Origin of the sequence: uncultured Jatrophihabitans sp. (genome assembly GCF_964244045.1) — a bacterium.
Lineage (GTDB): Bacteria > Actinomycetota > Actinomycetes > Mycobacteriales > Jatrophihabitantaceae > Jatrophihabitans.
Map to the genome: position 1 here is coordinate 57,672 of NZ_CAXTHK010000007.1, position 48,903 is coordinate 106,574.

Sequence of the window (48,903 nt, forward strand, 5' to 3'; positions counted from 1 at the left end):
CCAGCGACTTGGCGCCGTTGAGGACGAAGCCGTCGCCGGAGCGGGTGGCCGTCGTGTGCAGCGTAAACGGGTCGAAAAGCGGGCGGGACTCGAGTACCGCCAGCGCGGCCGCAGGGACGTCGTCGCCGACGAAAGACGGCAGGTAGGTGGACTGCTGCTCCTCGGTGCCCCACAGCACCAGTGCGTTGCCGACCGCAGCCGGTGCGAGGCAGGCCACGGCGAGACCCATGTCGCCGTGCGCCAGGGCCTCGGCCACGAGAGCGCCGGTGGTCGCCGAACGTTCGGAGCCCATTCCGCCCAGTGCCTCGGGGACCCCGACGAGCGTGACGCCGAGCTCGGTGACGGAGCGCTTGAGCAGCGTCTCGGGGGCTGCGCACTCCGAATCTGCCTCTGCCGCGACCGGGCGCAGCTGCTCGGCAGCGAATTCGGCGGTGGCCTCGACGATCATCTTCTGCTCGTCGGACGGCGTGAGGTCGAACAGCCCGGTGCCGCTCGAGGTCCTGGGCCGTTCGGCCTGACTTCGGCGGGTGACGGCGGCGAAGGAGCGGTTGGCAGCCCCGACGGAGGCGACCGCCCGGAAGCCGGCCTTGCTGCTGCTGTAGACCGCACGCTCAAGTTGCTTGCGCAGTCCGAGACGATCGATCACTCCTACGCCGGCCAATTTGTTGAGTGCGGCCAGGCCGTAGCCCATGGCATCGCGTCCCCGTGTGTTGCGCCCTGACATCGCTGCCCCCGAAACTCAGTGATACGGCAAGTTCCACATAAATCTACTCGTCAGTAGCTTTCTCGCCAAGCGGGCTGTGGGTGCGTCGGTTGCCGGGAACGTCGTGGATCTACGCTGCGTTGAACACGCTGGAAGCATCAGCACGAATCGCTCAGCGAGCGCAAGGAAGGCGATCATGGCTCAGAACCCCGTCATCAACCGGTTCGGCCGCGAGTCCGGCGGCAACTACCCCGCGCCGAGCGCCGGCCAGCTGCAGGGCATGTACGACCAGCCTGCGTATGCCGGCCCGCGCCAGGGTCAAGGTTTCATGACCCTTGACGACGTCGTCCAGCGCACTGCCGCGATGCTGGCCACGATCTTCGTTGCCGGTGCAATTGCCTGGGTCGCCCTGCCCGATTCACTGTTCGTCCCGGGCCTGATCATCGGCGCCATGGGCGGGCTCGTCCTCGGTCTGTACATGTCGTTCACCGGCAAGGTGAAGCCGGCCACCGCACTGTTGTACTCGGCCTTCGAGGGCGTCTTCCTCGGCGCGATCAGCCGGGTCTTCGAGCAGCGCTGGGACGGCATCGTCATCCAGGCCGTCGCCGGCACCACGATGGTCGCGGCGGGCATGCTGTTCGTCTACAAGATCGGCGCTATCCGGGTCACGCCCAAGTTCACTCGCATCATCGTCGGCGCCACCTTCGGGGTTGTCGGCCTGATGCTGGTCAACATGGTGGCCTACCTGTTCACCCCGGGTGGCCTCGGCCTACGCGACGGCGGCCCGCTCGCGATCGTGTTCAGCCTGGTGTGCATCGTCATCGCGGCCATGAACCTGGTGCTCGACTTCGACATGATCGAGCGCGGCATCCGTAACGGCGCGCCGCAGAAGATGGCGTGGTTGGCGGCGTTCGGCCTCACCGTCACGCTGGTCTGGCTGTATCTCGAGATCCTGCGTCTGCTCGGCAACCTGCGCCGCTAGCGCGCCAGTACACGCGCACACGACAACGGCGGGCCGGTCCCCAACCGGCCCGCCGTTGCTGTCGCGCGGGTTGTGCGTCTCCGTGCTGCGTGCTCGGACGTTCCCCACTGCCCGTCCGATCAGACTGCCTGGTTCAACGAGCATCCGAACCGCAGGTTACGTCGAGGACTCGACTCAGCTGAGCCGTTCGATGATCATGGCCATGCCCTGGCCCCCGCCGACGCACATCGTCTCCAGCCCAAACTGCTTGTCGTGCGTCCTGAGCGAGTTGATCAACGTGCTGGTGATGCGAGCCCCGGTCATCCCGAACGGGTGTCCCACGGCGATCGCGCCGCCGTTGACGTTGAGGCGGTCCATGTCGATATCGAGATCGCGCTGCGAGGCCAGGACCTGCGCGGCGAAGGCCTCGTTGATCTCGACAAGGTCGATGTCGCCGATGGACATGCCGGCCGAGGCCAGCGCCTTCTTGGTCGCCTCGACGGGTCCGAGACCCATGATCTCGGGCGACAGCCCGGACACGCCGGTAGCCACGACCCGGGCCAGCGGCGTCATACCCAGCTCGAAGGCCTTCTCGTCACTGAGGACGACGAGGGCCGCCGCGCCGTCGTTGAGCGCGCAGCAGTTGCCGGCGGTGACCCGTCCGTCGGGCCGGAACACTGGCTTGAGGCTCGACACGGCCTCGTAGGTGACCCCCGCGCGCGGTCCGTCGTCCTTCGAGACCACCGTGCCGTCAGGCAGTGTCACCGGCGTGATGTCGCGCTCCCAGAAACCGGACTCGAGCGCGGCCTCGGTGAGGTTCTGCGAGCGCACCGCGAAATGGTCCATGTCCTCGCGGCTGACGTCGGACAGCAGAGCGACGTTCTCGGCCGTCTGACCCATGGCGATGTAGACGTCGGGCAGTTGGTCGTCGACGCGCGGGTCGCGCCACTCGCCGGCGCCGGACTCGGCCACCTTGGCGGTGCGGGCCATCGCCTCGTCGTAAAGCGGGTTGCGGGTGTCGGGCCAGCCGTCGGAGCTGCCGGTGCTGAAGCGTGAGACGGTCTCGACGCCGGCGGACACGAAGGCGTGCCCCTCGCCGGCCTTGATCGCGTGGAACGCCATCCGGGTCGTCTGCAGCGACGACGAGCAGTACCGGTTGACGGTGGTGCCGGGCAGGAAGTCGTAACCGAGCTGGACGGCCACCGTCCGGCCGATGTTGAAGCCCGACTCGCCACCCGGCTGGCCGCAGCCCATGATCAGGTCATCGAGCTGGTGAACGTCGAGGTCGGGCACCTGGTCCAGCGCTGCGCGCACCATCTGGGACGCGAGGTCGTCGGGACGCATGCTGACGAGCGAACCCTTGCCGGCGCGACCGATCGGGCTGCGGGCGGTCGCGACGATGACGGCATCAGGCATGGCTTCTCCTCGGAGGTGGACTACGCGGTGTCTGGTCTTGATCGTGCCACTTCACGCGACGTCGGGCTCGTGCCGACGTCGCCAGCGCGGTCGGGGACGGGGCACCCGGCGGCGCAGCTGCGCCAGAGCGCCACGCCGGTTCTCGGTGCGGCCGAAGCGTTCGGCGCCGGCCACCTCGCTACCGGGACGCACTGCCGCCTGGGCGGCCGCGCGGGCTACCGGCTTGACGCGGCGGGTCGTGAAGACACTCGCGGAGCGCACGCGGGTCCGCAGCCCCAGCGCGTCCAGGGCCGAGGGAAGAACGGACTGCGCGGCCTCGGCGTACCCGGCGGCTGAGGGGTGGAAGAGGTCCTCGGAGAAGAAGCCGAGGTCCTGCATGAACATCGGGCCCAGCAGGTCGCCGAGCGACACCGTCCGCCCGCCTGCCTCGACCGCGGCGACGGTTTGTGCGCGAGCCATCTGACGCGACAGCCGGCGTGCGTAGGCGCGCAGCGGCTGGGCCAGCGGGCGAATTGTGCCAAGGTCGGGGCACGTGCCGACCACGACCTCGCAGCCCAGTTCCACCAGCGCACGCACGCCTTCGGCCAGGTGAGGTACGGCGTCGTCGGGTGGGATGCGGGCGGTGACGTCGTTGGCGCCGACCATGATGACGACGAGCTCCGGCCGCTTGCCGTTCAATGCCGCAACCTGCCCGGGCAGCTGCCTGGACTGTGCTCCGACGACGGCGACGTTCGTGACGTGTACCGGCCGACGGGCGGCCTCGGAGATCCCCAGGGCGATCTGCGCCGCCGGCGTTTCGTGGTTATGGCGCACGCCGTAGCCGGCGGCGGTTGAGTCCCCGAGCATGGCGATGCGGATCGGCGGCCGGCGCAGCCCCACCCCGTCTGCGGCCCAGATCGTGTCATCGGTCGGCGGTGGCGGTTCCGTGGCCTGCGGGATTCGGCGCCGGGCCAGGCGGGTCTCGGCGTGCAGGACGCCGATCAGCGCGCCGACCGCGCCGGCCGAGGCCGAGCCGAGACCCACGCCGATGACCACGGCGCGGCGGGCATGGTTGCGCGGTAACACGCCCTGGACGGTATCGCCACGGCAGCGGGTCAGTTGATGCAGCCGTGCTGCGCCGGTGCCGCCGAGCCGGACTTCGAGGGCGCGGCCGACGTCGACGAAGTCCTCGTGGACCCGCCAGGGGTCGACGAGGGCCCCGCCCGGGACGGGTGCAGCCAGCGCTGGATCTGTCTCTGCACCGTGGCGGGGTCGACGATGAGTGCCGAGCCAACGGGGGCGGGGAACATCTGCGACCCCTCGGTCGGGATCGTCTGACCCGCGATGTTGCCGCTCGTCAGGTCGAGCATCTGATGGGCGAGCGTCGTGAGACTCAGCCCGTCGTCGATGGTGAGCGTGCTCTTGATCGCGGCGATCAGGCCGTTGAGCCTCGACGGGTTGAGCAGGGTGCCGGCCGTCTCGATCTTGTTGAAGGCCGCGGCGAGGAAGTAGCGCTGGCGCGCCTCGCGACCGAAATCGTTGAGCTGATGGCCCTGGGCGTCCGAGAGGTTGTGCCGTTGACGAACGAACTCGAGCGCCTGCACCGGCGTCAGGTGATGGACGCCGGCCGACTGCACGAAGCCCGATCGGCTGTCGTCGACCGCATGGCACAGGTTGACCGTGACCCCCTTTATCGCCTGCGCGATGTGGAAAAAGCCCAGGAAGTTGACGAGGACGTAGTGGTCGATCCGCAACCCCGTGAGGTTCTTGAGCACCCGGATGAGCAGGGTGATGCCGGCGGCCTGCTTCTCCGCGTCACTGGACGACGAGGTGACCGGGAAACCGTCCGTCCCGTACTGGGCACCGTCGATGTAGGCGGCATTGATCTTGGCGTTCTTGAAGCCGGGGATCGCGACGTAGCTGTCCCGCGGGATGGAGATGAGCGTCGCCTTCGCGCCATTGGCCGGGACGTGCACGAGCAGCAGGGTGTCGGTGCTGGTCGTCGGCGACGCGGCGCCCACGTGCAGGGTCTCAATCTCCTGCGGCGTCAGGCCGGAGCGGTCGTCGTCGCCGATGACCAAGAGGTTCTGAGCCGAGCCGTCGACCTGCTTCGGTGTATCACCCCTCGCGACCGGCGCCGGCTGGCCCAGACCGCCGACCGAGACGCGGTGCAGGCCGCGCTCGAGCGAGGTGTAGGAGGTGCGGAAGTAACCGGCGCCCACGAGCAAGGACGCCGAGACGATGGCTGCCACGATCTTGCCGAGCAGCCGCAGGGCGCTGACGGTGCCGGTCCGGCCGCGGCCCGTCCGATGCTGACCCGACGGGCGGTGTAGCTGTGCGTCGGTCACTGGTGCCGCTCTCTGTCGCGTGCTGGTCGGCCCGCGCCATGCAGGTCACGATAATGTAACGGAACCGGCTCGACGGGCGACGGCGCTGCGGGCGCGGCACTCAGGTGCGGGCCGCGGGTGGCCGCCCGGTGCTGGCGATAGCGTGGGTGCATGCGCTATAGCGACTCCGTCGTCGAGCTGATCGGCGACACCCCGCTCGTACGGTTGCGGCGAACCGTCGGCCAGGAACCAGACCAGCAAGCGGGGCCGCTCGTCCTGGCCAAGGTCGAGTATTTCAATCCCGGTGGCTCGGTGAAGGACCGCATCGCAGTCCGGATGATCGACGCTGCTGAAGCCTCCGGCGAGCTGCGACCGGGCGGCACGATCGTCGAACCGACGTCGGGCAACACCGGCGTCGGGCTGGCGATCGTCGCCCAGCAGCGCGGCTACCACTGCATCTTCATCTGCCCCGACAAGGTCAGCCGCGACAAGATCAACACATTGCAGGCGTACGGCGCCGAGGTCGTCGTCTGCCCCACCGCGGTCGACCCGGCGGACCCGCGCTCCTACTACGAGGTGTCCGACCGGCTCGCGCGCGAGACGCCGGGCGGTTGGAAGCCCAACCAGTACGCGAATGTCAATAACCCGCGCTCGCACTACGAGACCACCGGGCCCGAGATCTGGGCGCAGACCGACGGGCGCATCACGCACTTCGTCACGGGAATGGGCACCGGCGGCACGATCAGCGGTGTCGGGCGCTACCTGAAGGAGCAGGCGCAGCGGGGTGGGCAGAGCATGCGGGTCGTCGGTGCCGACCCCGAGGGCTCGGTGTATTCCGGCGGTACCGGCCGCCCGTACCTCGTTGAAGGTGTGGGCGAGGACTTCTGGCCGAGCACCTACGACCGCGACGTCTGCGACGACATCATTGCGGTCAGCGATGCCGACTCCTTCGCCATGACCCGGCGGCTGGCCCGCGAGGAGGGCCTACTCGTCGGCGGCTCGTGCGGCATGGCCGTGGTGGCCGCGGCCGAGGTGGCCCGCACCGCCGGCCCGGACGACGTCATCGTGGTGCTCCTCCCCGACGGCGGCCGTGGCTACCTGTCCAAGATCTTCAACGACGAATGGCTCAGCGACTACGGCTTCGTAGAGGCGCCCGGGCAGGAAACGGTGGGTGACATCCTCCGGGCCAAATCCGGCGAGACACCGTCGCTGGTGCACGCGCACCCCAGCGAAACCGTCCGCGACGCCATCGACATCCTGCGCGAGTACGGCGTCTCGCAGATGCCGATTGTCAAGGCCGAGCCGCCCATCACGGCCGGCGAGGTCGTCGGGTCCGTGTCGGAACGCGCCTTGCTCGAGGCGCTGTTCGCCGGTTCGGCGGTACTGGCCGATGCACTCGAGCCACACATGTCCGAGAGCCTGCCGATCATCGGGTCGGGGGAGCCGGTCTCGGCGGCCGTCGCCGCTCTCGAGTCGGCCGACGCGCTGCTCGTGCACATCGACGGCAAGCCGACGGGCGTGATCACCCGCCAGGACCTGCTGGGTCACCTGGCCGGTATCTGACGCGTCAATCGACCAATCGGGCCGGGTCCAACGCGGCAGCGTGCTCGGCATCCTCGCCGCGAGCGAGCGCAGCCGCGGTTCGGGCCAGGGCCGGCGCGGTCTGAATGCCGTACCCGCCCTGACCGGCGAGCCAGAACAGCCCCTCCGCCACGGGGTCGAAACCAACCACCGGCGTGCGGTCGGCCACGAAGCTGCGCAGCCCGGCCCACGCTGATCGCACGTGCCGGATGTCCAGGGTCGTCACCTCGTTGATCGTTTGTATCGCGCGGGCGATCTCGAGTTCGTCGGGACGTGCGTCGGCCGGCGCCTGGGGCGTCTCGTCGGCCGGTGAGCACAGCAGCCGGCCGGTGTCGGGCTTGACGTAGAACGAGTCCGGGACGTCGCCGAACATCGGCGCCGCGGCGGACGGTGGGGCGTCGACAAGGAACGCTGTTCGGCGCAGCGGCTGGAGTCCGACGCGGATCCCGCCGAACCGGCCCGCGACGTCGTCGGCCCATGCGCCGGCGGCGTTGATCACCATCGGCGCCTGCCAGCTGGTGCCGGTGGTGTCGACGACCGTCCACACGCCGTGCGCCCGGCAGGCCGACACCGCGCCGGCGGACACCTTGGTGTGGCCGCCGCGCGTTCGCAGGGTGCGCACGTAGTGCTGGTGCAGCCCGTGGACGTCGATCTCCTGTGCACCGGGCTCGAGCAGCGCGAGCTCGATGCACTCGGGCCGCAGCAGCGGTTGTAGCGCTGCGGCCTCCTCCGGGCTCAGCAGCTCGACGTCAGGAGCGAGTGCGCGCGTGCTCGCGTACATGTCGCGGATCGCGTCGCCGTGCCCGCGCAGCCCGACGTTCAGGCTGGGCAACGGGGTGAGCAGGTCGAGCTCGTCGAACAGGGCCCGGCTGGCCACGGTGAGCGCGCGGATGACTGGGCCACCGTAGGTCTCGAGGAACATCGCGGCGGAGCGTCCCGTGGTGTGGAAGGCGAACGTCGCCTCCTGGTCGAGCACGGTCACCTGACGGTCTGCAGCGAGCTGGGCACCCACCGAGACGCCGGCCATCCCGCCGCCGAGCACCAAGACGTCGGTGGTGCGTGAGGTCATGTCCTGAGGATCGCACCGTTGCACTCGGTAGCGTCGTGGGCATGAGCGGTTTTGACACCTTGGCGATCCACGCGGGCCAGGAGCCCGACCCGTACACCGGCTCCGTGGCCGTCCCGATCTATGCAACGTCGACGTTCAAACAGGACGGCGTCGGAGGACTGCGGGGCGGCTACGAATACAGCCGCAGCGCGAACCCCACCCGCACCGCGCTGGAGGAAGCGTTGGCGGCGCTGGAGAACGGTGCTCGGGGCCTCGCGTTCGCCAGTGGGCTCGCGGCCGAGGACGCCGTCTTTCGCACCGTCTGCCGGCCAGGTGACCACGTTATCCTGCCCGGCGACGCGTACGGCGGCACCTTCCGGTTGGTGGCCAAGGTGCTTGCCAATTGGGGCGTCGAGTACACGCCGGTGCCGCTCGGCGACCTCGACGCGGTCCGCGAGGCGGTGCGGCCGAACACCAAGATCCTGTGGTGCGAGACGCCGACCAACCCGCTGCTCGGCATCGCCGACGTCGCGGGGTTGGCCACGATTGCGCACGACGCGGGCGTGCTGCTCGTCGTCGACAACACGTTCGCGTCGCCCTACCTGCAGCAACCGATCGCGCTCGGCGCCGACGTTGTCGTGCACTCAACCACCAAGTACCTCGGTGGACACTCCGACGTCATTGGCGGGGCGCTCATCGCGGCCGACGCCGCGCTGGGCGAGGAGCTGGCGTTCCACCAGAACGCAATGGGCGCAATCGCCGGCCCGTTCGATGCATGGCTGGTGCTGCGTGGCATCAAGACCCTGGCCGTCCGCATGGACCGGCACTGCGACAACGCTGAGCGTGTCGTCGAGTTCCTGTCCGACCACCCGGCCGTCGCTTCCGTGCTTTATCCGGGCCTGTCCACGCATCCCGGCCATGACGTTGCTGCGCGGCAGATGCGCCGCTTCGGCGGCATGGTGTCCTTCACGCTGCGCGGCGGCGCCGAGACGGCGCTCAAGGTGTGTGGTCTGGTATCGGTCTTCACGCTCGGCGAGTCGCTCGGCGGTGTCGAGTCGCTCATCGAGCACCCCGGCCGGATGACGCACGCCAGCGTCGCCGGCTCGCCCCTCGAGGTGCCTGATGATCTGGTTCGGCTGTCGGTGGGGATAGAGAACATTGAAGATCTGATCGACGATTTGGCTTCGGCGTTGGCCTGAGGGGTTCTGAGGCACCGCAAAGGCGCGGCGACGAGAACGTTTTGATCTTGGTTGCGGTTGGTCCTCGGGTCACTGTTCGCTCACCGCGAAAGTGCTTCTACCCCCCGGATTTGCTGGGCTGCAGGGTGTTCAGGCGGGGTGGTTTCGGGTAGAATCAAACACATGAGCGAGACACTTCAGCTGACGCGCCGGCAGGCGCTGTTCGCGGAAGTTGAACGGGCTTTGCGTGAGCTCGCCGCCCTGGATCACACCGGCTACAGCGACGACGACGCGGTCAGCGCGATCCGCGACCACGAGCGGCTGCGCCGGTTGATCGAACCCGTCGATCACGCCCTGATCTTGGACATCGAGCGTCGCGGCATCCCGGCCCGGGCGCTGGCCCGCGGCACCGGCGGCTGGTTGCGGGCGGCGTTGACCATCGACATCCACGAGGCCACCGCCCGGGTCCGGGCCGCGCACGCCGCCGGCACCCGCCGCACCCTGCTCGGCCAACCGCTGCCCGCGCGGTATCCGGCGGTTGCTGCGGCGCAAGCCGACGGGCAGCTGGCCGCGAGGCAGGCCCGGGTGATCACCTGCATGTTGGACAAGCTGCCCGACACAGTCCTGGAGCGGGTGCCCGAGGTGGAGGCGGCGTTGGTCGACAGCGCGCAGCGTTATGACGCCAGCGCCTTGCAGAAGCTAGCCGATCGGCACCGCGACTGGCTCGACCCGGACGGCACACTCGACGACGTCGAGAAGCGGCGCCGGGAGCGGGACCTGCGGTTCACCCAACGCCCCGACGGGTCCTGCACCGGCAGCTTCGAGGGCACCGCGGAGCTGGCGGAAGTGCTGCAGGTCGCGTTCGACTCCCTCGGCGCCCCGACACCGGAAACCAACGGTGTGAAAGACCCCCGCTCGGCGGGGCAGCGGCGTCACGACGCCCTACTCGACGCCCTCAAGATCACGGTCGGGTCCGGATCGCTGGAGAAGTCCGGTGGGGTGCTGGCCACGATCATTCTGACCATGACCGCGCAGGACTACGCCACCGGTACCGGCTTCGCGAGCACCGGCCACGGCGCGCAAGTCCCCACCCGCGAGGCGATGAGCTGGGCCGGCGGCGACTACCGCCTCTTCCTGACCGTGCTGGACTCCGTGAAAGGGATCACCGCCTACTCCAGCACCCACCGGCTGTTCACCGAAGGACAACGCCTAGCCATGATCGCCCGAGACGGCGGGTGCGCGTTCCCCGGTTGCCTCGCCCCGCCAGGCTGGTGCCAAGCCGCGCACATCATCGACTACATCAACGGCGGACCAACCACCGTGGCCAACGGCATGCTGCTGTGCGGGTTCCACCATCGCGAGTACGTCCGGCAGGGCTGGACCGTCCGCCTCGTTGACGGCCGACCAGAATGGACGCCGCCACGATGGATCGATCCCGAGCAAAAACCCATCCGCAGCTAGCAGGGCGGGCGAGTTTGCGATGTCCTAGTCGCAGTCAAGATCAGTGAAGCGATACGAGGCCACCGTGGCGCCCTTGCGATCGAGGCCAAGCGGCAGAGCACAAGGCGCTCGGTGCGGATCGGGTAAGCGGGACGCAGCACCGGAGCAGGGTGGCCGCGCCCCGACAACCTCGTCGTCCGGCTACCGTCGGACTCATGGGCGAGTGGGGCGAGTGCACCGCAGCGGCGATCTGGGACGAGCGCTACCTCGAGTACGACTTCGGTGATCATCCGATGAACCCGGTGCGCCTCGACCTCACCATCCGCCTGGCCCGCGAACTCGGCGTGCTCGACCGGCTGCAGGTCACGCCGACGGTGGCTGCTGACGAGACGCAGCTGCTCACTGTCCACTCCGCTGACTACCTCGACGCGGTACGCACAGCGAGCGAGGACCAGGACTTCGAGGGCTTCGGGTTGGGCACGAGCGACGACCCGGTGTTCCTCGGGATGTACGACGTGTCGGCGTTGATCGCCGGCGGCTCGGCCGCGGCGGCGATGCAGGTGTGGACCGGCAAGGCCGATCATGCGGTGAACATCGCGGGCGGGCTGCACCACGCGATGCGCGACCATGCGTCCGGGTTCTGCATCTTCAACGACGTCGTGCTGGCGATCCGCTCGTTGCTCGACGCCGGGGCACAGAAGGTCGCCTACATAGACATAGACGTCCACCACGGCGACGGCGTGCAGGCCGCGTTCTACGACGACCCGCGGGTGCTGACCGTCAGCCTGCACCAGGATCCGCGCACGCTGTTCCCCGGTACCGGCCTGCCCGCGGAACTCGGCGAGGGCGCCGCGGCCGGCACGTCGGTCAACGTGGCCCTGCCGCCCGGCACCCAGGACGCCGGCTGGCTGCGAGCCTTCCGCGCCGTCGTCCCAGGCGTCGTCCGCGCATTCGACCCCGACGTCCTGGTGACACAGTGCGGCTGCGACACCCACCACGAGGACCCGCTGGCGAACCTGGGGTTGACGGTCGACGGGCAGCGGGCCGCGATCGCCGAGCTGCACGAACTCGCGCACCGCTACGCAGGCGGCAAGTGGGTCGCCTTCGGCGGCGGTGGGTACGGCGTCATCCGCTGCGTCCCGCGCACCTGGACGCACCTGCTGGCCGAGGCGTCCGGCGTGCAGGTAGCGCCGGAGAGGGACGTTCCTGCTGTATGGACGGACTACCTGCGCGGGCGCGGCGTCAGCGGCGAGCTGCCGACCACGATGGGCGAAGGTGGGTTGCCCGAGATCCCGGCGTGGGAGCCCGGCGGCGAGGGCTGGCTCGACGGCGCGATCGCTGCCACCAGACGCGCGGTGTTCCCGCTGCACGGCCTCGACCCCTTTGACCCAAGAGATTAGTGACCCCCGTGACTGAGCCCGACGATGTCGACGACGCCGACTGGCCGGAGGCGCCGAAGCACTGGGAGGCCGACGTCGTCGCGGCCGACGGCGGCACCGTGCACCTGCGTCCCATCCGGCCGAGCGACGCCGATGCGCTCGTCACCTTCCACTCCGGGCTCTCGCAGCGCACCCGCTACCTGCGCTATTTCTCTGCCTACCCCCGCATCCCACCGCGCGACCTGTACCGCTTCACGCACGTCGATCACCACGACCGCGTCGCCTTCGTCGTCGAGTTGGCTGGGCAGATCATCGCCGTCGGCCGCTACGAACGGCTCGACAAGACCGGTGACGCCGAGGTCGCGTTCGTCGTCGCCGATCGGCACCAGGGACGCGGCATCGGCTCGGTGTTGCTCGAGCACCTGGCTGCCGCGGCCCGGGAGCGCGGCCTGCAGCGCTTCATAGCCGTCGTGCTGGCCGAGAACGAAACGATGATCCGGGTCTTCCGGTTGGCCGGGTACGAGACCACCCGGCACGTCGAGTACGGCGAGGTGACGCTCGAGTTCGCGGTCGACGAGACCGCAGTGACCGATCGCGTCATGCGCGAGCGCGAGCAACGGGCCGAGGCACGCTCGATCGGCCGGCTGCTGCATCCGACGTCGGTGGCGGTGGTCGGAGCGAGCAACGACTCCGGCAAGCTCGGCAATGCGGTGTTCCACAACCTGCTGCGGATGAACTTCGACGGCCCGCTGTACCCGATCAATCCCGACGCGCGGCACGTCGGTGGCGTCCGCGCCTACGCCTCGGTGCTCGACGTCCCGGACGACATCGACCTGGTCGTCATTGCAGTGCCGGCCGTCAGCGTCGCCGGCGTGGTCGACGAGTGCGCGCAGCGCGGCGTGCGCGGACTCGTCGTCATCAGCGGCGGGTTCGGCGAGCGTGGTGCCGACGACGAGCGCGACGCCGGTCGTGCCGCGCAGCGCGAGCTCATCGACGCCGCCCGCAATCACGGCATCCGGGTCGTCGGCCCGAACTGCCTGGGGATCCTGAACACCGACCCGGCCGTACAGCTCAACGCGTCGCTGGCGCCGTTGGCGCCGCTCGTCGGCCGGGCCGGGTTCTTCTGCCAGTCGGGCGCGCTCGGCGTTGCCGTGCTCGGCGAGGCGTCGCGCCGCGGGCTCGGGGTGTCGACGTTCGTCTCGGCCGGCAACCGCGCCGACGTCTCGGGCAACGACCTCATGCAGTACTGGGAGACCGACCCGGACACCGACGTCGTGCTCATGTACCTCGAGAGCTTCGGCAACCCGCGGAAGTTCGCGCGGGTGGCCCGCCGGCTCGGGCGCACCAAGCCGATCGTCGCTGTGAAGGGCGGCGCGACGATGGTCGCTCCCGGCCTGGCGTACACGTCGGTGGAGGTACCCGAGATCAGCGTCCGTGCGCTGTTCGAGGCGTCGGGGGTCATCCGCGTCGAGACCCTCGGCGACCTGTTCGACGTCGCGCTGCTGTTGACCTCACAGCCGCTGCCGGACGGTCCACGGGTGGCCGTGGTCGGCAACTCGACCGCGCTCGGCACGCTCGTCATCAACGGCCTGGAGGAGCAGGACCTGCAGCTCGCCCGGCTTGACGACATCGGGGTCGACGGTTCGGCCGAGGCGCTGGAGGCAACGCTGCGCGAGGCCCTCAACGACCCCGGCGTCGACGCGGCCGTCGTGGTGTTCGTGCCGCCGCTGCAGCGCGGATCGTCCGAAGACGTCGCGGTAGCGCTGCGCACGGTCGCCGGGCAGAGCGACAAGCCGGTGCTCTCGACGTTCCTCGGCTTCGAGGGCGTGCCCGGTGGGCTGGCCGCAGTTGGTAACACCTCGCCGGCACCCGGATCGGTGCCGTCGTACGCATCACCCGAGCGGGCTGTGCGCGCGCTCGCCCGGGCCGTCCGGTACTCGATGTGGCGCCAGCGCGACCCGGGCGTCATCCGCACCTTCGACGACGTCGATCTACCGGCGGCGCGGGCGTTCGTCGCCGACCTGCTGCGCGACGCCCCACGTGGGCGCGATCTGGATGTCGACGAATCCCGCACGCTGCTGTCGCACCTCGGCATCGAGCTCGCCGACGGCATGCTGGCCGCGCCCGCCGACGGGATCGACGTGGTGTTCACCGCGCACGACGACAAGTCGTTCGGCGTGCTGGTGTCCTTCGGGGTGCGGGGCGTGGCCATCGACCTGCTCGGCGACCGCGCGTACGCCACGGTGCCGGTGACCACCACCGATGCCGACGATCTCATCTCTGCGCCGCGCGCCGCGCCGCTGCTTGACGGTTACGGCGGGGGAGTGGTGGCCGACCGCGACGCGCTGGCCGAGGTGGCGATGCGGCTGTCCGCCGCAGCTGATGCCCTGCCCGAGATCGCCGAGTGCACGCTCGGCGTCACCGCAGTCGCCGACGGCGCGATGGTGACCACGGCGCAGGTCTGGATCGGCCCGCCGTCCGCGCGCGCCGACACCGGGCCCCGCCGCCTGCGCGGCCTGTAGCGCCGGCTCAGCGGGCCGCGGCGAGCTGAGCTTTCAGGGTCGCCGGCGGTCGCCAGTTGTAACGCGCGGCAGTGCCGTTGCTGATCGGTTCGTTGCAGTCCGGAACGCTGATATCAGTGGTCACGGTGGGCAGCACAGTGCCGTCGCCGGTGACCGGGATGAGCGCGAGCAACGTTGTCTCACCGGTGGCGATATCAGGGCACAGGATTGGCTGCCGTGCGGGAGATGCACCCTCGATGCTGTCGGTCAGGGCTGTGGCCGCGCTGCCGGTGAGCGTCACCTGCCGCGGGGCCGCGGCATCGGTGTAGCTGCAGACGACGAGCGTGTGCACCGGCGCGGTGAACATCGCCATCTTCGGCGCGGTGGTCGGCACTCGAACCGGCGGATCTATCGGCCGCGGAGCGGAGCTTGGACAGGTGACGGAAACGGCCCCAGGAGAACTCGTCGCGGGAGAGCTTGGCGTAACCGAGAGCGGTCGTGAATGGAAATGCGATGCGCTCGCGGACGGGTCCGCGCTCTGCTGGTTGCCTTCAGAGCCGCCCCAGATCACCGCGCCGCCGACGGCTGCGGCCACGACGACGATCACCGCAGCCGCAATACCCAGCACCCGCGTGCGCCGCTGCCCTCGGCCGGCACGGATGTGCGCAACCAGGGCATCAACGTCGGGACGGTAGTCGCCCTCGCCGTCGCGCAGTGCGGCCCGGAGATCCGACTCGCTGGGGCTCATGACGTGGTTCCTCCCGAAGCGCTCGTCGCCTCGACCCGGAGCCGGGCGAGTGCGCGGGCGCAGCTGCTCTTGACGGTGCCGACCGGGACGCCGAGCGTCTCGGCGGTGTCGCGTTCGGACAGATCGCAGTAGTAGCGCAGGACGACGACGGCCCGCTCGCGTGCAGACAGCTCGGCCAGCAGCCGGCGCAACTCGTCGCGTAGGTCGGACGACGCGAGCGCGCCGTCGACGTCCGGCGTCTCGGGCAGCTGCTCGGTCGGCCGCTCGCCCCACCACCGCCGGCGCGACTGGTCGATGTGCGCCGTCACGAGCGCCCGCCGGACATAGGGCAGCGGCGCGTCGATGCGCTCCCACTTCTGGTACAGCCGGGTCAGTGCGGTTTGGACGAGGTCCTCGCTGCGGTGGTGGTCGCCGGTCAGCAGCCGGGCGGCGTGCTGCAGGGTGGCGCCGTGCGTCTCGACGAACGCGCGGAAGCCGGCCTCGTCACGCACGGATGGTCCCCACAACAGGTGAGACGAGCTGAGACCTGGCAGAGGTTCGCCGACCACCGTTCACCTGGATGCTGCCTCCTCGTCGGGTTCAGCCGAGATGGTCACTGCTCGTCAGGATCGTTGAGCTCATGGAGGACGCATGCCCACGGTGGACCGCCGACGTTTCCTGCAGTTGACCGGCGGTGCCGGCGGGATGGCAGCCCTGTCCGCTGCGCTGCCCACCAGCATCGCGCGCGCCGCCGCCGTTCCCGCGCACCGCAAGCACGGCTCGATCGAGGACGTCGAACACGTCGTGGTGCTCATCCAGGAGAACCGGTCGTTCGACCACTACTTCGGCACCCTGCGCGGGGTTCGCGGCTACGGTGACCCGCACCCGGCCATCCTGCCCAGCGGCAAGCCCGTCTGGTATCAGAACGACGGCACCAAGGACGTGCTGCCGTTCCGGCCGAACATGGACGACCTCGGGCTCGCCTTCATCCAGGACCTCGACCACAGCTGGGACGGCGGGCACGCCGCGTTCAACGGCGGTCGCTACGACACGTGGGTGCCGATCAAGACCTCTACGACGATGGCCCACCTGGCCCGCCGCGACGTGCCGTTCCACTACGCGCTGGCCGATGCGTTCACCATCTGCGATGCCTACCACTGCTCGTTGCTCGGCCCCACCGACCCGAACCGCTACTACGCCTGGACGGGCTGGGTGGGCAACGACGGCAAGGGTGGCGGCCCGGTGATCGCCAACGACGAGCTCGGGTACTCGTGGACCACGTACCCCGAGCGGCTGCAGCAGGCCGGCGTCAGCTGGCGGATCTACCAGGACGTCGGCATCGGCCTGGACGCCGCCGGCTCCTGGGGCTGGACCGATGATGCGTACATCGGCAACTACGGCGACAACTCGCTGCTGTACTTCGACCAGTACCGCAACGCGACGCCCGGGTCCCCGCTGTACGACCGCGCCCGGGTCGGCACCGACGTGTCGAAGGGCGGCACGTTCTTCGACCAGCTGCGTGCCGACGTCACCGGCGGCACGCTCCCGCAGGTGTCCTGGGTCGTCGCTCCCGAGGCGTTCACCGAGCACCCGAACTGGCCGGCGAACTACGGGGCCTGGTACGTCTCGCGGGTCCTCGACGCGCTGACGGCCGACCCCGAGGTGTGGTCGAAGACGGCGCTGCTCATCACCTACGACGAGAACGACGGGTTTTTCGATCACGTCGTCCCGCCGTACGCGAACACGACCACGCTGCGCGGGGCGTCGACCGTGCCGACCGAGCACGAGCTGTACGTCGGGGCGGAGGGCACGCCGGGGCCCTACGGGCTCGGCCAGCGGGTGCCGATGCTCGTCGTCTCGCCGTGGAGCACGGGCGGCTGGGTGTGCTCGGAGACCTTCGATCACACCTCGATGATCCGCTTCATCGAGAAGCGGTTCGGCGTGCGGGAGCCCAACATCACCCCATGGCGACGGGCGGTCTGCGGCGATCTGACCTCGGCCTTCGACTTCGGTCGAACCCGCACGGCGGCCCCGTCGCTGCCCGGCACCGCCGGCTACAAACCCACCGACAGCGAGCGGCACCCGGACTACGTCCCAGTGCCGCCGGCCAAAGGCGCGGTGCCGACGCAGGAGTCCGGCGTGCGCCCGTCACGGCCGCTCGGGTACGCGCTCGACGTGCACGCCGCGGTGTCGCTCGGGCGGTTGGCACTCACCATCAGCAACCACGGTCGGCTCGGTGCCCAGCTGCAGGCGCGGTCGACGTCGCTTGTCGGCGCACCGTGGAGCTACACGGTCGGAGCGGGCGACGCGGTGTCGCCGGTCTGGCCGGCGGTCGGCGCGTACGACCTGGACCTGCACGGCCCGGATGGCTTCTTCCGACGCTTCACCGGCTCTGGCGCGGCAGCGGTGGAGACGACGCTCGCCGAACTCGATGACGGCGTGGTGCTGACGCTGCGCAACTCGACCCGGTCGACCGTCGTGGCCCAGGTGGCCGATGCGTACGGGCACCGCCGGCACCGCGTCGTGGTGCACGCCGGCCGGTCGGAGTCGGTGCGGAGCTCGACCACGCACTCCGGCGCTTGGTACGACCTCACGGTGACGGTGCCCGGGGATGCGACGTTCGGGCGCACCCTGGCGGGTCGCGTGCACACCGGACGACCCGGTACTAGCGACCCGCAGCTCGGCCGCTGACCCGGCTTGGGTGATCAACAGCGCGAAAGCGTCGCCACGCGACGCTTTCGCGCTGTTGATCATCAGGGGAAGCGGACCCGCTCGACGTCGAGGGCCCGCCCGGCAGCCAGCAACCCTGCGGGGGCGATCCCCTCATGGCCCAGGTATCCGTGCATGTGTTCCGCGGGCGCGTTGCGAGGGCTTCCCGCGTCAACGACGATCACCGACCGGCGCTGGCGCCCGAGCTGCAGTGCTGCGGCGACGCTCAGGTGAACGGGTCGGGCAGGGGCAGCAGGACGTTGCGCTCGTAACGCGCGCCGGAGCGGGGATGCTCAGCCAGCGGCCATTCGCGCCACTGCCAGTGGTTGGCGGCCAGCTCGCGGGACAGCCCGGCCAGCGCCGGCACCGAATCGATCGCGCCGTTCCAGGGTGCCTCGCCCGCGTGATCGAGCATGGTCGTGGCCACGGTCAGCCCGCCGGCCGAGCGCAGTAGCTCGACTACCCGCCCCTGCTGGGGCCAGTCGATCAGCGACGGCGCGGTGATCTCCCACCACGTGCCGTGGGCCGTGATGGCCACCTTGTGCAGGTGGCCGTTGAGCCAGAGGACGACGCTCGGATGCCGCGCCAGCACTGTCTCGAGCTCGGGGCCGAGCACCCGCCGGTCGGAACCGTCCGGGGCCCGGTCGTTGACGAGCGTGGCGAGCGGGTGGTGGCTGGCCAGCACTACGTAGCGCCGGTCACGGTCGGCGGCGGTCAGCTCGGCGTCGAGCCACCCGAGCTGCTCGACGTCCAATGAGCCCTGCCAGCCGCCGTGGCCGTTCACGGTGTCCAGCGCGAGCACCGTCACCCGCGACCCGTGGTCGTGGCGGTAGTACGCCCGGTCGCCGAAGCCATGCCCCGGCGGACGAGCCGTCGGCGTGTGATGTGCGGCGACGAACTCCGCGCGGGTCACGACGCGCCTTGCCGGGTCGGGCGTCACCGGCCGCTGCTCGGCCTGCGCCAGCACGGCGAGCGCCGCGGCCTCGCCGGCATAGATGCCCTCGTGCAGCGCCACCACGTCGACCCAGGCCACCTCCAGCGCGACCGGCTTACTAGCGCCGGTGGTCGTCGTCCCAGCCAGCACGTCGCCGGGCCAGGTCCCATGCACCATCTCGTCGTGGTTGCCGTGGACGCCCAGCCACGGCACGTCCAGCCCGGGGGAGTCGAACGCGCGCCGGGTCGCGGCGTGCAACCCGGGCACCCGGGGGAATCCGTAGCGCGAGCGTGGCAGGCAGGCGCGCTCGGACTCCGGGTGCCAATAGCGCTCGTCGAACGCGTCGTCGAAACCGCCCACCCCCTCGTAGCGCGACGGGTCGCCGGCGTCCGGGTGCACGGTGCCGCCGTCGAGCAGGGCCAGGTACCAGGCCAGCTCGTTGGCCTGGGCGTTGTCGGTGGCGTCACCCGTTGCGATGGCAAGGTCGAGCGGCGCACCGCCCACCGGACCGGCGTTCACTGCATTGACTGCCGCCACCATGGCTGCGGCCACCTGGGTGGTCAGGATCTCGTGGGCCCGGTACGTCCGCATCTCGCCCAGCGCCGTTCGCACGGGGGAGTCGGGATCTGTCCAGCGGTCGAGGAACTCGATGCGGGCGGGGGATTGCGCGTCGCATAGGTGCAGGTCCGACAGGTGCGCGATGCTCAGCAGGACCTCACCGTCCGTGAACTCTTCGTCCAGGACGACGTGCGCTTCGCCCGGCCCGGACACCAGCTGGACGTACCCGCCCCCACCTGGCAGGCCCGCCCGCAGGGTCACGCCCTCACTTCGTTCGGGCCGGCAGGCCGCCATGCCGATTGTCCGCTCCGCAGGCGTCGCTCACGGAGTGGCAAGCAGGACAGGCCGTTCAAGCAGCGCGATCGTGGCTCGCCGGCCGGCGGTCAGCTCGGCGCTGCGGTGCGACGGGATGTCGGCCAGCACCTCGGTGCCGTCGGTCTGCAGCAACCGCAGCCGGGTCGACGACCCGCGGAAGGTCGCCACGACGACCGTCGCCTCGCCGGCGTCGTCGGCGGTGACGACCATGGCCTCCGGGCGGACGAGCACGGTGACCTGCGCGCCCACCTGCGGCCGATCGCCGTCGGCGGGCAAAACCTGCGAGCCGACGCGCACCTGTCCGCCGGCCTCGACGCGACCGGACAGCCGGTTCATCGCGCCGACGAACTCGGCGACGAAGGGGGTGGCCGGCCGGTCGTAGAGGGTGGCCGGATCGGCGCATTGCTCCAGCCGGCCGGCGCGCATGACGCCGACCCGGTCGGCCATCGACAGCGCTTCCTCCTGGTCGTGGGTGACGAACACGGTGGTGACGCCCAGCTCGAGTTGAATGCGGCGGATCTCGTCACGCAGCTGCTCGCGGACCTTGGCATCGAGCGCCGACAGCGGCTCGTCGAGCAGCAGCACCCGCGGCTGGACGGCCAGGGCGCGGGCGAGCGCCACGCGCTGCTGCTGGCCGCCCGACAGCTGGTGCGGGTACTTCTTGACGTGCTCACCCAGGCCGACGAGCTCGAGCAGTTCGACCGCCCGCGACCGACGCGCCGTGCCGCCCTGCTTACGCATGCGCAGGCCGAAGGCGACGTTGTCGGTCGCGGTCATGGTGGGGAACAGGCTGTAGGACTGGAAGACCATGCCCATGTCGCGCTTGCTGGCCGGGGTCCGGGTGACATCGCTGCCGTCGATGAGCAGCGAGCCGGACGTCGGCTGGTCGAAGCCGGCCAGCAGCCGCAAAGCGGTGGTCTTGCCGCACCCCGACGGACCGAGCAGGGCGAGCAATTCACCCGGCTCGATCCGCAGGTCGAGGCCGTCCAGCGCGGCGGTCGAGCCGAAGACGCGGGTGACGCCCCGGTACTCGACCGTGGTGCCCTTCTGGGTTGGCACAGCGGCAAGGGCCGCCAGGTCCAGGATGGGTTCCGCGGTCATCAGCGCTTCTTCTCCCGTCCGCTGCGCCAGTTCAGCGCACCGATTGCCAGCAGGATCACCTCGACGAGCAGCAGGCTGAACACCGATACCGCTGCCTGCACCTGGCCGGAGCGCGTCGGTAGCTGCGCCAGCCACACCGGGAACGGCTTGGTGTAGAGCAGGATCGAGGAGATCGTGTACTCGCCCATCACCAGAGCGAAGCACAGGAACGACGCATTGATCAGGGACGTGCGCAAGCACGGCATGATGACCCGCAACAGCACGTTGGGCCAGCTCGCCCCGAGGTTTCGCGAGGCCTCGACGAGGGTCCGGGCGTCGATGGCCCGGATCCCGGCGTCGATGGCCCGGTAGACGAACGGCATGGCCAGCATGACGTAGAGCAGGGCCAGCAGCAGCGGGTGGTCGGTGTCGCGCAGGTATCGCAAGACGTGGAATGCGAGGCCCTCGTCCTGCCCGGCGGCGGCCCCGTTCTTCGGCGCGGCCTGCTTGTAGACGTCGCTGACGCCGACCACGAGCACGACGGGTGGGAACACCAGCGGCAGCAGCGTGAAGATCTCGACGACCCCGCGCATGCGAGGCAGGCGCAGGTGCAGCAGCAGCTGGGTCGGCAGCATCAGGGCCAGCGTGATGACGATGGTGACGACGCTGATCTCGAGCGAGTAGACGAGCGCTTGCACAAGGGTGATCTGGCCGGTGCCCGGGTTGTTGAAGATCTGGCGGTAGGCCGAGAACGTGATGCCACCGTGCGGGTCCTGGACTGTGAAGCTGATGGCCGCGACGAGCGGGCCGATGAAGTAGATCGCCGCGATCAGCAGGATCAACCAGCGGCCCAGGCGCCCGCGGAGGTTTCGGCGAACGGCCGACGGGCGCTCTGCAGGGGGAGGCAGTGCGTCGGCAACCGCGACGCCCGTCACGACGGGTGCGCTCATGCGAGCCACCTCGACGTCCGGCGCTGCAGCAGCTGATAGACCACGGTGAGCGGCAGCACGATGACAATCATGTCGAGGGCCAGGGCGGCGCCGAGGTTCTCCTGGCCCGGCAGGACGTTGCCCGACAGCACCGATTGGATTCGGATGGTGACCAGCGGGAACGAGGAGTTGATCGCGTACGCCGTGGCAAAGGCCGAGAACGACGAGCAGAACAGCAGCAGCACCGACCCGAGGAAGCTGGGCATCAGCACGGGTCCGGCGACGTAGCGCCAGTACGCCCAGCGGCTGGCGCCGAGGTTCTCAGCCGCCTCGCCCCACTGCGGCTTGAGGCCCTCGAGCGCCGGGGTCATCACCAGCACCATGAGCGGCACCAGGAAGTAGAGGTAGACGAGCGACAACCCCGACAGCTGCGAGAGCTGGACGTGGCCGTCGTCGACGAGTGAGAAGTGGAAGTGGTCCTGCAGGAACGTCGTGAGGATGCCGGAGTTCGCGTCCAGGGTGGCGATGAACAGGAACGCCAGCGGGATGCCGCCGAAGTTGGCCAGCACCGCCGACGCCGAGGTGACGACTTGACGCAGGATCGAGCTCCGGGAGTTGACGACCGCCCAGGCAAGGACCACCCCGAGCACCGCCCCCAAGACGCCCACGATCGCCGAGAGCTTGACGCTGGTCTCCAGCGAGGTCAGGTACACCCCGCGCAGCGACTGCGACACGTTGGCGCCGGTGAAGCTCGTCTTCGACGTGTGGACGAACTGCTGGGTGACGGGGTCGCGCACCGTCCCGCTCGAGGTCGTGGTCTTGCGGAACGCGTCGAAGAGAATGAAGCCGATCGGCATCAGGAAGACGAAGCCGACGAAGACGAAGAACGGGGCGAGGCCGAGCCAGGCCAGCCCAGGGCGGTTGCGAGGGCGACGGCGGGGCCGGGAGGTCGTCGCGGCCCCGCCGTCGTTGACGAGTGTTGCCATGAAGGTGCGGTCGTGACCTGGTGATCGGTGATTAGCCGGCGACCGCGGCGGCCCACTTGGCGGTCACGACAGCCTTGGCTGCGGTGATCTGCGCCTGGGTCGGGTTGAACGGGTTCGGGTCGCTCACCGGCGGGATCTTGGCCACGAGGGCCTTGTTCGCGCTGCCGTTGGCCTGCATCGCCACCAGCTCGATCGGGCGGGCATACCCGGCCAGCCAGCCGTTCTGCCCGGCGGAGGCCTCCTGGCTGTAGAGGTACTCCTCCCACAGACGAGCCGCTGCCGGGTGCGGGGCGTTGATGTTGATGGCCTGGGCGTAGTAGCCGGAGACGAGACCGTCGGACGGGTCGGTCACCTTCCAGGAGATGTTCTTGGCCTCGAGCGCCGAGGTCTCGGCCGCGTTCAGGTAGTCCCAGTCGAGCACGATCGGGGTGGCGCCGGAGGCGACGGTCGCCGGGGTGACCTTCGTCTTGTTGAAGATGCCCTCGCCGTTCAGCTTCTTGAAGAAGTCGATGCCGGGCTGGATGTTGGTCGCCGAACCGCCGTTGGCCAGAGCCGCGGCCCAGACACCCTCGAACGCCGCGTTGGCGCTCGTCGGGTCACCGTTGAGCGCGACGGCGCCCTTGTAGGCGGGGTTGTCGAGCTGCTTGATCGTCGTCGGGCAGACCTTGATCTTGTTCGCGTTGCAGCCGATCGAGATGTAGCCGCCGTAGTCGCTGAACCACAGGCCGCCGGAGTCCTTCTGGCCCGCCGGGATGTCGTTCCACTGCGCGACCTTGTACGGGGCGTACAGGCCCTCCTGCGCGCCGGAGACGGCATAGGAGTTGCCGACGTCGACGACGTCCGGGGCACTGGCCTGGCCCTTCGTCGACTTCAGCGCGTTGATCTCGTCGCCACTGGAGCCGTCGGGGTTCTCGCTGGTGACGCTGATGCCGTACTGCTTCTTGAAACCGGCGATGATCGAGGCGTAGTTGGCCCAGGTCGGCGGCAGCGCGATGACGTTGAGCTTGCCCTCCTTCTTCGCAGCCGCGACGAGCGCGTCCGTCCCGCCGCCGGCCTGCGCGGACTGCGTGGTCGACCAGTTGACCTTGGTGCCGCTGCTTGCAGCGGACGTGCTCCCGGTCGAGGTGCTCGCCCCGCTGCCGGACGACCCGCTGCCGGACGACCCGCTGCTGCTGCAGCCCGCCAGCGCGAGTGCTGCTGCGGCGGCCAGCGCTACCGCTCCCACTACCTTGCGTTGCATCGAAGCTCCGTCTCACGTTCGTCATCCGGGCGGCTGCCCAAGCGAGATCACGTTGACCGATCTGGTGTCCGGTTGTTCGCCTTCGGCGTGAACGTCAATTGAATTGCAAGCCAACTCGTGGGCCGTCCACTTCTGGATTTGTGTCTTCGGCTCACGTTCTCGCCGCCGGAACGCGCTAGGTTCCAGAGCGAAGACGCGCGATCGGGGGCCTCATGAGCTCGATTCGGTACGACTACGTCATCGTCGGCGGGGGTTCGGCCGGGTGCGCCCTGGCCAACCGGCTCTCGGCCGACCCGAGCAATCGGGTGCTGGTGCTCGAGGCCGGTCGCCGGGACTCACCGTGGGACGTCTTCATCCACATGCCGGCGGCGCTGACGTTCCCGATCGGCAGTCGGTTCTACGACTGGAAGTACGAGTCCGAGCCCGAGCCGTTCATGGACGGCCGGCGGGTGTACCACGCCCGGGGCAAGGTGCTGGGCGGGTCGTCGAGCATCAACGGGATGATCTTCCAGCGCGGCAACCCGATGGATATCGAGCGCTGGGCCGCTGACCCCGGCATGGAGGCGTGGGACTACGCGCACTGCCTGCCCTACTTCAAGCGGATGGAGGACTGCACTGCTGCGGCAGCGGACGACCCGTACCGCGGCCGCGGCGGTCCGCTGACGCTCGAGCGCGGCCCGGCCAGCAACCCGTTGTTCCAGGCCTTCTTCGACGCCACCGTTCAGGCCGGTTACCTGCGCACCGACGACGTGAACGGCTTTCGGCAGGAGGGCTTCGGCCCGTTCGACCGCAACGTCCAGCGAGGTCGACGGTGGTCGGCGGCACGGGCCTACCTGCACCCGGTGCTCGACCGCCCCAACCTCGAACTCGTCACGCTCGCGTACACGACCCGGGTGATCTTCGACGGCACCCGCGCCACCGGCGTCGAGTACGAGCGCGGCTTCGGACGATGTCGTAGCACGCACGTGGCGAACGCCGGCACCGTCGTGCTGTGCGGCGGGGCGATCAACACCCCGCAACTGCTACAGCTTTCAGGTGTCGGCAACGCCGCCGACCTCGGCGCCCTGGGCATCGACGTGCGCGCCGACCTGCCGGGCGTCGGGGCGAACCTGCAGGACCACCTCGAGGTCTACATCCAGTACGCGTGCACCCAGCCGGTGTCGATGCAGAAGTACCTGAAGCGCCGCTACATGCTGCCGATCGGTGCCGACTGGCTGTTCCTGCGCCGCGGTCCGGGCGCAACCAACCACTTCGAGGGCGGTGGTTTCGCGCGCAGCAACGACGACGTCGCCTACCCCAACCTGATGTTCCATTTCCTGCCGATCGCGGTGCGCTACGACGGTTCGGCGCCTGCCTCGGGTGACGGTTACCAGGTGCACATCGGGCCCATGTACTCCGACGCCCGCGGCACGGTCAAGATCGCTTCGACCGATCCGCACGTCAAGCCGAAACTACAGTTCAACTACCTGTCCACCGACCAGGACCGCCGCGAGTGGGTCGAGGCCATCCGCGTCGCGCGCAACATCCTCAGCCAGCCGGCGATGGCGCCCTACAACGGCGGCGAGGTGTCGCCGGGGCCGTCGGTCGACACCGACGAGCAGATCCTGGATTGGGTGCGCAAGGACGGCGAGACCGCGCTGCACCCGTCGTGCACGGCCAAGATGGGCATCGACGCGCTGTCGGTCGTCGACCCCTCGACGATGCGCGTGCACGGGCTGGAAGGGCTCACCGTCGTGGATGCCTCGGTGATGCCCTACGTCCCGAACGGCAACATCTACGCGCCGGTCATGATGGTGGCCGAGAAGGCGGCTGACCTCATCCTCGGCAACACCCCGCTGGCCCCCGAACCGGTCGAGTTCTACCGCCACCAGCCGTCTACGGCTGCGGGTCAGGCCTAGCTCGGTGGAGGCCCTCTGGATCGGCGGCGAGTGGCGGGCGGCCCGGGACGGGGGACTGCGCGAGATCCATTGCCCCGCCGACGGCTCGCTCGTCGCCACCGTGTCCGAGGCCGGACCCGATGACACCGCCGACGCCATCGCCGCCGCCCGCGAGGCCTTCGACGCCGGTCCGTGGCCGGCGACCGTCGAGGCCGAACGGGCGGCGCTGCTAGGGCGCGTCGCAGAGCTCATCGAGCGCGATGCCGCCGACTACGCGCGTGCGGAGTCGCTCGACACCGGCAAGCGGCTCGTCGAGTCCGAGTACGACATGGCCGACATCGCGAACTGCTTGCGCTACTACGCAGGCATCGGCGGCACCGAGGCCGGGCGGGTCGTCGAAACCGGGCGGGCCGACGCGATCAGCCGCATCGTCCATGAACCGGTGGGCGTGTGCGCGCTCATCACGCCGTGGAATTACCCGCTGCTGCAGACAGCGTGGAAGGTCGCGCCGTGCCTGCTGGCCGGTAACACCTTTGTGCTGAAGCCCAGCGAGCTGACACCGTCCACCGCGATCCTGCTCATGAAGACGCTGGCCGAGGCGGGCCTGCCCTCCGGGGTGGCCAACCTGGTGCTCGGTGCCGGGCCGGTGGCCGGGCCACCGCTGTCCGAGGATCCACGCGTCGACCTCGTCTCGTTCACCGGCGGCGTCGCGTCTGGTTCCGCGATCGCTTCGGTGGCGGCGCGAACGGTGAAGCGGGTGGCCCTTGAGCTCGGCGGCAAGAACCCCAATGTCGTCTTCGCCGACGCCGACTTCGAGACCGCGGTCGACTTCGCATTGACTGCCGTGTTCCTGCACTCGGGCCAGGTGTGCTCGGCCGGGGCGCGACTAGTCGTCGAGGAATCGCTGCACGACCAGTTCGTGGCAGAGCTCGTCGAGCGGGCGCGCGCCATCAGACTCGGTGGCCCGTTCGACGAGGCTGCCCAGGCCGGGCCGTTGATCTCGGCCGCGCACCGCGACAAGGTCGAGGCCTACGTCAAGCAGGCGCTCGCCGACGGCGCCGTGCTGCGCTGCGGCGGCGAGCGGCCGGCCGACCCCGGCCTCGTTGACGGGTTCTACTACCGCCCGACGATCCTCGACCGCTGCACCAGTGCGATGGCCTGCGTGCATGAGGAGTCCTTCGGGCCGGTCCTCACCGTGGAGACGTTCACGACCGAGGACGAGGCGGTGTCGATCGCCAACGACACCGACTACGGATTGGCCGGCGGCGTGTTTACCGGCAACGCCGGCCGGGCGCAGCGGGTAGCGGGCAGGATGCGGCACGGCACCGTCTGGATCAATGACTTTCATCCCTACGTCCCACAGGCCGAATGGGGTGGGATGAAGCGGTCCGGCAACGGCCGGGAGCTGGGGTTGCAAGGCCTCGACGAGTACCGGGAGACGAAGCACATCTGGCACAACATCGACCCGAAACCGCAGTACTGGTTCCCCCGCTGACCCCCGGGAGGTTCTGCCGTGACCACAACTCGCTCCGACGCCGACGATCTTGCCGAGTTCGGCCCGCACGGCCGGCAGAGCGAGGTGCTGGCCGAGCACCGTGCGCTGCCCACCGACAGCGGGGTGCCCGCGGCGTAGACCTGGGGCGTCACCTCGGCGGGGATGCGTCGTTGGACGGGTGGGGACCCCCCAACGCCGCGTCTTCATCGTCGAAGGAGCTCGCCCGTGCGCCGACTCGCCGCCGTCCTGTCCGCCGCCGTCCTATCCGTTGCTGGGGTCGTGACGATTGCCCAGCCGGCCGGAGCGGCCACCGGGCTGCGTTACGTCGCGCTCGGCGACTCCTACAGCGCGGCCTCGGGCAACGTGCCACCGGATCCGAGCTCGCCGGCGTGCCTGCGCTCGACCGTGAATTACCCCCACGTCATCGCCGCCGCCATCAAGGCCCAGCTCACCGACGTCACGTGCGGCGCAGCCGAGACCAAGGACTTCACCACCTCGCAATACCCCGGGGTCGCCCCGCAGTTGGACGCGGTGCACTCCGACACCCAGCTGATCACCATGACGATCGGTGGCAACGACAGCGGCGTGTTCATCGACTCGATCCTGGAGTGCGGTGCTGCCGGTATCTCCACGGCTGGCCAGGGCCACCCGTGCCAGGACCGCTACGGCTCGTCGTTCGTGAACACTATCCGCAACACCACTTATCCGTCGCTCGTCAAGGCGTTGAAAGCGGTGCGGGCCAAGGCTCCGAAGGCGCGGGTGGCGATCCTCGGTTACCCGTGGATCGTGCCGGCCAGCGGCGGTTGCTTCCCGCAGCTGCCGATCGCAAGCGGCGACGTCCCGTACCTGCGCAACGAGCAGTCCGTATTGAACGACGCGGTTCGCCGTGCGGCCGCGGCCACCGGTGCCACCTACGTCGACCTGTCCGTCGTCTCCAACGGCCATGACGCGTGCAAGCCGATCGGCACCCGCTGGATCGAGCCGGTGGTCGGCGGAACGAACCCGGTGATCGTGCACCCGAACGCGCTCGGCGAGTCGAAGATGGCCGCCCGGACGGAACAGGTACTCAACCTGCGCTGACCCGCCGGTACATGTCGTGATGCGGCAGTCCGGTGTACGGCTCGACATACTCTGCGGTATCGACGACAAAGCCGTTGCGTTCGTAGAAGGCGACGGCGACCTGCCGAGCCATGCACCACAGCAGTCGGCCACCGCGGTCCGTCACCGCATCGACTGCGCCGCCGAGCACCTGTGCGCCGACGCCCTGGCTGCGCCGGGCGGGGTCGGTGGCCATTCCCCGTAGCTGCCAGGCAGCCGGCTCGTTGCGATGCGGGTACGGGTGCGGCACCAGGACGCACGCCCCCACCACGACGTCACCGTCGAGAGCAGCCAGATGCACGGCGTCGGGCAGGTCGTCGCCGAACATCAGCGTGCCCACGGCGTGGTGCGGGCGCAGCACCGCTCGCCGCAGCTCGGTGGTGACTGCAGCCTCGACCATGGCGACTCGGAGCGTCATGAACCGGGTCGATAGACCATCAGGAACACGATGCCGGTGAAGATGAGCGCCACCACGCCGCCGCCGGCGGAAATCCGGCCGGTCAGGGTGCCCACGGAACGCCCGGCGCCGAGTGCGGTGCTCGCCTTTTCCAGTGTCGGGACGAGCAGGACGAGCACGATGCCGATGGCTACCACCCACAGGACGACCGACAGCCAGATCCACAGGTCGCCGAACTCGCCGGCCTTCGCACCGCCCGAGCCACGGAAGGGCAGCTTCGCGTTCATCAGGCCGAACCCGGCAACGATCACCAGCACCGAGGCGTACGAATAGATCCGCAGCAACCGGGCCGAGCTTGCGGTGGCCGCGCCGTCGCCGGTGCGCACGCCGCGCCCGGCCGTCGTGGCCGCGTGCACGAGCGGTCCGATCGCGAAGATGGCGAACAGCAGGTGGACGGCGAGCAGGATTTTGAACATGGGCCGAGGCTAACCGCCGTGGACGCTCAGCTCGCGCGAGGCCGTCCGCGTCGGCGTTCGAGGTAGTCCTCGACGACGTACTCGCCGAGCGCACCACGCTTGGGCTGGAACACCCGCCCGCCGTTGCGCCGGCCGAGCTCCTGCATGAAGGCGACGAGGCGCGGGTCGTCGTCGAGCATGAAGACGTTGATCGTGGCGCCGCGGCGGGTGCACCGCTCGACCTCGGCCAACGTGGCGGCCAGGGTCTGCGGCGTCGGCGGCCAGGCGAAGTCCGCGAAGCCGTCGGCGGCGAGGTGCGCGGTGGGCTCGCCGTCGGTGATGACGATGATCATCGGGTCGGCGCCGCGGTGCTTGTCGAGGTGGCGGCGGGCAAGCATCAACCCGTGCTGCAGGTTGGTGCCCTGCACGCGGTCCCAGTCATGCTCGACGAGCGCGTTGGGCGTCATCACCCGTGCGTAGTCGCTGAACCCGATGATCTCGATCGCGTCCTGCGGGTACTTGGTGGTGACGAGCGAGTGCAGGGCCAGCGCGGTGGTCTTGGCCTCGCCCCATGTGCCGCGCAGCTCCATCGAGTACGACATGTCGACGAGCAGCGCGATGGCCGTCGAGGAACGTCGCTCGGTCTCGACGACCTCGAAGTCCTCGGCGGCCATCTGGAGGTCGGTGCCGCCGGTGCGCAGCACCGTGTTGCGCAGCGAGCGAACGACGTCGAGCGGTTGCTCGTCGCCGAAGCGCCACTCGCGGCTGGCGCCGGTGATCTCACCGGCCGCGCCGGCGTCGTGGACGTCGTGCGAACCGCGGCCGCGCGACTCGACCATGGCGAACACCCGCTTCAGCGCGGTGCCGCCGAGGCGCCGCAGCGCGCGTGGGCTGAGCCGCAGACCCTCGGACCCGCGCTGCAGGTAGCCCTGCTCGCGCAGCTCGCGCTCGATGCGGCGCAACTGGGCCATGTCGTCGACCGCCGCGCGGCCGAGCGCCCGTTCGATGAGTTCCTCGTCGATGTCGTCGAGGCTGGCGCCGGGGTAGTTCTGGTCGAGCAGCTCACCGAGCTGGTCGAGGTCGGCCAGCTCCGCGATGGCACCGGTGGCGTCGGAGTAACCCATGCCCTGCTCGCCGTCCATGCGGACGCGCCCGTTCCACGGCAGGTCCGGGCGCGCGGACTGCAGGCCCGCCTGCAACCGGGCCATCTCGTCGGCCAGGCCGGCCTGGCCCATGGCCTGCGCCATGAGGTTGGCCATCTCCTCGCGCTGCTCGGGCGTCAGGGATTGCATCAATTGCTGGGCTGCAGCGGCGCGGCGGGCCAGCTGGTCGACGAGCTCGTCCAGGTTGGCCGGGTTCTCTGGGAAGAAGTCGCCGTAGTTCTCCATGAACTCGGCGAAGTCCTCGGGGGTGTGCTCACCGCGCGCGTCGGCGTCGAGCATGTCGTTGAGTGCCGACATCATCTCGCGGATGCGGGCGAAGTCCTCGGGCGTGGCGTTCTGCATCGCCTGCTTCATGCCGTTGAACTGCGCGTCGAGCACCTCGCTGCGCAGCATGTCCTGGATCTGCTGATACGTCTCGCGAGCCTCGGCCGAGCGCCACTGGTACTCGGCCAGCTCGCGCACGGCGCGGGCGGTGTCGTGGGGCAGCGTGTCGAGCTCGGCCTCGGCCATCCGCGCGGAGTCGTCAGGGATCGGGAACAGCGCCCGCTTCTCCTCCTCGACGGCCTGCTCGAGCAGCTCCTTGACCTTGTCGAGCGTGCCGTCCAGGCGCCCGCTCTTCCGCAGCTGGCGGGCGCGTTCCATGGCCTGTCGACGCAACGAGTCGAGCCCGTCGCGCCCGTTGCTGCCGCGGCGCAACAGTCGGTTCAGCGCCTCCCGCGGCGACATGCCGGACAGCACGTCGTCGCCGATGTCGTCCAGTGCCTGCCGCACGTCGTACGGCGGCTCCATGGGATCCGCACCGCCGGCCCAGGCTCCGTAGCGGTATTCATTCGGCACCCGCCCGACGGTACTCGTGAGAGCGCCTGTGCGGACGCGCATGCGCGAGTGCGCAGCAGGCGGTTACTGGGGGGCGGGCAGGGTGACGAAGGTGAAGTCCCGCGCCAGCAGCGCAGGGATGACCGTCTCCAGAGCCCGGTAGGTCTCGGAGCGGTTCCCGCCGCCGTCGTGGCACAGGATGATGTCGTGCGGGCGGGCGGCGAGCATGGCGCCGCGGATCGCGGCCACGCCGGGCAGGGCCCAGTCACGTGGGTCGATGTCCCAGCCGAGCGGCATCATCTGTTGCCTGGCGACCTCGGCGAAGACGTCCGGGCCCCACACGCCGCCGGGGGCACGGAACTGCCGCGGCCGGAACCCGCACGCCCGCACGATCGCGTCGGTCGTGTCCAGCAGTTCGTCCCGGATCCGGTGCGCCGACAGCGAGGGCAGGTTCAGGGGGTGGTGCCAGGTGTGGTTGCCGAGGTGATGACCTTCCCCGACTGCGGCCTTCAGCAGCTTCCTGTTCTCGTGCACCTGCTCGCCGATGACGTTGAACGTCGCGCTCACGTGATGTTTCGCCAGCAGGCGCAGGTAGCGAGGCGTCCACACCGGGTGCGGACCGTCGTCGATCGTCAACATGATCGTCCGCTTGGGGAACCGGACGTCGAGGCGGCGCGCGGTGTAGGAGTCCAGTCGGCTGATGGGTTGCGCCCAGGTGTGCATCCACGTCGCCGCGTCGGGCACCGACGCGGCTGTTGCCGGCGGGCCCGCGGCAGCGATGCCGGCTGCTGTCAGCACACCCGCGGCGACGCCGAACAGACCTGCGCTCAGCAGGCCCCGGCGGCTGACCTCTTCTCCGTCGTCCTGGGACGAGCCTTCGTCTCCCGGCTGCATGGCGTTCCTTCCGACGTGCTCAAGCGAGCTTCGTCCAGAAGACGCCAAGCCGGGGCGTCGCGTTGCAGGCACGCCGATTCGTTACCGTGCCGTGTTGCTGACGTGCGAGCAGGAGCGGTCAGCCGCTGTAGTGCGGCCCCAGGTCGACTACGTAGGCGGGAATTGCGTAGCGCTCGTTGGTCACCGGGCCGCTGCTGTCGGTGATCGCCACCCGTGACTCGATCCGGAGCTGCCCACTGGCCGCGTGCCCGGACACCACTGCACCGGGGACGGCACTCAGGAGCTCCCCACCGCCCGATGACGGGTCGTTGTCCTCGCCGGGCACATTGACGCACAGGGCGCCGGCTACGTACGCGACCTGTGCGCCGAAATGGTCGTAGGCCTCGTCGCCGCCGGGCACCCCCGGGCTGTTCTGGGTGACGGCGCTCGCGTGCCGGGCGGTCTGGGACTTGGGAGTCACCGTCATGATGTCGACGGTCCCGGCGCCCTTGACGCGGCCGACCGCCTCACCCGGGACACCGACCGACACGGTCGCCGCGGAGTTCGCATCGAGGTCGTAGGGGGACGTGACAGCGGCACCGAACCGATCGCCGGCCTCGGCGGCTCCGGAGATGCCGGATGTGTTCTCGGTCAGGGTCTGGATCAAGGTGGCTGCGCCGTTGACCACGCGGTAGTGGTCGACGGCTCCCGCACCTTCGACCCCGCTCACCGTGCGGTCGGGGGCAGCGATCCACAGGTCGTGCCCGCGGGCGACGACCGCCGAGCCGAAGTGCTCGCCGGCCGTCCGCCCGGTCAGCGTGACGGCGCCGGTCGCCGCGAGGAAGGTCAGCGCAGCACCGAACGTGTCGTTGGCCGAGGACGACCTGCCGAAGCGCGACTCGCCGAAGCGCTGCGTCGTCCTCCTGGTGTCCGGGGCGAAGTAGATGTCCACGGCCCCCGCGCGGGCCTGTCCGCCCTCGGCTGCGTCCGGCACCCCGACAACGACGTCGGACTTCGCGTCGCCGTCCGTATCGGCCGGCGAGGAGTAGACCCCCGCGCCGCGACAGCTCGGCGCGCAGCAGCCCGCGTACCGGCTGATGCAGGGCTCGCGGCAGAGCCGAGGAGCAGGATCGCGCCGCTCGCGAGGACGGGCCCGAAGCGGCGAGGTCTCACCGTGATCTCCTGACGTGGCAGATCAGCTCGATCAGGCGCCGTAGACGGTGCGAGAACCGTCGGTATCCTTCGCCAACCGGCGGTTGAGGTACAGGCCCTCGAGCGCGAACTCGAGTACTGACGCGGCGACGCCGATCGCGGCCGGGCCCTCACCGATGCCCTCGGGCTCGAGGCGGTCGAGCAGGCTGGACAGCACCGGCACGGGGCCGAGCTGGTCGAGTAGTTCCTGGGCCCCCACACCGTCGCCGGTGGTGACGGTGAAGCCGGCATCGAAGCGCTCCTGCAGCACCCGCAGGTCGAGGCCGGCCAGGCGTGACCGGAAGGTCTCGACGATGGCGCGGCGCAGGAGGTGGTCGAGCACCTCGAACTCGCGTCCCTCGTCGGCGTCGTCGAACTCGACCTTGCCTCGCGACGCGGGCACCACGGCGGGCAGGTCGCAGACCCGCGCCACCGCGGCCGGCTCGTGCGACACGGCCGCGCGGCGCACAGCCGAGGCGGCGACCGTCTCGACGGCGCCGATCGCGAAGCGGGCCGAGACGCCGGAGCGCTGGTCGACCTGTGGTGCGTCGCGGACGGCGCGGGCGAAGCGGCCGACAACCTCGAGCAGGTGCTGCGGGACGAGCGGAGCAGCGTGATCCGAATCGGTCCACAGCACCGCCGCCTCCTGAGCGATGAGCGTCAGCTCGTCGGACAGCTCGAGCGGATAGTGCGTGCGGACCTCGGCACCGAAGCGGTCCTTGAGCGGCGTGATGATCCGTCCGCGGTTGGTGTAGTCCTCGGGGTTGGCGCTGGCCACCACGAGCAGGTCGAGCGGCAGGCGCAGCTGGTAGCCGCGCACCTGGATATCGCGTTCCTCGAGCACGTTGAGCAGGGCGACCTGGATGCGCTCGGCGAGGTCGGGCAGCTCGTTGATCGCGAAGATGCCGTGGTTGGTGCGCGGGACGAGGCCGTAGTGGACGGTCTCGGGGTCGCCGAGCGTGCGGCCCTGCGCCACCTTGATCGGGTCGATGTCACCGATGAGGTCGCCGACACTGGTGTCTGGCGTGGCCAGCTTCTCCCCGAACCGCTCGGAGCGGTGCTTCCACTCGACGGCGGTGGCGTCGCCCTGCTCCGTGATCAGGTTCTGGCAGCGCGCGCAGATCGGCGAGTAGGGGTGGTCGTTGATCTCGCAACCCGCGACAACCGGCGTCCACTCGTCGAGCAGGCCGATCAGCGTGCGGATCAGACGCGTCTTGCCCTGCCCGCGTTCGCCGAGCAGGACGATGTCGTGGCCGGCGAGCAGAGCGCGCTCGACCTCAGGCACCACGGTGTCATCGAAGCCGACGATGCCGGGCAGGGACGGTTGGCCGCTCGCGAGCCGGCCGATCAGGTTCTGGCGGATCTCGGTCTTGACCGAGCGCTGGACGTGGTCGGAGGCGCGGAGCTCACCGATGGTGCTGGGTCCGGGATGCGTCACCCCATTCACGCTACGTCCCGGGTGGCGAGAGGCGCCACCACGTGTCAAATGCGCTGTGCCAGGGTGGTCGCATGGACGAGCTGGACGCCCGGCTGCTGCGCGAACTCGATGCCGCGCCGCGGGTCGGCGTCCTGGAAATCTCGCGCCGGCTCGGCGTCGCCCGGGCGACTGTGCAGGCCCGGCTCGACCGGCTCGTGGCGGGCGGGGTGATCGCGACGTTCGCACCGACGCTCGACCCGATGGCGATGGGTTACACGGTGACCGCATTCGCCACGCTGGAGATCAAACAGGGTCGCGGGCAGGCGGTGCTCGCCCATCTGCGTCGGATAGCCCAGGTGCTCGAGGTGCACACGATCACCGGGCCGGGCGACATGCTGTGCCGGCTCGTCGCGCGCTCGAACGACGACCTGCAGGTCGTGCTGGACGAGGTGACGCAATGCGTCGACATCGTCCGGTCGTCGTCCGTGATCGCGTTGTCAAACCCCGTACCGCACCGCGTCCTGCCCCTTGTCTGAACTACCCGGTGAACGGCTTGGCCGTGACGAGCTCGACCTTCATCCGCTTGCCGCTGGGCGTCTCGTACTCGACGGTGTCACCCTCGTTCGCACCGGTGAGCGCCTTGCCCAGCGGTGACTGGGCGGAGTACACCTCGACGCCGGCCGTCTCAGCCTCCTCACGCGACCCGATGAGGAAGGACTCGGTCTCGTCGTCGCCGTCGAAGCGGACGGTGACGAACATGCCGGGACCGGCCACGCCATCGCTGACCGGCGCCTCGCCGACCTTCGCGCTGCGCAGCAAGGTCTGCAGCTGGACGATGCGTCCCTCCTGCTTGCCCTGTTCCTCGCGTGCGGCGTGGTACCCGCCGTTCTCCTTGAGGTCGCCCTCCTCGCGCCGCTCGTTGATCTCCTGCGCCATTGCCGGCCGGTTCGCGATCAGCTCGGCCAGCTCGCCCGAGAGGCGGTCGTAGGCCTCCTGGGTCAGGAAGGTGACGTTCGGGCCGTCGGTCGTGGACACAGTGCGCTCCTTGGGTCGAAACATCGAACGTAACACCGCCTGTAGCGTCTGGGACAATGGACGCGTGACGAACCCGGGTCTCGAGCAGCTGCGGCTCATGGCGATCCATGCGCATCCCGACGACGAGTCGAGCAAGGGCGCCGCGACGATGGCGCGCTACGTCGACGAGGGCGTCGACGTCCTCGTGGTCACCTGCACCGGAGGCGAACGCGGCAGCATCCTGAACCCTGCTCTGCAGGGCCGCGCCGATATCGAAGCGAACATGAGCGAGATCCGCCGCGACGAGATGGCTCGTGCCCGCGAGATCCTCGGTGTGCGTCAACACTGGCTCGGTTTCGTCGACTCGGGGTTGCCCGAGGGCGACCCGTTGCCGCCGCTGCCCGAGGGTTGCTTCGCTCTGGTGCCGCTCGAGGAAGCGGTTGAGCGCCTCGTCCGCGAGGTCCGCAGCTTCCGCCCGCACGTCGTGACGACGTACGACGAGAACGGTGGCTACCCCCACCCCGACCACATCCGCACCCACGAGATCTCGATCGCTGCTTACGAGGCCGCGGCCGATCCCGAGCGCTTCCCCGATGCAGGCGAGCCGTGGCAACCGCTCAAGCTCTACTACGACGTCGGGTTCAGCATCGAGCGCATCAACACCGTGCACGAGGCACTGCTCTCGCGCGGCCTCGAGTCGCCCTACAAGGAGTGGAAGCAGCGTGACGAGAAATGGGGTGATCGGCGGCGGCCCGTGCTGACCACGCGCGTCCCGGTGGGCGACTGGTTCGACCGCCGCGACGCCGCGCTCAAGGCGCACGCCACGCAGGTCGACCCGCGGGGTGGCTTCTTCAAGGTGCCGCTGGAGATCCAGCGCGAGGTGTGGCCGACCGAGGACTTCGAGCTGGCCCGCTCGGAGGTCGAATCGACGATCCCGGAGGACGATCTGTTCGCCGGCATCCGCGGCCTCGACGTGGTCGAGCAGGCGTCGTGATGCACGCAGCTGTGCTGGCCAAGAGCGGCGAGGCGGTGAAGGCCGGTCCGATCGGTCTCGCTGTCATCCTGCTGCTCTGCATCGCCTGCTACTTCCTGTTCAAGTCGATGTCCAAGCACATGCGCACCGTGCGCGAGAACTTCCCGACCGGCGAGGCGCCGTCTCCGAACCCAGTTCCGTCCGACGTCCAGCGCGCCGAGCTCGTCAAGACCGAGCCTGCCGAACGCGTCACGACTGAACGTGCCGAGCCCGACGGGCCCCAGCAGCCGGAGTGATCGGCGGCGCCACCGCGAGACGAGGCCGAGCGGGGCAGTAGATGACCTGCCCCGACTACACTCCTGTGAGCATGCAGGTCTCGCGAGAGCAGGTCATGGCCTTCCGGGTCACCGCGCAGGGCCTGGCGCGCGAAGCCACGTCCGTCGACGAGCTGGCCGTCCTGGACATCGGGGTGCAGCAGGCGATGGGGCACCCCGCCGCGTTCGCCTTCGCGGCGCGCTTGCCGGACGGCTCGGACGTCACCCCGCCGATCGGGCCGGGGGAGGACCTCGCGCTGGCCTGGACGCTGCGCGGTGCCCCGCACGTCCACCGGCGTCGCGACCTCGACGGCCTTGCTGCTGCGCTCGTGCCGCTGTCCGAGGCTGATGCGACCGGGCGGCTGAACGAGACCGGGCCGAGCGTCGCACGCAAGGGTCTGCCCGCCCTCGAGCAGTACGCCACCGCCGTCCGCGAACTTCGCGCCGCCGTGCCGAAGCCGACCGCGAAGGGCACGGTCAGCACCGTCGTCACCCGCAACATACCCGAGGGTATGCGCCGCGAGTGCCGGGCCTGCGGGACGTCGCACATCTCTGATTCGGCGATGCGCGCCGCGTTCCTGGGTGCGGGGTTGGAGCTGGACCCGGACAGCTCGCCGCCGGTGCTGCTCCGTCGTCCGAAGGCGAAGCAGCCCACGCGTGTCGACCCGAAGGCGCTGGCCGCGCTGGCCCGTCGCTACCTCGCGCTGCTCGGGCCGGCCGGTATCGGCGATTTCGCCGACTACATCGGCGCCCGTCGGGCGGACGTCGCGCCGGTCTGGCCGGATGACGTCGAGACGGTGACCGTCGAGGGCAAGCAGCTGCAGGTCGTCCCCGAGGACCTGGACGCGCTGACGTCGGCGCAGCGGCCCGACCTGATCCGGCTGCTGGGCCCCTTCGACCCGTTCCTGCAGGCCGGCGACCGCACCCTGCTCGTCCCGGACAAGGCGGCGCACAAGGCGTTGTGGCCGGTGCTGGGTCGACCAGGGGTGCTGCTCGTCGACGGCGAGATCGTCGGACTGTGGCGCAGCAAGGTCACCAAGACCCGGCTCACCCTGACCGTCGAACCGTTCGCGCCGCTGCCGAAGAACGTGTGGACGCAGGTCGAGGTCGAGGCGGCCCGGGTCGGCGACGCGCGGGGAAAGGACAACGTCGAGGTAAAGCGGAAGGCCTAGAACGGCTTCGCGACGACCAGTTCCACGTTGCGATCGGCGAGCGTCCCGCGCTTGCCGTCGGTGGTTGCGGTCTCGGGATCGCGCTGCGGATCGTTGATGCCGAGCTCGCGGGCGAGCGCAGCCAGTTCCAACGGCGTGGTCGGCTTCGCGGGCCAGCCCGTCGCCGCGGCGTGATCGTAGATCGTGCCGAAGATCGACAGCGTGCCGTCGCCGTTGTCGACGACCTCGACGACCCGCGACTGCTGCGGCCAGTCGATGTGCGAGGCGGTGTTGATCTCCCAGAACCCGCCGCCCACAGCCGTGCCCGCCGGCCGGGCGTGCGGTAGGACGTGGTTGACGTGCGTGTGCCCGTTGATCCAGCCGACGACGTTCGGGTAGCGCAGCAGCAGGTTCTCGACGGTGGTGCCGTTCACGCGGTCGGCGCCGATGACGTTCTCCATTGTGGCGACCGTGTGGTGGCTGAAGATGAGGATGATCTTGTCATGGCCGGTGCCCTTGACCCATGAGCCGCTGGTGTCGAGGTGCCGCGAGCTGTTCGCGTCGAGCTCGGCCTGCAGCCACGCCAGCTGCGCGCTGTCGATCGACCCGTCGTCGTAACCGTTGCGGTTGACGGTGTCCAGGCTGATGCAGTGCACCTTCCCGCGCGTGAAGCTGTAATACGCGGTGCCGTCGGTGACGTTGGTCTGGGTGTACCCGTGCCCGACCGGGGTACCCGAGGTCTTGAAGTACTCGGCGACCATCTGCTGCAACGACAGCATGCGTCGACGCGGGTCGGCGGTGACGAGCCGGACGGGCGCGGCGGTCAGCAGGGTCTGCAGCACCGAGGGATCACCGGCCTGCAGCCGAGCGACGAGTTCGGTGACGCTGAGCCCGGCCGGCAGCCCGACCGGCTTGACCGTGCCGGTGGCAATCAGGCTGATGACCCCGGCCGACGGGATGTTGCCCTGCACGAGACCGTCGTGGTTGCCCATGACGGCATACCACGGGGTACGGAGCCCCGTCGCCGTGAACGGCGCGCGAGCGCGGTCTAGCAGGCCTGGCACGGTCGGGTAGCCGTACTTCGCGCGGTAGTTGTCGACCGATCCACCGCGCGGTGTGCCGTCGGGATGCCAGTAGGCGGTGTCCTGGTCGTCGCGCCCGCCGACGCCCTCCCACTTCGTGGTGCTGCCCGAGTCGGGACGCACCTGCTTGCGGCCGTCGAGCAGGTCGATGTGCCAGCGGACCTCGTTGTACTGGGTGTTGTCGGCGTTGTCGCCGGTGCAGATCGTGAAGTCGATCGCCCGGCCGGTAACCGGTGCGCCGGGCAGCGCGTTGACGGCGCGCACCATCGCCTCGCTCGCGTGCAGTGCGAGCATCTCCCACGGCCGGTAGGCCGACGAGAACGGCGAGACCGACGTCACCGGGCCACCCGGGTCGTTGAACCGGTCGAGGAACTCGACGCGGGCCGGCGATTGCGCGTCGACCAGGTGCATGTCGGTGAACTGGTTCAGCGCCAGCAGTGGGGTGCGGGTGGCCGTGCGGCGCGTGGCGCCGGCGAGCAGGTCACCCCGCATGAGGGTCGGCTCGCCGGGACCGGGCACGATGCGGCGGTAGCCGGTGCTCCCGGGAGTGCCGTGCAGCAACGTTCGGGCCAGCGTGGTGCCGGCCGGTTTGCGCGGGTAGGAGGGGGCCGGTGCCGCAACGGCTGGCCCGCCACCGAGCACCGAGCCGGCGGCTGCCGCCCCGGCCGCCGCAGCGCCGAGGCCCAGCAGCTGTCGTCGGCTGACGCCGGACGGTGTGTCGTTCGAGATCGGTTCGCGGTCGTCGCCAGCGTCGTCGGTCACGTCCTGCACTGTCGCACGCACAGGACGCCGACGCGACCCGATCGGGCGTCAATCCGGTGGTGGTCGCCGCCTAGTCGTTTTGATGTCACCCCTGCGTCGCTTGGCCTCCACTCGACGGGCCTTGGCCGCACGGGAGGGCGTGCGTGGACGGCGCGGCGGTGGCGGCGGACGCAGGGCATCGCCGACGTAGTAGCCGAGCCGGGCCCGGGCCGCGCCCCGGTTCTGCAGCTGTGACCGCTGCTCGGACGCGACGATGCTCAAGACGCCCTCGACGAGACGCGGTGCGAGCTCCTGCAGCAGCCGGGCCCGCTGCACGTCGGTGACCGCGGTCGAGTTCAGCACGTCCCAGCGCAGTTCGACCCGGCTGTCGGTGGTGTTCACCGACTGTCCGCCCGGCCCGGACGAGCGGCTGAACCGCTCGACGAGTTCCACGCCGGGGATCGTCAGCCCTGCGGGCAATCCCCGCTGCGCGCGCAGGATCAGGTCCTCAGCCACTACGGAACGGCGGGGGACGCCTGCACGTCGCGAAGCCAGGCCGTGATCTCGTCGGGGTCGCGCGGGAGCATGGCCGACAGATTGATCGGCTCGCCGTCGGTGACCACGATGTCGTCCTCGATGCGCACGCCGATGCCGCGTAGTTCGGCGGGCACCGAGAGGTCGTGGGCCTGGAAGTACAGGCCGGGCTCGACGGTCAGCACGTGCCCGGCGGCGAGTGCGCCGTTGCGGTAGGTCTCCTCACGGGCGGCCGCGCAGTCGTGGACGTCGATGCCGAGCATGTGCGACGTGCCGTGCAATGTGTAGCGGCGGTGCAGCCCGGCGCCTGGCGTCTCGGGGTCTTCAGCGCACGAGACGTCGGCCGTGACCGGCAGGATGCCCCACGAGTGCAGGTGCTCGGCCAGGACGTACATGGCCGCCTTGTGCGCAGCGAGGAAGTCGGCTCCGGCGCGCACCTCGGCGATACCGGCCACCTGGGCCTCGGCCACGGCGCCGTAGACCTTGCGCTGCTGCGGGGTCCACACACCGTCGACGGGCAGGGTGCGGGTGACGTCGGCGGTGTACAGCTCGTCGGTCTCGACGCCCATGTCGGCGAGCAGCAGGTCACCCGCGGCCACCGCGCCGTGGTTGCGCCACCAGTGCAGCGTGGTGGCGTGCGTCCCCGATCCGACGATGGAGGTGTAGCCCACGTCGTTGCCTTCGAGGCGCGCACGACGCCAGAACGTTCCCTCGAGCCAGCGCTCGCCGCGCACGTCGCCCCGTCCGACAACGTGCGGCAGCTCGCGCGCGACATCCGCGAAGCCACGCGCCGTCGCCTCGCAGGCGAAGCGCAACCGGCCGAGCTCCCACTCGTCCTTGACCAGGCGCAACTCGTCGACGACCTCGGCCAATTTGTCGCCGCCGGCGCCCGGGAGCAGCGCGTCGACAGCTGGGTCGACGCCGCGCAGCAGCTCGACGCGACCGCCGCGGTACGGCGCCAGATCGCTCTCGAGCGCGGCCAGTGGCCGGGTATCGACGCCAAGGACGTCGGCGGTGTCTACGACGCTCGGGACGTTGCCCACCCACACCGCGCCGTGCGAGCGGCTGGTGAAGTAGGCGACCTCGCCGGGCTGGGCGTACTCGCGCACGTACAGCGTGCTGTCGTGGCCGCCTCCCCCCTGGGCGGAGTCGCGCGGCGTCATGACGAACACCGCGTCCGTCACCGTCTCGCCAGTGAGCCAGGTGAACGCGCTGGCGGCCCGGAACGCGTACTCGGTGTCGTTGGCCCGCACCCGCAACTGTCCAGCAGGCAACACGATCAGCGCGCCGGGGAGCGCGCTCGAGAGCTCCCCGCGGCGCTTGGCCGCGTAGGGCGCGCCCTCGGGCCGCGCGGGGTGCGGCATGGGGGCGGCGGGCGCCCAATCCGCGGCAATTGCTTCCCGCAGGTGCGCCGGCATCGGGATGTCGTGCGATGCGGCGTCGTCCTCGGGCGGGGTCTCGCCGGTGGGAACGTCGTCCTGATGGGTGGTGCCGTCAGCCATGTGCAAAGTCTAGGTGCTGCCCGCTCGGCGTCGAATGGCCTAACTTGAGCCCATGACATCAGGGAACAGACCTGCACCGGAGCAGGGCAGCTGGCAGATCCCGGGCGCGGCGAGCCCCTACCAGGCACCGAGCGACGCACCCCGCGGTGACCGTCGGGGCCGGCCGGGGTTGGTGGCGTTGATCGTCGCGCTCACCGAGGTGGTGATCATCGCTGCGGTGGGGAACCAGGCTGTCAGCAAGCATGCGTCCCGCTACCTGTTCGACCATCCGTCGACGTTCCTCGGCCGCGCGGTCGGGTCGTCGCTGCAGCTCGCATGGCGCGTCAAGCCGCTCAGCGCCGACAACCACAACGGCACGCACGCCCTGTACAGCCAGTTCCTGACGATTGCGGTCTTCGTCGTGCTGTCGGCGTTCCTCGCCGCCGTCGCGACCCGCGGACCGATCACGTTCTGGCGGGCCTTCTTCGGGATCTGGACCGGGGTCGTGGCGGCGATCTGCGTGGCCCGGATCATCGGTGGCCTGGTGACCCGGTCCACCGAACCGAACCTCGATCGCATTACCGGCGCGTTCTTCTCGACAATCAGCAACCTGACCGTCTTTGCCGGCCTGGTCATCGGTCTGATCACGGCATTGCTTGCCGCGCTGGTCGCGGCGTCCACCCGGCGCGACGTCGATCGGCCCGCCGTCGCGGCGGCCATGCCAGAGCCCGCCTACGTGCCCGAGTCACCGCCGCCGTTCTACGGCAACGCGGCTCAGCCACATCCACAGCAGCAGCCCCAGCCGGCCGGGTACGAGGAGACCGACGGGCGCACCATGCAGATCCCGCGGTTCGACCCGCGCGGCGGCCAGCAGTGGACGCCGCCGACGACCGAAGGGCAGGACACGCAGGCCCTACCGCGGTCGACGGACGACGACCGGCGCGGTTAAGTTCAGTACCTCGAAGCTCATTCCCGCTGCCCGCAACCGGTCGATCAGCGCCTCGCCCATGGCCGCGGCGGTGGTGACCTGACCCGACGTGTCGGGCAGGTCGTCGAAGGCGAGCGACAGCGCCGACTCGCCGAGCATCTTGGCCGTCTCGTCGTAGCCGGGATCGCCACCCGAGACGCGGGTGCGCACCCGGTCCGCGCCGGCCTCGCCGACGAACGTCACCGCGAACCAGCTCTTGGCCCGCCGCTCGGCCGACGGGCCCTGGCCGGGCGCGAGACGGCGCTGCAGCGCCCGACGGGCCGGGGGGACCTGGGCGGCCAGCGCCAGGGCACCGACGCCGGCCACCCCGCCGAGGGCGAGCGGCAACCGCGGGACGACAGCGAAGTGCGAGTAGCGGAAGTCCGGACCGTAGCGGGCCAGCGCACGTCCTGAGCGCGCCACGACCTGCGGGTCGACGGTGGGCAGCGGGACGGCCCAGCCGCCGTCAGGTGCGCGGTGCGGACGGCCGAGCGACGAGCGCGACCGACGCTCGCCGGACTCGATCGACGCTGCCTCGCGGGCGCGACGGGCCCGCGCGGCGGCGATGTTCTGCCGTGGCCGTCCGAAGGCGGTCAGGGCCGACGCGAACGTGCCGCCGGAGGCCGCGCCGCTGGCCGATACGTAACCGGTGATCGTGATCGGCCCGTCCGGCGGCAGCTGCAGCACGGTGAACAGCACGCCGAGGTCGTGCGGGATCGAGTCGAAGCCGGCGGCATGCACCAGCCGGGCACCGCTGCTAACCGCGGTCTCGTGATGGCGCAGCCAGCTGGTGTCGACGAACTCCGGCTCGCCGGTGAGGTCGAGGTAGTCGGTGCCGGCCGCGGCGCACGCGGCGACCACACCGTCGCCGTAGAGCGCGTACGGGCCGACGGTCGTCGCCAGCACACGTGCGGAAGTCGCGAGCGTGCGCAGCGAGGCCGTGTCGTCGGTGTCGGCGCTGAGCAGGGTGATCTCGCGCTGGCCGATGCCGTTCACCGTGGCAGGCAGCCGGTCGCGGACCGCGGCCAGCTTGTCCTTGTCGCGCCCGGCGAGCGCCAACCGGCAGTCCGCGGGCGCGTGGGCGGCGAGGTAGGCGGCGGTCAGCTCGCCGGCGAAGCCGGTGGCGCCGAGCAGGACGATGTCGTGGTCACGCGACCCAGCGGCAGGCATGCGACGAATCTAGTGCGTGCCTCGCGACGTCAGCGCAAGGCTGTGTAGCTGACCCGCAGCCGCGCGTACTTGAGGTCGAAGTCGTTGACGCCCTTGTAGCGCCCGGTGAGCAGCACGCTGACGTAGACAGCACGTCCGCGGTTGATGTGCCCGGCGGCGGGCACCGAGGCGATCGAGTACCAGCGGCTGCCGGACCGGGCGACCTTCGCGTACGACGGTATCTCCAGCCCGCCGTCCGTCCGGTCGATGACCACGCTGAGTTCGGACGGGCGGTGGGCCGAGCGGCCGTACACCTGGAAGGTGAACCGTGCGTAGCGGATGGCTCCCGGGACCGTGAACCGGTAGGCCGCATACGCGAAGTCGCCGGTGGCCGGTGAACAGGCATTGCGCAGCACCACGCCGTACGGGAAGGTCGACCCCCGCTTACGGGCGGTCGAGCACAGGTCGGTACCGCCGGCCGAACGGTAGGACGAGCCGCGGTGCTGGACGTATGCGATGCGCGACACGAGCTTCTTGTCCGACACCGTGACCTGGTCGTTCGCTGCCAGCCGCCGGTTGCCGGCCGAGTCGGTGATCGAGTACTGCCAGCGGTAAACACCGGCGGTGACGAGGTGTCCGCGGGCATCGCGACCGTTCCACGTCAAGGTCGTGCGACCCGCGGCGCGGCGAGCGCTGAGGATGCGGACCACGGCTCCGCGGCTCGAGCGGATCGTCAGCGTCACGGTGCCCGCCTCGTTCGCTGCGACGCTCGGGGCGAACACGTCGCGGTACCCGTCGCGCACCGGGAAGAAGGTCGTGCCGGCGCCGGTGAGGCCCGACAGCGTGGGGGTCACGGTGTCGACGGTCCCTACCGTCTCGGCGTAGCCGCCGAACGCGGGGGAACTGCCGGTTGGACTCGTGGTCTGCAGCGCAAGCGTGTAGCGCCCGTCAGGCAGCCGGTTTCCGCGAGCGTCCACCCCACGCCACGTCCAGGCGTGCGTGCCACGCGCCAGCGTGCCCAGTGCGTCACTGCGCACGACGACGCCCGAGCTCGTGATCGTCCTGGCCGTCACCTTCTCGCGGTCGGGCAGCGTGTAGCGCAGCGCGGCGGTGTCGCCCGAGCGGTCACCGTTTGGGCTGATCGCGGGCTTGGTCAGGGCGTTGATCACCGGGTGCAACGAGCGGGTGGTGACTGTGAACGGTTGGCTGCCCGCCCCCGCACACGACGTTCCGGAGGTCGTACACAGCACGACCTGCACCGTGTGCTTGGCGTCGGTCAGCTGGCTGCCGTTGACCAGGAACGCGTACGGCGAGGTAGCGGCGAAGCCGGCCGGTTTGCCGCTGATCAGTAACCGCGCGCCACCACCCGACGGGTGCTCGGCGGTGACGGTGAACCGACCGGTGACGTGGGCGCCGGCGGTCGGCGTCGACACGGTGGGTGCGGTGTTCGCCAGGTCGACCGTCGTGCTCACCTGGCCGGCACCGCATTCGCCGTAGGCGCTGCAGGCTCGGGCGTAGACGGTGCGCGAACCGTTGGCGTAGCCCCAGCTCTGGAACGCCAGGTTCGCTGTGCCGGCGTCGGCGGTCACCGGCGCCGTCCACGTCCCGCTGTCCAGCCGGAACTCGACGGCCGGTGAGGTGGTGGTGGCCTGCAAGGTGATCTGGTCGGAGTTGCCCTGGACCGACACCCCCGTTGGCGGCTCGGTCGGCGGCAGGTTCGCCAGCGCGCGGGCGAAATCGACCTGCCCGGCACCCAGACCCTGCCCGGCGAACCCGCTCGCCGACGCAACCAGCGCATGGCGCAGCTGGGTGACGGTCAGCCCGGGGTCGGTGGCTTTGAGCAGGGCCGTTGCCCCGGCGACGAGCGGCGCCGAGAAGGAGGTGCCGTCAGCCTGCGTGTAACCCGACCGGGTGGCGAAGTAGTCCGAACCCTGGGTCGGTGACGTCGATCGAATGCCGACACCGGGTGCTGCCAGCGTCACCCACGGGCCGTAGCTGGAGAAGTCGGCCCGCGTGTGTGCGGCGGTGTCGACGGCGCCGACGGAGACGACACCGGGGTAGGCGGCCGGGTACTGCTTGGCCGAGTTGCCGTCGTTTCCGGCGGCGGCCACGACGACCACCCCGTGGGCGATGGCATTCTCGACCGCTGTCTTCTCGGCGGCGCTGTAGTCGGTGCCGCCGAGGCTCAGGTTGATGATGTCGGCGTGGTTGCGGACCGCCCAGTTGATACCGGCGATCTCGTCGTCGATGGACAGGTCACCGTCCGGCCCGGCGATCTTCACGCCGAGCAGGCTGGTGTCGTAGCCGGCGCCGGCGATGCCGAGGTTGTTGTCGGTGGCGGCCGCGGCCACGCCCGCGACGAAGGTGCCGTGCCCGACCTCGTCGGTGATGTTTGTGCCGCCGTTGTCGGCGTTGTAGGTGCCGACGATCTTCGACGCCAGATCGGGGTGGGACACATCGATCCCGGTGTCGATCACCGCGATGCGTACCGACGACGAACCGTGCGTGACATCCCACGCGCTGGGGGCGTTCACGCTGGCCAGGTAGTTCTTCTCGTTCGCGTATTGGGGGTCGTCGGGCACGTCGAACAGCAATCGGGTCACCGGCGCCTCGACGCCGGTGACCCCGGTCGTCGCGCGTAGGGCGACCTCGGCCGCAGCGCGGTGCTCGGCCGGCACCTCGACGGAGAACGCATGATCGGCGGGGAAGGTGTGCCGGACGTCGATCGTCGAGCTGGCGGCGTCGGCGGCAGTGGCTCTGACGGCGGCAGCATCGCCGACGGCGTGCACGATCAAGACGACGGGATCGCCGGCGGGGGGCGGGTCGTCGGTGACCGGCGTGGCGTGCGCGGAGGCGGCGACGGCCAGTGCGGTCAGGACGGCGATTCCCGCGCATGCGACCCGGCGCACTCGTGCGGATGCCATGTGTCCCCCGATGTCGCCCCGAGTCCACCGGCAGACCGAGCTGGCGTCCGTTGCTGCGAGCCGACACGGCGCCGGCACGGTGATCACCGAGCGGACGCCGCAATGCTGCGGGCGGCGTTCGGCGATTGTCAATAATTGGCAATAACGCCGCGGCGAACTCGGGACAACTGCGGACAGATCCCCCACCGGGGCCATCGGCACCGGTGGGGGAAGCGTGGCTACAGGCCGGGGCCTTCGGCGCGCAGCTTGTCGACCTCGGACATGGCCTCGCGTAGGCCGCTGAGCCACTCGTCGGTGTGCTCACCGACCAGCTTGACGCACCAGCTCAATGCGTCCGAACGCGAGCGAGCGACGCCTGCGTCGACCAGGGTGTCCAGTACGCGCCGCTCGTCGTGCCGCAGTCGCGTCATGACCGGAACCGCGAGGTGGGTGAACAGCACGCGGGTCTCGCCTATCGAGGCGCCCCACGCAACTTTGCGCCCGTAGCGCGCCTCGGCCTCGAAGCCGATCTTGACCCGGGTGTCGCGGGTGTCCTCGCGGAAGCGCCCGATGCGGCCCTCGGCCGCAGCATTGGACTCGGGTCCTGCTTCGGGGGCGGGCAGCTCGCCGATGACGACGATCTCCTCGCGGTCGACGGTGACGGTCGGCGGGCCGGTGAACCAGTTGTCGGGCAACCGACCCGCGAACCAGTCGGCGGCGTCGTCGGCCGGCGGCAGATCGGCCTGCTGCCAACCGCCGCGCATCCCGCGGCCGCCCCGCATCCCGCCGCCGGGTCCGCGTCCGCCGGAGTCGTGCCCCAGACCACGGCGACCACGGTGCTCACCGCGTCCGCCGCGTTCGCTGACTTCGTCGTGCTCGGTCCGGAAGCGTCGCTCCGACGAGCCATGATCTCTGCTGTGCATATCGCACTCCTTACGTAGTTGCAGTAATTACATGATTACATACCACGGAAGGACAGCCGAGCCCCGGGGGTGCCGGAACGGGACATGCCGGTCAGCTCGCGAAGACGGCGAGCCAGATAGCGATGTAGTGGCACGTCGCCGCGACCAGCGTGCAGAGGTGGAACACCTCATGGAAACCGAAGGTGTTGGGCGCCGGATTCGGTCGCTTCGTTGCGTAGACGATGGCGCCGTAGCTGTAGAACAGCCCGCCGACGGCGATGAGCACGAACGCGGCGACGCCCCCGGTGTGCAGCAGATCGGGGAAGACGAACACCGCGACCCACCCGAGGGCCAGGTAGCACGGTGCAGAGATCCAGCGCGGATGGCCGGGCCAGAACAGCTGCAGACCGACGCCGACCGCCGCGCCACACCAGACCGCGATCAGTACGATGATCATCGAGTTGGTCGGCAACGTCAGGACGGCGAGCGGGGTGTAGGTGCCCGCGATGAACACGAAGATCATCGAGTGGTCGAGCCGTTTCATGACCCGGTGGGCCTTCGGGCTCCAGGACCGTCGGTGGTAGAGCGCGGAGATGCCGAACAGCAGGGTGACGGTGGCGGCGTAGACCGAGGTCACGGCGCCTGCGGTGCCGCCTCGCAGGGCGGCGGCGACAGCGACCAGGCTGGCTCCGGAGACCAGTGAGATCACCGCGGCGTAGGCGTGCAGCCAACCCCGCAGCCGAGGTTTGAGCTCGGAGACGGCGGACGTTGCCTGCGACACGGCGCTCGAGGCGGCATCTGCAACCGTGGCAACGGGACCGGACGCGTTCGGCTCGCTCGCAGTCACGGCCAACTCGCAGTCATGGCCAACTCGCAGTCATGGCCAACTCGCAGTCATGGCCAACTCGCAGTCATGGCC

41 protein-coding genes (1 of these 41 cut by a window edge) are annotated in these 48,903 nt (G+C 70.0%); 15 read left to right on the plus strand and 26 right to left on the minus strand.

Annotated elements, in window-relative coordinates:
* On the minus strand, positions 1–691 hold the 5' portion of the coding sequence (locus ACFFC4_RS07815; RefSeq protein WP_375499482.1) for an acyl-CoA dehydrogenase family protein. Its footprint begins 614 nt before the window's first position; 691 of the gene's 1,305 nt are visible here — the first part of the coding sequence; its start codon is at positions 689–691; its stop codon lies off the left edge, out of view.
* A 208-nt stretch (positions 692–899) separates the two neighbouring features.
* Between ACFFC4_RS07815 and ACFFC4_RS07820 the strand changes: the two genes are divergently transcribed.
* Entirely contained in the window at positions 900–1,685 is a 786-nt protein-coding gene (locus ACFFC4_RS07820) for a Bax inhibitor-1/YccA family protein (protein WP_375499484.1), read from the plus strand.
* A gap of 174 nt (positions 1,686–1,859) precedes the next feature.
* On the opposite strand, the gene ACFFC4_RS07825 is transcribed toward ACFFC4_RS07820, so the two are convergent.
* The 3 genes from ACFFC4_RS07825 to ACFFC4_RS07835 are packed head-to-tail and all read right to left on the minus strand — an operon-like array spanning position 1,860 to position 5,407.
* Positions 1,860–3,080 (minus strand): acetyl-CoA C-acetyltransferase, encoded by a 1,221-nt coding sequence (locus ACFFC4_RS07825; protein ID WP_375499486.1) that lies wholly within the window; start codon positions 3,078–3,080, stop codon positions 1,860–1,862.
* Positions 3,081–3,131: 51 nt separating this feature from the next.
* Complete coding sequence (locus tag ACFFC4_RS07830) at positions 3,132–4,145, minus strand: SGNH/GDSL hydrolase family protein (protein WP_375499488.1); 1,014 nt, start codon at positions 4,143–4,145, stop codon at positions 3,132–3,134.
* A 29-nt stretch (positions 4,146–4,174) separates the two neighbouring features.
* Positions 4,175–5,407, minus strand: coding sequence for an LCP family protein (locus ACFFC4_RS07835; RefSeq protein WP_375499490.1), 1,233 nt, complete (start codon positions 5,405–5,407; stop codon positions 4,175–4,177).
* Positions 5,408–5,557: 150 nt separating this feature from the next.
* On the opposite strand from ACFFC4_RS07835, the gene ACFFC4_RS07840 reads away from it, so the two are divergent.
* Positions 5,558–6,949, plus strand: coding sequence for a cystathionine beta-synthase (locus tag ACFFC4_RS07840; protein WP_375499492.1), 1,392 nt, complete (start codon positions 5,558–5,560; stop codon positions 6,947–6,949).
* A 4-nt stretch (positions 6,950–6,953) separates the two neighbouring features.
* Here ACFFC4_RS07840 and ACFFC4_RS07845 read toward each other — a convergent pair whose 3' ends face one another.
* On the minus strand, positions 6,954–8,036 hold the full coding sequence (locus tag ACFFC4_RS07845) for an NAD(P)/FAD-dependent oxidoreductase (RefSeq protein WP_375499494.1): 1,083 nt from the start codon (positions 8,034–8,036) through the stop codon (positions 6,954–6,956).
* A 41-nt stretch (positions 8,037–8,077) separates the two neighbouring features.
* On the opposite strand from ACFFC4_RS07845, the gene ACFFC4_RS07850 reads away from it, so the two are divergent.
* The 4 genes from ACFFC4_RS07850 to ACFFC4_RS07865 all read left to right on the plus strand — a co-directional run bounded on the left by ACFFC4_RS07850 (position 8,078) and on the right by ACFFC4_RS07865 (position 14,534).
* Entirely contained in the window at positions 8,078–9,214 is a 1,137-nt protein-coding gene (locus ACFFC4_RS07850) for a cystathionine gamma-synthase (protein WP_375499496.1), read from the plus strand.
* A gap of 162 nt (positions 9,215–9,376) precedes the next feature.
* A complete protein-coding gene (locus ACFFC4_RS07855; RefSeq protein WP_375499498.1) occupies positions 9,377–10,654 on the plus strand; it encodes a DUF222 domain-containing protein in 1,278 nt (425 codons plus the stop codon).
* A 194-nt stretch (positions 10,655–10,848) separates the two neighbouring features.
* The gene (locus ACFFC4_RS07860) at positions 10,849–12,033 is read left to right on the plus strand and encodes an acetoin utilization protein AcuC (RefSeq protein WP_375499500.1); all 1,185 of its coding nucleotides are present in this window, start codon (positions 10,849–10,851) and stop codon (positions 12,031–12,033) included.
* Between the two features lie 8 nt (positions 12,034–12,041).
* Entirely contained in the window at positions 12,042–14,534 is a 2,493-nt protein-coding gene (locus ACFFC4_RS07865; RefSeq protein WP_375499502.1) for a GNAT family N-acetyltransferase, read from the plus strand.
* A 7-nt stretch (positions 14,535–14,541) separates the two neighbouring features.
* Here ACFFC4_RS07865 and ACFFC4_RS07870 read toward each other — a convergent pair whose 3' ends face one another.
* Both ACFFC4_RS07870 and ACFFC4_RS07875 read right to left on the minus strand, forming a co-directional pair.
* The gene (locus tag ACFFC4_RS07870) at positions 14,542–15,261 is read right to left on the minus strand and encodes a hypothetical protein (RefSeq protein WP_375499504.1); all 720 of its coding nucleotides are present in this window, start codon (positions 15,259–15,261) and stop codon (positions 14,542–14,544) included.
* The gene (locus tag ACFFC4_RS07875; protein ID WP_375499506.1) at positions 15,258–15,752 is read right to left on the minus strand and encodes a SigE family RNA polymerase sigma factor; all 495 of its coding nucleotides are present in this window, start codon (positions 15,750–15,752) and stop codon (positions 15,258–15,260) included. Before ACFFC4_RS07875 ends, ACFFC4_RS07870 begins: the two co-directional genes overlap by 4 nt.
* A gap of 139 nt (positions 15,753–15,891) precedes the next feature.
* Between ACFFC4_RS07875 and ACFFC4_RS07880 the strand changes: the two genes are divergently transcribed.
* A complete protein-coding gene (locus ACFFC4_RS07880; protein ID WP_375499508.1) occupies positions 15,892–17,931 on the plus strand; it encodes a phosphocholine-specific phospholipase C in 2,040 nt (679 codons plus the stop codon).
* 244 nt (positions 17,932–18,175) lie between these two features.
* Here the strand turns inward: ACFFC4_RS07880 and ACFFC4_RS07885 are convergent, their stop codons facing one another.
* From ACFFC4_RS07885 to ACFFC4_RS07905, 5 genes are read right to left on the minus strand one after another with little or no spacing between them, the layout of a single operon-like run.
* Positions 18,176–19,702, minus strand: a complete 1,527-nt coding sequence (locus ACFFC4_RS07885) for a TIGR03767 family metallophosphoesterase (RefSeq protein ID WP_375499510.1) — start codon at positions 19,700–19,702, stop codon at positions 18,176–18,178.
* Positions 19,703–19,762: 60 nt separating this feature from the next.
* A complete protein-coding gene (locus ACFFC4_RS07890; RefSeq protein ID WP_375499512.1) occupies positions 19,763–20,857 on the minus strand; it encodes an ABC transporter ATP-binding protein in 1,095 nt (364 codons plus the stop codon).
* Positions 20,857–21,786 carry an ABC transporter permease gene (locus ACFFC4_RS07895; RefSeq protein WP_375499514.1) on the minus strand — a complete coding sequence of 310 codons (930 nt, stop codon included), beginning with the start codon at positions 21,784–21,786 and terminating at the stop codon, positions 20,857–20,859. The genes ACFFC4_RS07890 and ACFFC4_RS07895 overlap by 1 nt, the downstream gene beginning before the upstream one ends.
* On the minus strand, positions 21,783–22,751 hold the full coding sequence (locus ACFFC4_RS07900; protein ID WP_375499516.1) for an ABC transporter permease: 969 nt from the start codon (positions 22,749–22,751) through the stop codon (positions 21,783–21,785). The genes ACFFC4_RS07895 and ACFFC4_RS07900 overlap by 4 nt, the downstream gene beginning before the upstream one ends.
* Before the next feature lie 31 nt (positions 22,752–22,782).
* Entirely contained in the window at positions 22,783–23,991 is a 1,209-nt protein-coding gene (locus tag ACFFC4_RS07905) for an ABC transporter substrate-binding protein (protein WP_375499518.1), read from the minus strand.
* 212 nt (positions 23,992–24,203) lie between these two features.
* Between ACFFC4_RS07905 and betA the strand changes: the two genes are divergently transcribed.
* The 3 genes from betA to ACFFC4_RS07920 all read left to right on the plus strand — a co-directional run bounded on the left by betA (position 24,204) and on the right by ACFFC4_RS07920 (position 28,443).
* Complete coding sequence (betA, locus tag ACFFC4_RS07910; RefSeq protein ID WP_375499520.1) at positions 24,204–25,889, plus strand: choline dehydrogenase; 1,686 nt, start codon at positions 24,204–24,206, stop codon at positions 25,887–25,889.
* A 4-nt stretch (positions 25,890–25,893) separates the two neighbouring features.
* The gene (locus ACFFC4_RS07915; RefSeq protein ID WP_375499522.1) at positions 25,894–27,363 is read left to right on the plus strand and encodes an aldehyde dehydrogenase family protein; all 1,470 of its coding nucleotides are present in this window, start codon (positions 25,894–25,896) and stop codon (positions 27,361–27,363) included.
* A 225-nt stretch (positions 27,364–27,588) separates the two neighbouring features.
* On the plus strand, positions 27,589–28,443 hold the full coding sequence (locus tag ACFFC4_RS07920) for an SGNH/GDSL hydrolase family protein (protein WP_375499524.1): 855 nt from the start codon (positions 27,589–27,591) through the stop codon (positions 28,441–28,443).
* Here the strand turns inward: ACFFC4_RS07920 and ACFFC4_RS07925 are convergent.
* The 6 genes from ACFFC4_RS07925 to ACFFC4_RS07950 form a co-directional block, all read right to left on the minus strand.
* Positions 28,430–28,879: a GNAT family N-acetyltransferase gene (locus tag ACFFC4_RS07925; RefSeq protein ID WP_375499526.1), complete on the minus strand. Its 450-nt coding sequence runs from the start codon at positions 28,877–28,879 to the stop codon at positions 28,430–28,432. The genes ACFFC4_RS07920 and ACFFC4_RS07925 overlap by 14 nt on opposite strands.
* Positions 28,876–29,334 carry a hypothetical protein gene (locus ACFFC4_RS07930; protein ID WP_375499528.1) on the minus strand — a complete coding sequence of 153 codons (459 nt, stop codon included), beginning with the start codon at positions 29,332–29,334 and terminating at the stop codon, positions 28,876–28,878. Before ACFFC4_RS07930 ends, ACFFC4_RS07925 begins: the two co-directional genes overlap by 4 nt.
* Before the next feature lie 26 nt (positions 29,335–29,360).
* A complete protein-coding gene (locus tag ACFFC4_RS07935; protein WP_375499530.1) occupies positions 29,361–31,355 on the minus strand; it encodes a VWA domain-containing protein in 1,995 nt (664 codons plus the stop codon).
* Between the two features lie 21 nt (positions 31,356–31,376).
* A complete protein-coding gene (locus ACFFC4_RS07940) occupies positions 31,377–32,186 on the minus strand; it encodes a polysaccharide deacetylase family protein (RefSeq protein ID WP_375499532.1) in 810 nt (269 codons plus the stop codon).
* A gap of 118 nt (positions 32,187–32,304) precedes the next feature.
* Positions 32,305–33,159, minus strand: coding sequence for a hypothetical protein (locus ACFFC4_RS07945; protein WP_375499534.1), 855 nt, complete (start codon positions 33,157–33,159; stop codon positions 32,305–32,307).
* Between the two features lie 210 nt (positions 33,160–33,369).
* Complete coding sequence (locus ACFFC4_RS07950; protein WP_375499535.1) at positions 33,370–34,803, minus strand: sigma 54-interacting transcriptional regulator; 1,434 nt, start codon at positions 34,801–34,803, stop codon at positions 33,370–33,372.
* 62 nt (positions 34,804–34,865) lie between these two features.
* On the opposite strand from ACFFC4_RS07950, the gene ACFFC4_RS07955 reads away from it, so the two are divergent.
* Positions 34,866–35,309 (plus strand): Lrp/AsnC family transcriptional regulator, encoded by a 444-nt coding sequence (locus ACFFC4_RS07955; protein ID WP_375499537.1) that lies wholly within the window; start codon positions 34,866–34,868, stop codon positions 35,307–35,309.
* A 1-nt stretch (position 35,310) separates the two neighbouring features.
* Here ACFFC4_RS07955 and greA read toward each other — a convergent pair whose 3' ends face one another.
* A complete protein-coding gene (gene greA, locus ACFFC4_RS07960; RefSeq protein ID WP_375499539.1) occupies positions 35,311–35,808 on the minus strand; it encodes a transcription elongation factor GreA in 498 nt (165 codons plus the stop codon).
* Between the two features lie 97 nt (positions 35,809–35,905).
* On the opposite strand from greA, the gene mca reads away from it, so the two are divergent.
* From mca to ACFFC4_RS07975, 3 genes are all read left to right on the plus strand, one after another.
* The gene (gene mca / locus ACFFC4_RS07965) at positions 35,906–36,781 is read left to right on the plus strand and encodes a mycothiol conjugate amidase Mca (RefSeq protein WP_375499626.1); all 876 of its coding nucleotides are present in this window, start codon (positions 35,906–35,908) and stop codon (positions 36,779–36,781) included.
* Positions 36,778–37,056, plus strand: coding sequence for a hypothetical protein (locus ACFFC4_RS07970; protein WP_375499541.1), 279 nt, complete (start codon positions 36,778–36,780; stop codon positions 37,054–37,056). Before mca ends, ACFFC4_RS07970 begins: the two co-directional genes overlap by 4 nt.
* A 71-nt stretch (positions 37,057–37,127) precedes the next feature.
* Positions 37,128–38,246 (plus strand): winged helix DNA-binding domain-containing protein, encoded by a 1,119-nt coding sequence (locus ACFFC4_RS07975; protein ID WP_375499543.1) that lies wholly within the window; start codon positions 37,128–37,130, stop codon positions 38,244–38,246.
* On the opposite strand, the gene ACFFC4_RS07980 is transcribed toward ACFFC4_RS07975, so the two are convergent.
* From ACFFC4_RS07980 to ACFFC4_RS07990, 3 genes are read right to left on the minus strand one after another with little or no spacing between them, the layout of a single operon-like run.
* Positions 38,243–40,069: a TIGR03767 family metallophosphoesterase gene (locus ACFFC4_RS07980; protein ID WP_375499545.1), complete on the minus strand. Its 1,827-nt coding sequence runs from the start codon at positions 40,067–40,069 to the stop codon at positions 38,243–38,245. The genes ACFFC4_RS07975 and ACFFC4_RS07980 overlap by 4 nt on opposite strands.
* A 48-nt stretch (positions 40,070–40,117) precedes the next feature.
* A complete protein-coding gene (gene arfB / locus ACFFC4_RS07985; protein WP_375499547.1) occupies positions 40,118–40,564 on the minus strand; it encodes an alternative ribosome rescue aminoacyl-tRNA hydrolase ArfB in 447 nt (148 codons plus the stop codon).
* Positions 40,564–42,084, minus strand: coding sequence for an aminopeptidase P family protein (locus ACFFC4_RS07990; protein WP_375499549.1), 1,521 nt, complete (start codon positions 42,082–42,084; stop codon positions 40,564–40,566). Before ACFFC4_RS07990 ends, arfB begins: the two co-directional genes overlap by 1 nt.
* Before the next feature lie 52 nt (positions 42,085–42,136).
* On the opposite strand from ACFFC4_RS07990, the gene ACFFC4_RS07995 reads away from it, so the two are divergent.
* Positions 42,137–43,012, plus strand: a complete 876-nt coding sequence (locus tag ACFFC4_RS07995; protein ID WP_375499551.1) for a hypothetical protein — start codon at positions 42,137–42,139, stop codon at positions 43,010–43,012.
* Here ACFFC4_RS07995 and ACFFC4_RS08000 read toward each other — a convergent pair.
* The 4 genes from ACFFC4_RS08000 to ACFFC4_RS08015 form a co-directional block, all read right to left on the minus strand.
* Positions 42,977–44,200 (minus strand): saccharopine dehydrogenase family protein, encoded by a 1,224-nt coding sequence (locus ACFFC4_RS08000; RefSeq protein WP_375499553.1) that lies wholly within the window; start codon positions 44,198–44,200, stop codon positions 42,977–42,979. The genes ACFFC4_RS07995 and ACFFC4_RS08000 overlap by 36 nt on opposite strands.
* A 29-nt stretch (positions 44,201–44,229) precedes the next feature.
* Positions 44,230–47,103, minus strand: a complete 2,874-nt coding sequence (locus ACFFC4_RS08005) for a S8 family serine peptidase (protein ID WP_375499555.1) — start codon at positions 47,101–47,103, stop codon at positions 44,230–44,232.
* 218 nt (positions 47,104–47,321) lie between these two features.
* Positions 47,322–47,864, minus strand: coding sequence for a hypothetical protein (locus ACFFC4_RS08010; protein ID WP_375499628.1), 543 nt, complete (start codon positions 47,862–47,864; stop codon positions 47,322–47,324).
* Between the two features lie 232 nt (positions 47,865–48,096).
* Complete coding sequence (locus ACFFC4_RS08015; protein WP_375499630.1) at positions 48,097–48,765, minus strand: hemolysin III family protein; 669 nt, start codon at positions 48,763–48,765, stop codon at positions 48,097–48,099.
* Positions 48,766–48,903: the final 138 nt, after the last annotated feature.

Excerpts from the sequence above, each read along its gene's own strand:
- ACFFC4_RS07820 (WP_375499484.1), top strand. The coding sequence starts at position 900 with ATGGCTCAGAACCCCGTCATCAACCGGTTCGGCCGCGAGTCCGGCGGC.
- ACFFC4_RS07825 (WP_375499486.1), bottom strand. The coding sequence starts at position 3,080 with ATGCCTGATGCCGTCATCGTCGCGACCGCCCGCAGCCCGATCGGTCGC.
- ACFFC4_RS07840 (WP_375499492.1), top strand. The coding sequence starts at position 5,558 with ATGCGCTATAGCGACTCCGTCGTCGAGCTGATCGGCGACACCCCGCTC.
- ACFFC4_RS07845 (WP_375499494.1), bottom strand. The coding sequence starts at position 8,036 with ATGACCTCACGCACCACCGACGTCTTGGTGCTCGGCGGCGGGATGGCC.
- ACFFC4_RS07850 (WP_375499496.1), top strand. The coding sequence starts at position 8,078 with ATGAGCGGTTTTGACACCTTGGCGATCCACGCGGGCCAGGAGCCCGAC.
- ACFFC4_RS07855 (WP_375499498.1), top strand. The coding sequence starts at position 9,377 with ATGAGCGAGACACTTCAGCTGACGCGCCGGCAGGCGCTGTTCGCGGAA.
- ACFFC4_RS07860 (WP_375499500.1), top strand. The coding sequence starts at position 10,849 with ATGGGCGAGTGGGGCGAGTGCACCGCAGCGGCGATCTGGGACGAGCGC.
- ACFFC4_RS07870 (WP_375499504.1), bottom strand. The coding sequence starts at position 15,261 with ATGAGCCCCAGCGAGTCGGATCTCCGGGCCGCACTGCGCGACGGCGAG.
- ACFFC4_RS07880 (WP_375499508.1), top strand. The coding sequence starts at position 15,892 with ATGCCCACGGTGGACCGCCGACGTTTCCTGCAGTTGACCGGCGGTGCC.
- ACFFC4_RS07890 (WP_375499512.1), bottom strand. The coding sequence starts at position 20,857 with ATGACCGCGGAACCCATCCTGGACCTGGCGGCCCTTGCCGCTGTGCCA.
- ACFFC4_RS07895 (WP_375499514.1), bottom strand. The coding sequence starts at position 21,786 with ATGAGCGCACCCGTCGTGACGGGCGTCGCGGTTGCCGACGCACTGCCT.
- ACFFC4_RS07900 (WP_375499516.1), bottom strand. The coding sequence starts at position 22,751 with ATGGCAACACTCGTCAACGACGGCGGGGCCGCGACGACCTCCCGGCCC.
- ACFFC4_RS07905 (WP_375499518.1), bottom strand. The coding sequence starts at position 23,991 with ATGCAACGCAAGGTAGTGGGAGCGGTAGCGCTGGCCGCCGCAGCAGCA.
- betA (WP_375499520.1), top strand. The coding sequence starts at position 24,204 with ATGAGCTCGATTCGGTACGACTACGTCATCGTCGGCGGGGGTTCGGCC.
- ACFFC4_RS07925 (WP_375499526.1), bottom strand. The coding sequence starts at position 28,879 with ATGACGCTCCGAGTCGCCATGGTCGAGGCTGCAGTCACCACCGAGCTG.
- ACFFC4_RS07930 (WP_375499528.1), bottom strand. The coding sequence starts at position 29,334 with ATGTTCAAAATCCTGCTCGCCGTCCACCTGCTGTTCGCCATCTTCGCG.
- ACFFC4_RS07935 (WP_375499530.1), bottom strand. The coding sequence starts at position 31,355 with ATGCGCGTCCGCACAGGCGCTCTCACGAGTACCGTCGGGCGGGTGCCG.
- ACFFC4_RS07940 (WP_375499532.1), bottom strand. The coding sequence starts at position 32,186 with ATGCAGCCGGGAGACGAAGGCTCGTCCCAGGACGACGGAGAAGAGGTC.
- ACFFC4_RS07955 (WP_375499537.1), top strand. The coding sequence starts at position 34,866 with ATGGACGAGCTGGACGCCCGGCTGCTGCGCGAACTCGATGCCGCGCCG.
- mca (WP_375499626.1), top strand. The coding sequence starts at position 35,906 with ATGGCGATCCATGCGCATCCCGACGACGAGTCGAGCAAGGGCGCCGCG.
- ACFFC4_RS07975 (WP_375499543.1), top strand. The coding sequence starts at position 37,128 with ATGCAGGTCTCGCGAGAGCAGGTCATGGCCTTCCGGGTCACCGCGCAG.
- ACFFC4_RS07990 (WP_375499549.1), bottom strand. The coding sequence starts at position 42,084 with ATGGCTGACGGCACCACCCATCAGGACGACGTTCCCACCGGCGAGACC.
- ACFFC4_RS07995 (WP_375499551.1), top strand. The coding sequence starts at position 42,137 with ATGACATCAGGGAACAGACCTGCACCGGAGCAGGGCAGCTGGCAGATC.
- ACFFC4_RS08000 (WP_375499553.1), bottom strand. The coding sequence starts at position 44,200 with ATGCCTGCCGCTGGGTCGCGTGACCACGACATCGTCCTGCTCGGCGCC.
- ACFFC4_RS08005 (WP_375499555.1), bottom strand. The coding sequence starts at position 47,103 with ATGGCATCCGCACGAGTGCGCCGGGTCGCATGCGCGGGAATCGCCGTC.
- ACFFC4_RS08010 (WP_375499628.1), bottom strand. The coding sequence starts at position 47,864 with ATGCGGGGCGGCCGCGGGATGCGCGGCGGTTGGCAGCAGGCCGATCTG.